We start from the raw sequence: 57,671 nt of genomic DNA on the forward strand, positions 1-57,671 counted from the left end.
CGGAGCGGCTCGACCGAGACGCCCTCCGCGCGCAACCGCAGCCGCGCCAGCGGGGTGCGGATATCATGCCCCACCGCCGCCAGCGCCTGGGTCCGATCGGCGATCAGTTGCTGGATGCGCGCCTGCATTCGGTTGAACGCGGTGATGACGCGGCGCACCTCGCCCGGCCCCTCCTCGACCAAGGGCCGCGGCTCGGCGGTGCCGAAGCGGTCCGCCGCATCCGCCAATTGCCGCATCGGGCGCAGCGTCCGCCCGATCAGCGCACCGCCCAGCACCATCACGCCGCCCGCGATGGCGAAGGCGATCAGGATGCGACTATACGATTCGTCCAGGCTGTCGATCGGCTCAACCGTGCGGAAGTGCAGCCAGCTCCCATCGGGCAGCGCACTCGCCCCCGCGACATAGGCATCCTCACCGATCGTATCGAGGTGGAGCCGCAAATCGCCTGAGCGCAGCACCGGTTCCCAGCTGAGCACGCGCGCGCGCATCTGGGTAAGCGCGGGGTCGGTCGGCGCGGGCGCGGTGGCGCTCCATGCCATCGTGTAATGCGGGGTCGACAGGCGCCGCGCCATCGCCGGGCGCTCGGCCACTGGCGTATCCATCGTCAGCCGCCGCGCGATCACCAGATGTTCGGCCAGCCGCCGCCCGACATCGTCGCGCACCGAAAACTGGCTGGCGCGCTCGTACAGCACGGCATTCATGGTAAATTCGACGAGCATCGCGAGCAGCAGGATCGCCACGACCCGCCCGATCAGCCCGAGCGAGGGATGCACGAAACGCCTCAAGAACGCTCGACCGTGGTGTTGAACATATAGCCGACCCCGCGCACCGTCACGATCGGCGGCGCGCTGCCCTCGGTCGTCAGCTTGCGGCGCAAGCGGCTGACCAGCACGTCGACGCTGCGATCGGTGCTGTCCCCCATACGCGTGCGCGACAGTTCGATCAGCCGTTCGCGCGCGATCACGCGGCCGGCATGGTCGAGCAGGCTGACCAGCAGATCGAACTCCGCCCCGGTCAGATCGACCACCGCGCCGCTCGGTGCCTGCAATTCGCGCCGCGGCAAGCTGACCGTCCAGCCGTCGAAGCGGCGCACGCCTTCCTCGCGATCCTGCGTGTCGCGCGGGGCCTCGGTCCGGCGCAGCACGGCGCGGATGCGCGCGGTCAGTTCGCGCGTGCCGAACGGCTTGGCAAGATAATCGTCCGCCCCCAGCTCCAGTCCGACGACACGATCGGTTTCGCTCGCGCGGGCACTGATAAAGATGATCGGCACATTGCTCTTCTGCCGCAAGCGCCGGCACAGCTCGATACCGTCAGTGCCCGGCAACATGATGTCGAGCAGCACCAGGTCGACCGGCCCGGCGTCCATCGCCAGCCACATTTCGGGCGCGGAGGCGGCGGGGCGGACGGTATAGCCATGCTCCTGCAACGCCCGCGTGGTCAGCGTGCGTAGCGCGGGGTCGTCCTCGACCAGGACGATAGTGGGGGCAGTCGTCATCGGCGTGGGGTCAGGCAAGGTTTCATGTGTCCGTTTCGGTAGGGACGCGCTTCAGCAGCGTCAACGCACACAGCGGTCCGAGCGATCCTACCCCGATCCCCAGCAACATTTCGTCACACAACAGCCAAGACCCGGCACGATTGCGATCGCACCCACGACATGCCGCCCCCCGGTCGTGCCGGGGAGCGGCCGTCATCTTCACGCCGTGGCGTGGACCTTGGCGACGCTCGGCACCAGCGCGAGACCGATCGGACCTTCCCCGGCATACATCATCGTGCCGTTCAGGTTCGCACCGTCGCCCTTGGCGCTGATCGCGACGACGCCCTGCTTGCCGCGGCAGCCGAGCACCCATTCACCACCCGGATGCCAGGGTGCGTCGTTGCCGCCCCATTGGTTCACCACGCTGTAGGTGTTGGCCATCGTGCGCGTGCCGCGGAAGCCGATCGGACCTTCGCCCTTATAGGTCATCGTACCCGTCAGCGTCTTGCCATTGTCGTGGCTCGACACTTCGAGGCCAACCACTGGCTGGTCCGGCCGGCACCCGATCACCCACTGGCCGCCCTGATGCCACGGAGCCCCGCTGCCGCCCCATTGATTGGTGGCGTTGAAGGCGAGACCGGGAGATTTGGTGCCCTTGACGCCGATCGGGCCTTCACCCGCATAGGTCATCGTGCCCGTCACCGTCTGACCGTCCTTGGACGTCAGGTCGAACGCCACCGCATTCTGGCCATCGCGCGCGCCGAGCAGGAACAGGCCCGCATCGTGCCACGGGGCGTCGTTGCCACCCCATTGGTTTTCGGCCTGGTAGCAATTTTCGGTCACGCGCGTTGCGCGCAGGCCGATCGGCCCCTCACCCTGATACGTCATCGTACCGGTGAAGCTCAGTCCGCCATCGCCGGATTGAATATGGAGTGCGGTGGGCAATTGGTCTGCGCGGTTTCCGATGTTGAGCACCCCACCGTCGTGCCACGGTGCGGACGAACCGCCCCACTGATTTTGGATATTGTAGACGGTCATAGTCGACATCCTTTCCTAGGGTTACGGATTAAAACCGATTTTTATCGTTCTTTTAAAAAGGTCACGCGTTAACGCCACGGGCTATGCGATAGCCGTGGGATATCAAATATACTCTATTTGAAGCGGACTGGCCTGCCGATATCACGAGTCGATCAAGCACGTATTAATTACAGCATATTCGTATTTCGCTCAAGTATATTGTCCGATCTATAGGCGATCTTATTGACGACCTATTGCGTCAGAGCGATGCGACGACGCCGGGCCGCGACCAGTCTCGCCGCCGCTGATTGTCCAGTAAATGGTCGGCCCCGCATCCGCGCCGACACCCCCGACTGCGCGATCCTCTCGGGGTACGCTCCTTCTACACATTGGCGTCACGAACCAAGGATCGGGAAAGTGGACCACGCCACACCCTCGCAAACGGCCACGGCCGTCACGCAATCTGGTGTGTTGGTCATATGGCACACTTCTCGCATGGACTCCGAAGCGGGCGGCGGCAAATCCATGCCCCGGTCGCTTGGAGATCCGCCATGAGCCTGACCGCCCACCTGATCGCACTCGCCGCCGTCGCCGCGTCACCGCACTCTGCGCCACGCCGAAGCACCATCACCGAAACCTACCGGGTAACCTATAAAGCGGACCGAGATGTCTATTGCATTCGCTTCTTCGCCGACGCGTCGCCCGCCGATCCGCGCCCGGGCACGCCGCCCGACCCGTGCCGCACCCGCGCCAACTGGGCGAAGGACGGCGTTCACATCACGGATACGCAACGCACCGCCGCGCCCCTTTGAGACTGGGCCGGAACGACGGTGCGGCTGGTTCGCCTCGCAAGATCAAACCGCCGCACCGCCCCCAACCTTTGCGTGTCTCGCCAGCCGCAGCGCCGCCAGCGCACCGAAGCACGCCAGTTGCGCCGCCAGCACCGCCAGCGCACCCGACACTTCGCCAAGCGTCGCACCCATCTGGTTGAGCGGCACAAACAGATGGGTCGCGGGCGTCACCGGGATCGTCCACGCCAGCGCCTGCACCCATAAAGGCATCGCCACCAGCGGCCAGGCGAAGCCCGACAGGAACACAAACGGGATCGAGGTCGGGATCAGCAACTTCAGCGCATCGTCGCCGTTGCGCACCAGGCTGCCGACCAGCATCCCGAGCGCCGCCACCGTGGCCGCAAACAGCGGCACCACCAACACCAGCGCCGGGATATTCCCGCCATGGGGGATATCCTGCAGCCAGAATACCAGCCCGAAATACAGCCCGCCCGCCAGCGTCCCGATGGTGGCGCAGCCCGCCCACACCCCGGCAAAAGCGCGCGCGCCCGGCACCCAAAGCCCCTTGCGCCGCCGCTCGGCAATCAGCCGCGCCACCGCGAACAGCAGCGTCTGTTCGAGGATGACATTGGCGACCGCTGGAAAGACATAGTCGCGATAGCCTTCGGTGGTGTTGAACAACGGCCGGGTGACGACCGACACGTTCGACAAGGCCTGGATTTGCGGCACCCCGGCAAGGCGCTGCTGCACGGTCGCGGTGATCGCACCGGCGATACTCTTGCCCACCGCCTCGGCGCGCAGCAAATACGCGCCGTTCAGCCACAAGGCGATGCCGGTGCCGGGCCGCGCCTGCATTAGCCCGCTCGCCAGCCCGCGCGGCAGCAGCAACACGCCCTCCACCTTACGCGCCCGCACCAGCGCCGTGGCGGTCGCCATGTCGGGCGCTTCCTCGGCAATCGTTACCTCGGGCGCGGCGTCGAGCTGACGCACGATCGCGCGCGACAGCGCGCTATGATCGGCATCGACCACCACGATCGGCAACCGCTCGACCACCTGATGGGCATAAGGCGCAGGATAGTAAAAGGCGTAGAACAGCACCGAGATCACGGCGACCGCGACCAGATCGCGCGTGCGCAGGATCTCCAGCAGTGCGCCTTCGAAAGCCTGGCGAAAGCTCATGCCGCGCGCCGCATTTGCCGGCGGATCACCAGCAGCGCCGCGCCGCCCGCGACCAGCGGCACCAGCGCCAGCACCGCCGCCTGCCGACCCCAGGTCGCGAGGCTAACCCCGATCGTCTGATCCATCTCCAGCGCCACATAGTGCGTCAGCGGCAGCACGCTGCTCCACACCCGCGCGAACAGAATACCGCCGTTGAGCGGCAACGACGCGCCCGAATAGGCCAGCGCCGATCCAGCATAGATCACACTCGCCGACAGGCTCGTCGCGACTTCGCCCGTCAGCGCGATCAATAGCGCCGACATCGCGGCGGTGGCGGTGAACAGCAGCACTCCGCCAACCGCCACCAAGACGATCTCGCCGCCGAAGCGATACCCCTGCCCCAGCGTCAGCCACAACAGCCACAGGCACAGCCACAGCGTGCCGATCACGACATGCGGCAGGAAACGCCCGACCAGCGCCGCCGCAGGACTGCCGACCCGCCGCGCCCACACGGCCAGCGATCCGTCCTCCAATTCCCGCCCCAGCGATGCCGCCGTCGTCACCGCGATCAGCAGATGCAGCAGCGCCGGGCCGATCAGCAGCCCGAGATACCATTCCAGGCTCGCGCCGGGATTGCCGAGCACGGTCACCTCAACCCCCGGCGGCGGCGCGTGGAGCAAGGCGGCCCCACTCAAACCGGACTGCGCAAGCGCATGACGCGCCAGTTCGGTGGTGACCGCCAATTGCAACCGCGTGGAGGCGAGCGCGCCGGTCGACAGAAACGCCGTCTGGTAGAAGATCTCGACCGAGCGCGGCGCGGCGCGGGCGCGGCCATCACCCAGCCCGGCGGGCAGCACCACCACCGCCACCGCCTGTTCGCGCCGCACCGCCGCGAACGCCTCGGCCAGATCGCTGCCGACACCGGCCACACGCACCGTATCCGACGCCGCGATCGCGCGGATCACCGCGCGCGACACGGCGCTGTGGTCCTGGTCGACGATGCGCACGCCCAGCCCCTGCGGCACGCCCGCAAACAGCATCCCGCCCATGACGAGCAGGAACAGCAACGGCAGCAGCGTTAGCAGCGCCAGATCGAAGCGATCGCGCGCCAAATGCGCCAGCTCGGCCCCGAGCGCGCGGCGCAGCCCGCTCATCGCGGCCAGTCGAACAGCACGCTCATCCCCGGCCGCAGCCCCGGCACGCGCTCGGCCGGGCGCAGCTTCACCGAAAAGGAGCGCACGTCATAGCCGCTCGACTGGCGCGTCGCGCGGATCGTGGCGAATTCGGCCTCGGGCGCGATATAGGCGACGCGGAAACGTACATCGCGGTTGAGCGCGGGGACATGCCCCGTCAGCACCCGCCCCACGGCCAGCCCACCATATTGGCTCTCGCGCACCGTAATCGCGACCCAGGGATGGTCGATATCGGTGACCTGATAGGCGGGCAGGATCGGGCTGACGATCTCGCCCGGTTGCAACAGCTTGCGCGCCACTTCGCCCCCGATCGGCGATACCAGCTTCGTCTCCGCCACCAGCGTCTGCGCGGTCGAAAGGCCCGCCTCGGCGATGCGCACTTGCGCGGCGGCGGCTTGCTTGTCCTCGCTGCGCGTGCCCGCCAGCGCCTTCTCATATTGCAGCCGCGCCGCCTCGGCCGAGCGCATGCTGCTGTCGCGCGCGGCATGCGCCTCGTCACGGCGCTGCGCGGCGATCACGCCCTCGGCATAGAGCGTATCGGCGCGCTTGCTGGAAGTGGCGGCAAGGTTCGCGGCAGCCTGAGCCGATTGCCAGATCGCGCGCAGCGACCCGACATCCTCGCTCCTTGCGCCCGCTTGCGCCACCGCTTGCAACGCCCGCGCCGTATCGAGCGCGCCTTGCGCCTGGCGTTCGGCATTGCCGAGTTCGGGGCTCGACAGCGTCGCCAGCACTTGCCCCGCCGCAACGCGCGCGCCCTCGTCGACCAACAGCCGGTCGACCCGCGCCAGCGTCTTGGTCGCGACATTCACGCTGTCCGCCTCGACCATGCCCTGAATCTGTTCCGGTGCCGGGCGGCTGGCAAGGAACAGCCCGACCGCGACGATCACCGCGACCAGCGCCAGCCCGACATAGAGCAGGATGCGCGCGCGGCGGCTTGGGGCGGGGGTTTCGGATGCGGTATCGGTCATTGCCCGGCTCCATAGACAAGGCGCTGGTCGGCGCGCGCGAGATAGCCGCTAAATTCATCCAGCCGCCCGGACGATGCCAGCAGCCCGGCCAGCGCCAGATCATATTCATACGCCACCGAAATGCGCTGCGCCTCGGCCGCATCCAGCGCCGCCTGCGCCGCGATCACCGGCGTCGCCGTCCCCTCGCCCTCGCGAAACGCGACCGTCTGCACCCGCAGATTCTCGCGCGCGGCGGTGATGCTGCTGTCGAGCAGCACGAACGACCGCCGCGCCGCCTCGACCAGATTGTAGGCGCGCATCGTCGCGCCGGTGGCAGTCTTGCGCGCTTCAGCCGCAGTGTCGGCGGCGGCGGCGGCGGTGGCGCGCGCGGCGTCCTCGCTATGCTTGCGCCCGATATTGGAGAGGATCGTATAGCGCACGCCAACCCCGACCGTCCAATCGGGTTCGATCGGCAAGGCGTTGGATTGGTTGAAATTATATTCGCCAAAGGCATAAGCCTGCGGCAACCGCTGCGAGCGCGCCAGCGCGACCCCCGCATCGGCGACTTGCCGCCCGCCATCGGCGGTGCGCGCCTCCGGCACATTGCCTTCATTGCCCAGGAACGCCTGTGCCGGCGCAAGCGGACGCGTCTGCACAAACAGCGCCGTGGTCGGCGCGACGCCCGTCTCCAGATCGAGCAGCCGCGCCAGATCGTCGCGCGCGCTGGCATAGGACAAATCGGCACGCTGATAGACGCGCTCGGCGGTGTCGCGCGCCACCTCCACTTCCAGCGTGCGCGCATGCGGGATCACCCCCGCCGCCTCCAGCTTGCGCGAATCCGACAAAACCGCGTCCAACGCATCGCGGCTGCGCCGCGCGGACTCGAGCAAGCCCGCTGCTGCCTGTTGTCCGAAATAGGCGCGGATCAGGTCGATCCGCGCGAGGTTGAGCGCCTGCGCGCGCCGCCCCTCCGCCATCGCCACCCCGCCTTGCGCCGCGCGCTGGATCGCCGGGATCGCGCCGCCGGTATAGAGCGGCAACGCCCCCTGCACCGTCGGGCGCAGCACATCGTCGCGGAAGCGATAGCTGAGCTGGTCGGGGATCGCGTTGAACAGCCCCGGCAGCGCCTGCGACAGCCGCCCGCTAATGTCGGCGGCGATCTGCTGGTAAGCGGGCGGCACGCTCGCGGGCAGCGCCGCCAGGAACGTCTGCGTGTTGCCCAGCGTCGTCGCCTTGGGGCCGCTCACATCGACCGACAGGCTCTTTTGATATTCGAGATATTGCACCGATGCGGTGACGATCGGCCGGTGCAGCGTGCGCACCGCATCCGCCGCCGCGCGCGCCGCCTCGACACCGTGATCGGCGGCGCTGATGGTGTGCGAGCTGCGATCATAGCGCGCCTGCGCCGCATCGAAGCTGAGCGCGGTCTGCGCGGAAGCACCCGACGCGCTCGCCGACACCAGCGCGATCGCGATCGGCCAGTGCCCGCTTCCTACCATGCGCCATTCCCCCGAAATCGTTGGCCGAGGGTTGCGCATACCAACGCGCCAAAAGCTACGCCATGCCTAAACGCCCGCCGCCGCCGTCAGCGCCTTGCCTCGCCCGAGCGCCTCGCCCGTCGCGCGCGGATCGCCGCGAGCAGCGCGCGGTGGCGGCTCCGCTCCACCCGCACCGCAGCGGCGACGCGCTTGCCCTGCACGATCAGCACCAGGCCGATCAGCGCCACACCAAAGGCGGGTAAGGCGAGCAGGCTGCCGCCGTCCATGCGGTCGGCCAGCCCGATCGCAGCGGCAAAGGCAAAGGCGACCGCGCCGACCCCGCGCCACGCCAGATCCCGCTGCCTCATGCCGCCACCGCCGGTTCGGCGATCAGCGTGCGCCCGGCACATTCGACCGCACGCACGGCATCGCAGCTGCACCCCGCCGCACCGTGCCACAGCACGATGTCGGCGGGGAAATCGGCCTCGTCGCCCAGCGCGCTCGCCAGATCGCGCGTCTCGAAGGTCAAGCCGATCGCCGGATCGCGCACCCCGCTCGCCGCCACGCGGGCGCGCTCGACCAGCGCCTCGGCGTCATCGATGCCCAGCACCTCGATCGCCGTGAAGCCCAGCATCCGCGCATGCCGCGCCGCGCACAGCAGCAGCGTACCCGTGCCGCAATCGGTATCGATGATGCGCACGCTGCAGCGTTTGGTCGCCCGCAAGGCTGACAAGGCCGCAGCAACCGCGGGCCAGCGCGCATCGCGGCAGCGCAAGCGGGGGGCTGCGGCCGCGCGACGCGGCTGCGTCCGCAAACGCCGCCGGGGACCGCCAATGCTATGTTCGGGAAGGTGGGTCATGATGGCAGCGGAATGCGCCCCCATGCCGTAAAAAGTCCCCGGCGATCGCACCCCATTTCCGTGAAGAATCCATAAAGCGCAGCGATCGAAAGCCCCCGCTCCGCCCGCGATTGACAATGCTGCAGTGCGGGAGCAATCGCCCGACGTCGGCCGAATCGCCGACACTCAGGATCAAACAAGCAAATGCCAAGCGACAGTAGTCGACAATATGCGCCGTCGGGGGCGCCCGGCCGAGCCTGATCCGATCAGTCTCGCCCCGGGTGGCCGTCGACGGCCGCCCGTGTGAGGTGAGACAATGCGTGAGATGCCCCAGATTGCCCGGGGTGTGCGGCCCTTTTCGCGCTTCTGGCGCGTCACGACGCCAAGCTGGGCCGACGCCATCGCTTTCCTGCTGCTTGCCGGTCTCGGCGTGCTCATCGTGCGCGGGGCGGAGGGCGTCGCGCAGCCGCTGTCGCAGCTCCGGCTCGACCCGGTCGCGCTCGATCCGTGGAACCTGCCCGCTTATGCTCTCCGCACCACGCTGCGCATGTTTGCAGCGCTTGCGGCATCGCTCGTCTTCACCTTCGTCGTCGCCACCCTCGCCGCCAAGAGCAAGCGCGCCGAGATGGTCATCGTGCCTGCGCTCGACATCCTGCAATCGGTGCCGATCCTCGGCTTCCTGACCTTCACCGTCACCTTCTTCATGGGCCTCTTCCCCGGCCAGCAATTGGGCGTCGAACTGGCGGCAATCTTCGCCATCTTCACCAGCCAGGCGTGGAACATGGCGTTCAGCTTCTACCAGTCGCTGCGCTCGGTGCCGAGCGACCTGGAGGAAGTCTCGCGCGGTTTCGCGCTGTCGCCGTGGCGGCGCTTCATCCGCCTCGAACTGCCCTTCGCCACGCCGTCCTTGGTGTGGAACGCGATGATGTCGATGTCGGGCGGCTGGTTCTTCGTCGTCGCGTCCGAGGCGATCAGCGTCGGCAATACCCGGATCATGCTGCCCGGCATCGGATCGTGGCTGGCGCTCGCAATCGACCGGCAGGATTTCCGCGCGGTTGGCTGGGCGGTCGCGGCGATGGCGGTGGTGATCCTGCTCTACGATCAGCTCGTCTTCCGCCCCGTCGTCGCCTGGGCCGATCGCTTCCGCTTCGAACAGACCGCCTCGCAGGACGGCCCGCAAAGCTGGGCCTATGATCTGTTCCGCCGCACCAAGCTGCTGCCCGTGCTGTTCGCCCCCTTCACCGCGCTCGGTCGCTTGCTGATGGCGATCGACCGCCGCCCGGCCCGCGCCGAACGCTCGCACCGCCGCGAAGCGCGCAGCCCGCTCGGCCAGATCCTGTGGCTCGCTTTGGTCGCCGCCGCTTTGCTCGCCGCCGCCTGGCTGGTGATCGGCTATGTCGCCGGTCACCTCGCCTGGCACGATGCGTTCACCGCCTTCGGCCTCGGCCTCATCACCATGGCGCGCGTGCTGGTGCTGATCGCTTTGGCCAGCCTGGTGTGGGTGCCGATCGGCGTGTGGATCGGCCTGCGTCCGCGCTGGGCCGAGCGGCTGCAGCCGGTCGCGCAGTTCCTCGCCGCCTTCCCCGCCAACGTGCTGTTCCCCTTCGCCGTCATCGCGATCGTCCACTGGCACCTCAACATCGACATCTGGCTGTCGCCGCTGATGGTGCTGGGCACGCAGTGGTACATCTTGTTCAACGTCATCGCCGGCGCCAGCGCCATCCCCAACGACCTGCGCGAGGCGGCAGGCATGTTCCGCGTGCGCAGCTGGCAATGGTGGCGCACGCTCGCCATCCCCGGCATTTTCCCTTATTATGTCACCGGCGCGCTCACCGCATCGGGCGGATCGTGGAATGCCAGCATTGTCGCCGAGGCGGTGTCCTGGGGCAGCGAGCGGCTCGAGGCGCATGGCCTCGGCACCTATATCGCCAAGGCCACCACCGCCGGGGATTTCCCGCGCGTGACGCTCGGCATCGCGGTGATGTCGATCTTCGTGATCGGCTTCAACCGCTTCCTGTGGCGCCCGCTTTATGCCTATGCCGACCGCCGCCTGCGCCTCGCCTGACCTTCGACCTTCAAGAGACTGGACCCGGACCATGGCCACCCTCGCCCGCACCGCCACCGCAAACACGCTGCTGAAAGTCGAACACCTCACTCACCGCTACGGCAAGGCCGGCAGCGGCGGGCTGCTCGTGCTCGACGATGTCGACCTGACGCTGCGCGAAAATGAAGTGGTCGGGCTGCTCGGCCGCTCCGGCTCGGGCAAATCGACGCTGCTGCGCTCGATCGCGGGGCTGATCGAACCCGACGAAGGTGCGATCGATTTCGTGCCCGACGAGAACGGCGCCGCCCCCAGCGTCAGCATGGTGTTCCAGACCTTCGCGCTCTTCCCCTGGCTGACCGTCCTCCAGAACGTCGAGCTCGGCCTGGAGGCACAGCGCGTCCCCGCCGAGGAACGCCGCACCCGCGCGCTCGCCGCGATCGATTTGATCGGGCTCGACGGTTTCGAAAACGCCTATCCCAAGGAACTGTCGGGCGGCATGCGCCAGCGCGTCGGCCTGGCCCGCGCGATCGTCGTCAACCCGTCGCTGCTGCTGATGGACGAGCCCTTCTCCGCGCTCGACGTGCTCACCGCCGAGACGCTGCGTACCGATCTGCTCGATCTGTGGGCGGAAGGACGCATGCCGATCAAGTCGATCCTGATCGTCACGCACAATATCGAGGAAGCCGTGCTGATGTGCGACCGCATCCTCGTCTTCTCGTCCAACCCCGGCCGCGTCGCCGCCGAGATCAAGGTCGATCTGCCGCAACCGCGCGACCGGCTCGACCCGCCGTTCCGCGCGCTGGTCGATGACATTTATGCCCGCATGACCGCGCGCGCCGCGCCCGAACCGGCGCGCGACGGCGTGTTCCCCGGCACCGGCATCCAGATGGTGCTGCCGCGCGTCTCGACCAACTCGCTTGCCGGTCTGATCGAGGAAGTCGATGCCAGCCCGTTCAACGGCCGCGCGGCGATGGCCGACCTTGCCGACCAACTCCAGCTCGAAATCGACGATCTGTTCCCGATGGCGGAAACGCTGCAATTGCTGCGCTTCGCCGAATTGCAGGGTGCCAACATCCAGCTCACCCCCTCGGCGCGCCGCTATGCCGAGGCCGATGTCGACACGCGCAAGGCGCTGTTCGCACAAGCCCTGCTCGCGCACGTCCCGCTCGCGCAGCACATCAAGCGCATCCTCGACGAACGCGCCGGCCACGCCGCCCCGGCGCGCCGCTTCCGCGACGAACTCGAAGACCATATGTCGCCCGATTATGCCGAGGAAACGCTGCGCACGGTCACCCTGTGGGGCCGCTATGCCGAAGTCTTCGCCTATGACGAGGATGACGACCGCTTCTCGCTGGATGACGCGGTGTAAATAACGGCGTGCGCAATCAAGAATGCGGACAGTCGCCGGTTCGGTCGTGACGTGCCGCGCGACGTGCGATACGGAATGCCCATGCAGGTGAAGCACTCGGCCAATCAGGATGGCATCGGCGTGGACACGATCGTCGATGCCGCGCTCGACATCATCGTTCGCCAGGGCCTGTCCGAGCTGACGCTGCGCCCGCTTGCCGTGAAGATCGGCATGAGCGTCTCGGTCATTTCGGCGCGCATGGGCAGCAAGGAGCAATTGATCGACCGCGTAATCGAAGAAGCGGCCGCGCGCGATGGCCGTTTCTTCGCGCATTGGCTGGATCTTGCGGCCGCCGTGCCGACGGGCCCGCGCGGGCGTGCCACGCTTACCGACATCGCGTTTCGCGACTGGCTCGACACCGGTCGCAGCCAGGCATTGCTGCTGATCGAACTGGTGCATGACCGTGCCCTGCAGGCGACGGCGTCGCCATTGCTCGACGCATGGCTGGACCGTGCCGGGGCGTTCTGGTCGACGCTGGTGTTCGGATCACCGGGGCTGGCGGATCTGGCGCTGGGCTATATTCTCGACGAAGCCGGTTTCGCGCTCGGCGCAGGCGCAAACCCGGCATACACCTTGCTGCGGCTCCATTGCTTGCACCGCTTTGCCGACGGACTGTTTCCCCGACCGGTCGATGACGATGCGGCCGACGCGATCCCTCGACTGATCGCCGCGCTCGAATCGCGCGATCAGCCGACCACCGATCTCGACGACCCGAAGCGCCGCCGCATTGCCGACAGCGCCGCGCAGGTGATCGTCTCGCAGGGCATCGACATGGTCACGCACCGTTCGGTCGCGCTGGCGGCGGGCGTTCCCGCCTCGACCGTGGTCTATCATTTCGGCGCGCGCGGCGCGCTGGTGGTGGCTGGGCTGAACGCGGTCATCCAACGCTTCCACCTCTATCGAGACCGCGCACGCGCTGCGAATGTCGCGCCCAATGACGACAGCAGCGCGCGCGACCTGATCAAGGCGACATCGATGATCGCATTGGCCAGCGTGCGCGAGCCGAGCCTGGTCCCGCACGCACTCGATATGCGGCGGCGGCGCGGGGAGAATATCCGCGCGGTCGATCTGGAATCGCTGGGGATTGTCGATTCCCCGGGCTTTGATCGCGCGACCGGGCAAGTCATCTCGATCGCCCTGTTCGGGATGCAAATGATTGCGATGGCGCGCAAGCTGCCCGAGCGGGATTATTATCTCCGCGCTTTCGCGGCGCTGTCGGCATGGCGCACCACCCCAGCGGACTGATCGCCCGACCGTCATCGAAACGGCACATCCCCGCGCTACCGCGGCACTGTGGATGTTCAGCGTGCATGACCGAAGCGTACCCGCGCGCGCGCAATTGTTGGCGCTGTCGCTGCCGACCTTCGTGTTTGCGGGATATGACCTCACCCGCCACAGTTTCCTCGCCCCGTATTTGTCGTGTGAGCTTGGGCTGACCATCGGCGTGGTGGGGTGGCTGGTCACCCTTGCCAACTTCGCCTCGATCCCGGCAGAGGTGATGATGGGGGTGTTGTGCGATCGTGGATCGGCGCGAATCGGGCATCGCGCGCCGTGGATGCTGGGCGGCACCGTAGTGATCGTGCTCGCTGCAACGATGCTGCTGCAGGCAACGCGGTCGACCGGGGTGGGCACCATCGCTTTGGCGCTGACCGGGCTGGTGATGGGCTGGGCGGTCTGCAACGTCACCCATGGGGCCTGGGCGTTGGAGGTCTCCGCCAATGCGATCGGACGTGCCCGCGTCTTTGGGCTGCGGACGCTGTTCGGCATTGCCGGGGGCATCGGCTTTTCCCTGATCGGCGTCGCCCAGACCGGGCTGTTGCGGTCGCCGGTTATCGCGATGCTGCTGGTGATCATCGTCGCGACGCCAATAACCCACGGGTTTCTGATCGCGCTGGTCCCTGATCGCCAAGCCAGGGCGCGCGCGTGGCGATGGCGCACGGTGCTCGATCCGTTGCGCATTCCCTATGCCAGCCCGCAAAATCGGCGGCTTGCGGCGCTGTTCGCGCTCAACGGCGCACATACCGCGATCACCAGCACGGGGTATCTGTATATCACCGGGTCCGGCCTTGGCCTGCGCGCTTGGGGGCCGACCGGGGTTCTGGTGCAGGCGCTATGCGCGGCGCTTGGCATTGTCGTCGCGATCCGCCTGAGGCGGCATCTGTCTGCGCCTGTCCTGTTGCGCATTACCTTATGGGCCAATCTGCTGATGGCCGCCGCACTGATCGCCTTGCCGCCGCATCAGCCGGTGCCATTGATGCTGTGGAGCGTCCTGTTCGGGCTTTTCTCAGCGGTCGATTTCATGGCGCTGCGCGTCCTCCTCGGCGGTCGGCTGGACGCTGATGGCGGCCCGGATGCAGGCGAGGCACGGGCTGCCGCTTATTATGCGGGCTTCCATCTTCCCTTCAATCTTTGCGGCGCGCTTGCCACGGGTGTGCTGTTCCTAGGGTATAAGCTGCTGGGTTTCGATCCAAATACCGCGCGCGGCACTGCACAGGCGTTTGCGCCGGTTATCCTGTGCCCGGCTTTGGCCGAAATCGGCCTGATGGCCGTATCGCTTGGAATTCTGGCGAGATTTGTCGGATCGGTGCCCGTGTGGGGGCAGCATCGCCGTCGGCATTGATCTCAGCATTAACTGAACAAGTGTAATTTTCTTGTCATTGACCCTCGCTAATGGACCGCCATGCCCGCAGCCGAATCGGCGCGCACATTTGGGGGAATACACTATGCATACGCTCTCACTTTCCAGACTCTTGGCCAGCGCCGCGATCATCCTGTGCGCCGGGACCGTTACTGAACAAGCGTTCGCGCAAGACGCGACGACGGGCACCGGTACCAGCGCGAGCCAAGGTACGCGCACGGCACCGGCCGACGGGCTGGAAGACATCGTCGTCACCGCGCAGCGCCGCCGCGAAAAGGCGCAGGACGTGCCGATCGCGATCACTTCGGTCAGCGGTGCCGCGTTCGAAAAGACCGGCTATATCTCGCTGACCGACCTGCAATATGTCGTGCCGGGCGTGCAATATGACCCGACCCAGGGTGCCGCCTTCCAGATCCGCGGTGTCGGCAGCACGTCGTTCGACTTTTCCAATTCCAAGTCGGTCAACGTCGTCGTCGATGACGTCGTCATGGACGCGCAGCGCGACAACGGCTTGACCGGCCTGACCGACGTGGCGCGTGTCGACGTGCTGATGGGCCCGCAAGGCACGCTGTTCGGCAAAAACTCGACTTCGGGCGTGATCGCAATCACCACCAACCGCCCCGAATTCGGCAAGCTCAGCGGCAATTTCTACGGCAGCTATGGCGAACGCAACGACCGCATCGTCAACGGCACCGTCAACGTTCCGCTCGGCGACGATGCCGCGCTGCGCGTGTCGGCGTTCGAACAGGGGCAGGACGGCAAGGGCCGCTATGTCGTGCTCAACCGTAACCTTGGCCGGGTCGATGAATATGGCGTGCGCGCGAAGCTGCGCTACCAGCCGCTGGAGCAGCTCGAATTCGTCCTGGCCGGCGAATATACCCGGCATTACGATACGTCGGTGCGCATCCCGGTGGGCGGCCCGGCCGGATCGGTCTATGCGCCGTCGGCCGCAATCACTGCGCAAATGATCGCGCTCGGCGTCACGCCCGGGCCGCAAAACGCCAGCAATGCCGACAGCTATCTCGGATCGATCGCCACGACCAACAAGGGCGGCTCGCTCCACGTCACCTATCAGATCGGGCGGAACACGCTGACCTCGATCACCGCCTATCGCGAAACGGCCTATGGCAACGACACCCCGGCGGACCTGCTGCCGAACACGATCTCGTCCTACATTCCGTTCAACATCGGCCGGCTGACGACCAACAAGTTCAGCCAGGAAGTGCATTTCGCCTCGCCGACCGGGCAGTTTTTCGAATATCTGATCGGCGGCTTCTACAACAAGCTCAATGCGCGGCAGACGCAGGTGCAATGGGGCACGCTGGGCGCGCCGCTGATCTCGGCTGCCGGCGTTCCCGCGCCGACGCTGTATGCGCTGACCGGTGCCAATGATCCGATCACCGGCAAGCTGCTCGGCAATACCGTGCTGTTCAACGCCCGCAACGAGACGGCGGCGGTGTTCGGCCAGACCAAATTCACCTTCACCCCGCAACTGAGCCTTACGCTGGGCGGGCGCTACAATTATGATTGGAACGGGCAGACGCTCGGCTACATCAACATCGATCCGATGACGATCGCGGGCTATACGCCAAACTTCATCGCGACCAGCAACGCGCCGACCGCCGACTTCCGCACGGGCTCCAAAAAGGGTGGGCGCTTTACCTACCGGATCGCGCCGCAATTCACGATCAGCCCCGACGTGATGGTCTATGCGTCCTATTCGACCGGCTACAAGCCCGGCGGCGTCGCCTTTGTCGGCAACAAATATGATCCGTACAATCCGGAATCGGTGAAAAGCTGGGAAGTCGGCGTGAAGTCCGAATTTCTCAACCGCCGCGTTCGCCTGAACTTCGATCTCTATTCGTCGAAATACACCAATTTCCAGGCGACGATCCTCACCCCGGTCAGCACCGGCGTCGGCGGCTTCATCCTCGCCTCGGCGATCGGCAACGCGCCGGGCCTGCGCTCGCGCGGGTTCGAAGCGTCGCTGGCGGTGAAGCCGACGCGCGACTTCTCGATCGGCGGCGCGGTGACCTTCACCGACGCCAAGTTCACCGATTATGTCGCCAGCCCGACCGCCAATTACACCGGCACGCGGCTGACCAACGCGCCGCGCTGGTCCGCCACGATCAACGCCGATTACGGCACCGAGGTCAGTGCGGACCTGAAGGTGAAGGCGCATGTCGATTACGCCTATCGCAGCGATTCGCAGACGGTGACAGGCGCACAGCTTGGGGACTTGCTGGCCCCGGCGGTGAGCAATGCCGATGGCACCAAGACGCCCAATTCCAGCTATGCCTTCGTGCCGGCTTATGGCCTGGTCAACACCCGCTTCAGCTTGGCCAAGGTGAACGACACGGTCGAGGTCGGCGTCTATGCGCGCAACCTGTTCAACACCTATTTCTCCACCGGGTGGCAGATCTACGGCGCGCTCGGCCTGCTGCATTACACGTCGCCTAACGCCTATCGCACCGTTGGCGGCTACGCGAAGTTCAAATTTTGATCCTGCCGGGGCCGATGCGCAACCGCGCGTCGGCCCTGCCCCTCTTCCGCTATAGAAAGATATTGGCATGAAGAAGATCGCTCTCGGTCTCGGCCTTGCCGCGACCTGCGCCGTAACCGCGCTCGCCACCGTCGGTGCCAAGGACCGCCCCGCCGAACTGCGGCTGAACCAGATCCAGGTGCTGGGCACGCACAACAGCTATTCGCAGGGTGTCGACAAGCATTTGCTGGCGATGGCCGATGCGGCGATCGGGCCGCAACTCGCCATCTTCACCAGCCGCATGACCGGTGAGATGAAACGCTCGTGGGAGGAATATCATCCCAATCCCGGCAGCCTGAGCGACGGGCTGACCTATCGCTTCCCCTCGCTGACCGCGCAGCTCGACGCCGGGGTGCGCAGCCTTGAGCTCGACATCAACCACGATCCCGAAGGCGGGCGCTACGCCCATCCGGCGGGCTATGCCGCGCTGAAGGCGAAGGGCATTGCCGATAGCGAGATCGAGCCGCGCGATGCGACCGACATGGACAAGCCCGGCCTCAAGGTCTTCCACATCGCCGATTTCGACGTGCGGTCGAGCTGCAATCTGTTCCGCACCTGCCTGACCCAGCTCCGCCGCTGGTCCGACGCGCACCCGAACCATGCACCGATCTTCATCCTGGTCGAGGCCAAGAGCGACGCCCTCCCGATCTTCCCGGGATCGACCGCCCCGCTGAAATTCGACCGCGCGGCGTTCGACGAAATGGACCGCACAATCTTCGACGTGATCGGACGCGACCATATGGTCACCCCCGACCAGGTGCGCGGTACCTATCCGACGCTCGAAGCGGGTGTGCTGGCGCAGCATTGGCCAACGCTCAGCCAATCGCGCGGTAAGTTCGTGTTCCTGCTGCTGACCGCGCTCGATCCAGCGGCGCTGGCCGCCTATCATGAAGGGCACCCCAATCTGGAGGGGCGCGCGGCCTTCCTGCGCGCGACGCCGGGGCAAAGCTATGCCGCGTTCCTGCTGATGGACAATGCCACGCTGCGCGCTAAGGAAATCCCCGAGCGCGTCGCGCAAGGCTATCTGGTGCGTGCACGCGCCGACATCGAAACCTATGAGGCCAAGGTCAACGATCTGTCACGCGCCAATCAGGCGTTCCGCAGCGGCGCACAGGTCGTCTCGACCGATTTCTACAAGCCCGGCAATGGCTATGGCACCAATTATGTCGTTCGTTTGCCCGGCGGTGGCGAAGCGCGCTGTAATCCGGTGAATGCCCCGAAGGATTGCGCGCTCAACCGCTGAGCCGCAAAATGTGACGGCGCGCGCTTGCGTCATCGGCCAGCTTTGGTATAGGCCGACCGATGACGCTCCTGCTCGCTCAGCAAAACGATTTGACCACGCTCGACTCCGCCGCGCGGCTACGCCGCCTGCAACCGCGCACCGGGCTGGATTTTTCGTCCAACGATTATCTCGGCCTCGCCCGCGCGCAGCGCTTACGCAACGCGGTGGCGGCGGCGCTGGCGCGCGGGGTTTCGATCGGGTCGGGCGGGTCGCGGCTGCTGCGCGGCAACGATCCCGAGCATGAAGCGCTCGAAGCCGAGGCCGCGGCCTTTTTCGGCAGTGAAGCGGCGCTGTTCTTCTCCAGCGGCTATGCCGCCAATGCCGCCTTGCTGTCCACGCTGCCGCAGCGCGGCGACCTGATCGTCCATGATGCGCTGATCCATGCCAGCGCGCATGAAGGCATGCGCCTCGCCCGCGCCGAAAGCGTCGCCACGCCGCATAATGACGCGGGCGCGGTCGATCAGGCGATTGCCGAGTGGCGGCGGCGCGGCGGCACGGGTCGGGCGTGGATCGCGGTCGAAAGCCTCTACAGCATGGATGGCGACCGCGCCCCGCTCGCAGATCTGGCGGCGGTGGCGGCGCGGCACGCGGCGATGCTGCTGATCGACGAGGCGCATGCGACCGGCGTGTTCGGGCCGGGCGGGCGCGGCCTCGCCGCCGATCTGGAGGGTGCCGAAAACGTCATCACCTTGCGCACTTGCGGCAAGGCCTTGGGCTGCGAAGGCGCCTTGCTGTGCGGCCCGCGCACGATGCGCGATTTTCTGGTCAATCGCGGGCGCGCCTTCATCTTCTCGACCGCGCCCTCCCCGCTGATGGCAAGCGCGGTGCGCGAGAGCCTGCGCATCCTCGCCGACGAGCCCGATCGCCGCGAGCGGCTGAGCGCGCTCACCGCCTTTGCCGAGCGCACGCTCGCGCCCTGTGGCGTCACCCCGACCGGATCGCAGATCCTGCCGCTCATCATCGGCGCGGACGCCCCCACCATGCGGCTGGCGGCGGCGCTGCAGGCCGCCGGTTTCGATATTCGCGGCATCCGCCCGCCCACGGTGCCGCCCGGCACCGCGCGGCTGCGCGTGTCGCTCACCCTCAACGTCAGCGAAGCGGAGATTGCCGCGCTGGCGGAGACGCTGTCGGAGTTGCGCGCACGTGAACCCTGAAACCCTCGTCATCACCGGCACCGACACCGATGTCGGCAAGACCGTGTTCGCCGCCGCGCTGGCCGGTGCGCTCAACGCCCACTATTGGAAGCCGGTCCAGGCCGGGCTCGACCCCAGCGCCGACCGCGACAGCGTCGCCACGCTTTCCGGCGTGCCCGCGTCGCACATCCTGCCCGAGGCCTATCGCCTCGCCACCCCCTGCTCGCCGCACCGCGCGGCCGAGATTGACGGCGTGACGATCGACCCGCTGCGGCTGACCCCGCCCGAGGTCAACGGCCCGCTGGTAGTAGAGGGGGCCGGCGGCGTGATGGTGCCGGTAACGCGCGATCTGGTCTTTGCCGATCTGTTCGCGCGCTGGGGCTGTCCGGCGGTGCTGGTCGCGCGCACCGCGCTCGGCACGATCAACCACAGCCTGTTGTCGATCGAGGCGCTGCGCCAGCGCGGCGTGCCCATCCTCGGCGTCGCCTTTGTCGGCGACGAGAATGCCGATAGCGAAGCGACCATCGTGCAACTGGGCGGGGTGAAGCGGCTCGGGCGCTTGCCCCGGCTCGATCCGCTCAACGCGGAGACGCTGGCAGCGGCCTTTGCCGCGCATTTCAACGTGGCCGATTTCCAATGAGCAATTCCCCGATCTGGCACCCCTTCACCCAGCACGGCCTTGGCGAACCGATCCCGCTCGTCACCCACGGCGAAGGTGCGGCGCTGTTCACCCGGGACGGCCGCCGCATCATCGATGGCATTTCCTCCTGGTGGGTGACGACGCACGGCCATTGCCACCCGCGCATCATGGCCGCGATTGCCGAGCAAGCGGGCAAGCTCGACCAGATCATCTTTGCCGGCTGGACCCACGAACCCGCCGAAGCGCTCGCGCGCGGCTTGCTGGAGATCATGCCGCCCGCGCTCACCCGCATCTTCTTCTCGGATTCGGGTTCGACCAGCGTCGAGGTCGCGCTGAAGATGGCGCTCGGCTTCTGGGCCAATCGCGGCGAGCCCCGCCACCGCATCCTGGTGATGGAGCATAGCTATCATGGCGACACGATCGGCGCGATGTCGGTCGGCGCGCGCGGCGTGTTCAACGCGCCCTATACGCCCTTGCTGTTCGACGTCGGCACCATCCCCTACCCCGCTGCGGGCCGCGAGCAGGCCACGCTCGATGCGCTGGAGGCCGCCTGCCGCTCCGCCCCCGCCGCGTTCATCGTCGAGCCCTTGGTGCTGGGCGCGGGCGGGATGCTGTTCTACCCCGCCTGGGTGCTGGCCGAGATGCGCGCGATCTGCACGCGCCACGGCGTTTTGTTCATCGCCGATGAAGTGATGACCGGCTGGGGCCGCACCGGCACGCTGCTGGCGTGCGAGCAAGCGGGTGTCGTCCCCGACATCCTCTGCCTGTCCAAGGGCCTGACCGGCGGCGCGGTGCCGCTGGCGGTGACGATGGCGAGCGAGGGCGTCTACGAAGCGCATCTCTCGCAGGATCGCGCGCGCATGTTCTTCCACTCGTCCAGCTACACCGCCAACCCGATTGCCTGCGCCGCCGCCAACGCCAACCTCGCCATCTGGCGCGAGGAACCCGTGCGCGACCGCATCGCCGCGCTCGCCGTGCGGCAACGCCAGCGGCTTGACGCCCTCGCCACACACCCCGGCTTTGCCAACCCGCGTGCGCTCGGCACGATCGCGGCGGTGGATATCGAAGATCGTGAGGATGCAGGCTATCTCTCGCACCGCGCCCCCGCCCTGCTTGCGCATTTTCGCGAGCGCGACCTGTTGCTGCGCCCACTCGGCAATACGGTCTATGTGATGCCGCCTTATTGCATCGAAGACGCCGATCTCGACCGGATATATGCGGGGATAGCGGACGCGGCGAAAGCGACGGCTCACCCCAGATAGGCCCTCGATCCGTTAGGGCAGGAAGCGTCAAATGACGTTGGGAATCGCCAATATGCGCGCGGACATCGCGCGCATCAGGCGCAGACCGTTTCTGTCAGGAGCCCGCGCGATGAACGCCGCAAACCCGCAAAGCCCGATGCCGCCGCTGCTGGCCGACGCCGTTGCGGCAACCGCAGCCGCGAGCTGATCCATCCCGCCGGTCCGCGCCTTGATGCTGGGCATGCCAAAGCCGATCTTCTAATCTCGACCGGTGATCCACCTGCCGGATCAAGCAAATCGGATGAAACGCCATGACCGTTCGCTTTTTGAAGTCTGCCGCAGTGATCGCCAGCCTGGCCGTCGCACCGGTCGCTTACGCCCAGAGCGCAGCCCCCACGGCGGCCTCCACTCCGGCCGATTTCTACAAAATGAAGCTCGGCCATTTCACCATTGTCGCGCTGTCCGACGGCACGATCGCCCTGCCCACCGATCAATTGCTGGTCGAGCGGACGCCGGGCGAAGTGAAGACGATCCTGGCGGCCGCCAACGCGCCCACCCTCCAGACGACCTCGGTCAACGCCTATCTGATCGACACGGGGTCGCGCCGTATTCTCGTCGATAGCGGCAGCGGCAGCTATTTCGGCCCTACGCTGGGGCGCGCGATCACCGCGCTGAAGGCGGCCGGCTACAAGCCCGAGGATATTGACGAAGTGCTGATCACGCACTTGCATCCCGACCATGTCGGCGGCCTCGCGGTCGGCGGCGCGCGCGTCTTCCCCAATGCGACGATCCGCATGGCGCAATCGGAATACGACTTCTGGCTCGACAAGGGTAACCTGACCAAGGTCGACGGTTCGGTCCAATCGTCCTTCGACGCGGCAGCCGCTTCGCTCGCGCCCTATAGCGCAGCAGGCCGCGTCAAGCCGTTCCGGGCGGGCGAGACGATCGATACCGGTGTGACGGCGGTGTCGCTGCCCGGGCACACGGCGGGACACACCGGTTACCGCGTCGAGAGCGACGGCAAGACGCTGCTCATCTGGGGCGACGTGATGCACGTGGCGGTAGTGCAGTTGAAGGACCCTGCGGTGACCATCAAGTTCGACCTGTCGCAGGCCGACGCCTCCCGCTCGCGCGCCACGATCATGGCCGACGCAGCGAAGCGCCACTATCTGATCGCGGCGGCACACCTGCAATTCCCTGGCATCGGGACGCTCAGCAAGTCGGCGCAGGACTGGCAATGGACGCCCGTTCCGGCCACGCCCCCCGCCAGCGCGCAATAGTCGGAACGCCGCGGCACCGGCCGATCGCATTTTCCCGGCGCAGCATGGTGGCAACCTCCGGAGAGCCACCATCTCGCCCCACCAACGGAGACTATCATGGCCTATGTAACCAGCGCAGACGGCACCCAGATCTATTATAAGGACTGGGGCCCCAAGGATGCCCAGCCGATCGTTTTCCACCACGGCTGGCCGCTGTCGTCGGACGATTGGGACGCGCAAATGCTGTTCTTCCTGGCCAATGGCTACCGGGTGGTCGCGCATGACCGTCGCGGGCATGGCCGATCCGAGCAGTCGGTCGGTGGTCATGACATGGACCATTATGCCGCCGACGCCTCCGCCGTCGTCGAGCATCTCGATCTGAAAAATGCGGTGCATATCGGCCATTCGACCGGCGGCGGCGAAGTCGCGCGCTATGTCGCGAAGTTCGGCCAGCCGCAGGGCCGCGTCGCCAAGGCCGTGCTGGTCAGCGCAGTCCCTCCGCTGATGCTGAAGACCGACGCCAATCCCGGCGGCACGCCGATCGAGGTGTTCGACAGCTTCCGCAGCGCGCTTGCCGCCAATCGCGCAGCCTTCTTCCACGATGTCGCGGCGGGGCCATTTTACGGCTTCAATCGCGATCACGAAACGACGATCCAGGCCGTGATCGACAATTGGTGGCGGCAGGGCATGATGGGCAGCGCGCAAGCCCATTATGAAGGCATCAAGGCCTTTTCCGAAACCGACCAGACCGAAGACCTGAAGGCGATCACCGTCCCCACGCTGGTGCTGCAGGGCGATGACGATCAGGTCGTGCCCTATACCGATGCCGCGCTGCTGCAGGTGAAGCTGCTGCAAAACGGCACGCTGAAGATCTATGAGGGCTATCCGCATGGGATGCTGACCACCCATGCCGATGTCATCAACCCCGATCTGCTCGCCTTCGTGCGCGCCTGAGCTCCTGGGTTGATCACACGGGTGGACGATCGACGACCAGCGATCGACGATCGTCCACCCGCGCTCCGGCCGCGCTATTGCGGGAGCGTAACGGATCGGGCATCGCGACGGCCGTGACAGACACCGTGACCCGAACAGCATCCCCTTGCCCATGAGCGGCCGCGTCCGCGTCCTGTTGCTCGCGGCGCTCATGGCGTTGGTGCTACCATGGTTCCCGCCGGTCGCCGCGCAGGGGCCAAGTCGAGCGCCCGAACAATTCCATCACAGCAGCTGGACAATCGAGGATGGCGCACCGCCCGATATCTGGGCGATCGCACAGACGGCGGACGGTTTCCTGTGGCTAGGCACCGGCGGCGGCCTCTATCGATTCGACGGGATCCGCTTCGAGGAAATCCGTCCGCGCGTCGGCAAGCTGCCCAGCCGCAACATCACCGCCTTGCTGGCTACTCCAGACGGCGACCTGTGGCTTGGTTTCTACAATGGCCAAATCGCTCGTCTACGGGACGGAACGCTAACCCGCTTCGGTGCGGCCAATGACTCGGTCGACCGTTTGATACGCGGTCCCGATGGGACGATTTGGGCGGCCTTCTGGCGCGGCCCCCGGCACCTTGCGCGCTTCGACGGTGCGCGGTGGCACTGGATTCCCGCCGACCGCCGGATTGTCCCCGGCAAGCTTGGCAGCGTGGTCGCGGCGCAAGACGGCACGATCTGGGCGACCACCGACCGACAAATCCTGCGTCTCCAACCCGGTGAGCGTGCCCTTACCCCCGTAGCATGGGCCCGACCGGGCGACAGTCTGGTCGGAACGCACAATGGCGGTGTCGCCCTCGCCCGGGCTGGCGTGTCGCGCCTTGGCAAGCCATTCGATCGAGAGCCGCTGCCCGGGCTGGAACCGCTCTCGCTGCCGCAAGGCACGCCCGGCATCAAACGCGCCCTGATCGATCACCAAGGCGCGATCTGGTGGACGGGCGGGAATGGCGGTGTCAGCCGCCTGCTGCCCCCTGCCGTCGGCACATCCGCCCGCGTCGAACATTGGGAAGATCGGCAGGGCCTGAGCGCCAATGCCGCGGTCCCGCTGTTTGAGGATCGCGAGGGCGCGATCTGGGTCGGCACCAATCTCGGACTGGACCGCTTTCGGCGCGCGCGCGTGGTGCGAGCCGATGCCTTTGGCCCCTCCCCTTACAAAGCCTATCTGCAGACCGCGCTGGCCGATGGGACGATCTATGTCGTCACCCGCACGCAAACGCTGTCGCGCGCCGCAAGCGATGGCTCGCTCCATCCCGTGTTGCACCTGGCCTTCGGCCCGGCAATGATCGCTGCCGATGGCAATCGGCTGATCGTCGAACAACGCGGCAGGCTTTTCGGCTTGCAACGCAATCGATTGGTCACGCTGGGTTTGCCTGCGCTCCCCGGCAAGGTGTTGACGTGGTCGCGTGACGGCCACGGGACCCCGACGATCGCCGTGCGCGGGCAAGGCGTGCTGCAACCCTACCGGGGTGGATGGCGGATGCTCCCCATCACAGGTGTTCCGACGGTCGACCGCAGGCTCGAAATCCCGTTCATCGGACCGGTCGGCCGTTGGTTCTACGCCGATGACCGCCTGATCGGGTGCGTAGGCGCGGTGTGCAAACCGATTGCAGCAGACGTCAATATCGGCAGGGTCAACATCGTCGTGCCAAGCGATACGGGCCAGGGGCCGGTGCTCGTCGGGGGCGACAGCGGCCTCGCCATCGGGAGTGGCGACCGGTTTCGCAGTTTGACATCGGATCGCTTTCCCGTGCTCGTCGGCATCACCGGCATAGCGCGCGGCGCGCGGGATATCGTGTGGATCAGCGGGCTGCGCGGCGTTCTGCAAACGACGCAAGCGGCGCTCACCAGCGCGCTGTCCAACGGACGTCCATTGGCCTACCGCCTGTTTACAATGGCGGACGGCGTACCGGGGGCCGCGCAGCAGGATGCAAGCTACTCGACCGCAATTCGCAGCGGAGATGGACGGATCTGGCTTGCTGCCAGCCACGGCATTGCCTGGATCGACCCCGGTCGCCTGGAACCCAATGCTGCCCCCCCGCCAGTGCTGATCCGCTCGGTCACTGCCGATGGCAAGGAGGTTGCGCCCGCGGCACAGATTGCGATCCCAGCCGGCACGCGGCGCGTGCAAATCGATTATGCCGCGCTCAGCCTGCTCGATCCGGATCGCGTGCAATTTCGCTACCGCTTGACGGGCGTCGATGAGGATTGGGTCGATCCCGGCTCGCGGCGCCAGGCAACGTACACCAATGTCGCGCCGGGGCATTGGACCTTTCAAGTGATCGCCGCCAATGCCGACGGAGTCTGGAACCAGCGCGGAGCCTCGATCGAGCTGACGGTAGCGCCCACCTTTTACCAGACGTGGCTCTTCCGACTGGCGGTAGCAGCCACCGCGTTGCTGCTGCTTGCCGCGCTGTACCGCATCCGCAAACGGGCGATCGAGGATCGCACGCGCAGACTGATCGCGGCGCAGGTCACCGAGCGCGAACGGATCGCGCGCGAGTTGCACGACACGCTGCTGCAAGGCATGCAAGCGATGATGCTGCGGTTCCAGGCCGTCGGCAACATAATGGCACCGGGTAGTCGCGCGCACCGCATGCTTGAGTCGGCCCTGGAACGGGGCGACGACGTCTTGCTGGAAGGGCGCGATCGCGTGCTCAACTTACGGACGGAGAGCAGCGCTACGCTGCAGGCGGCGCTGCACGCAATGGCCTGTCAGATCGGCGATGGTCTTTCGATCGAAATTATCGAGCATGGCCTGCCCCGCAAACTCTGCGACCCGATCATCGATGAGCTGGCGGCGATCGCGCGCGAAGCCCTCACCAACACGCTGTGGCATTCGCAAGCAACCCAGGCGATCGTTTCGCTCGACTTCGCGCGGTGGGTATTGCGCCTGTCCATTCGCGACAATGGCTGTGGCTTTAGCGACAGGATCCTCGCCCAGGGCGCGAAACCGGGCCATTTCGGCCTGCCTGGCATGCGCGAGCGCGCCGACAAGCTGGCCGCCGTGCTGACCCTGTCCAATCTCGAAAGTGGCGGGGCCGAGGTGGTCGTCACCGTTCCGGGGCGGATCGCTTATGCCCGGCCCCGCTCGGTCATCCAAAGGGCGACCAATGCGGTGGTTGCCTGGATCCTGCGCCTGCGCGGGTCCTTCCGCCGGGAACGCCATTCGTAAAGCATCGCTGCCGGGCGCCATCACGCCATCGCACGGAAGAAACAGACTATTTCCTTGACCTTCGCCGCACGGCACTACGCACGATAACGCCAAAACACCGCATTTTTGTACAAGCTATTCGGCTGTTGCGCACCCATTCTCCGCCGCACCGGGCCTTGTTCGCTTACCGGTAGCCCCACCTCCAGAACCTTTCCCGATCGCGTGAGTTTCCTATATGGACGACCCGACATCCTCGAACGACGCGATGCCGATCGGCGAATGGGCGGGGGTTGGCATTGCCGTCGCGCCGACCGATGCCGTCACCGCCGCAGTCGATTTGGCCGCAGCTGGGGTGTTCACGCACGAGTTGTCGCCAGATGGCGCGGTCGGCGGCCTGCGCCACCTCGACAAGGCTGTCGGCGGTGCGGTGATGCGGTTGCGCGGCGATGGCGTGTTCAGCGCCGCCCCTGGCGAGATCCTGGCGCTTTCGACGCCGCGCTTGCCCGTAGCCGCCTCCACCATTCTGCTTGTCGGCATGGGCGATCCCGAATCATGGTCGCCCGCCGTTCTGGAAACGGCGATGAGCGCAGCGACGAGTGAAGCGCTGCGACGGGGTGCCGTATCCGCATCGTTTGCACCGAGCTTGCTCGATAGCGGTATTGCGGTCGTCGACTCCGCCGGAGTGGCGATGGCGATGCTCAGAGGCCTGCTGGCCGCGCTGAACGCCTATCCGGTCCGTTTCGATCTCAAGCTGTGGATCTTCTGCACCGGGGCCGCGCACCTGACCGCCACCCATGCTGCATTCGTGCGCGCTTATGCCGACCTTGCCCGGGCCTGATGCCGCTTCGGCAAGCCCCTTGAACAACGGGACAAGAGCGCCGATCATGCGCTCGCCTCCTCACCCCGGAACCGTTTGTCTGCCGCTCTCCTCGCCGATCCGTATTCTCGTCGTCGACGACCACCCGTTCCTGCGCGAAGGCGTGCGTGCGGTCGTCGAGACGCAAGCCGACATGCGGGTGGTGGGCGAGGCCGATAGCGGTGCCGACGCGGTTGTTCGATATCGCGAATTGCTGCCGGACATCGTCTTGATGGACTTGCAACTACCGGGTCTGAGCGGCGACCAGGCGATCGCCGCGATCCGGGAACGCTCTCCCAAGGCGCGCATCATCGTACTGACCACCTATTCCGGCGACGCCCATGCGCTGCGCGCCCTGCGCGCCGGGGCGGCGGGGTATCTGCTGAAGAACAGCTTGCGCAAGGAATTGCTGCAGGCAATTCGGTCGGTTCATGCCGGCGGCAAGCATCTCGACGCCGATGTCGCCACCGACATCGCGCTCCATCTGGTCGCGGACGCCCCCAGCGAACGCGAAATCAGCGTTCTTTCGCTTGCCGCCCAGGGCAATTCCAACAAGCAGATCGCGGCCAAACTCGGCGTATCCGAAGACACCATCAAAGCGCATATGAAGGCGATCTTCGCGAAACTGGGCGCATCTGATCGCACCCACGCCGTAACGATCGCCGCCAAACGTGGCCTGATCGACCTGTAGCGCAAGCGTAACCCGGCCCCACCCGAAAGGGGGGCATTCTGGCTACTCCTTAGGGATTATCACTCTCGCGCCAGCGGCTTACGCTGCCCCCATGCTGCTTAGCGACCCTCGAAGCCATGAGCCTTCCGGTGCTTGCACAGGCGGACTTTGGTCTTCCAACCCCGCCGAACTGATCGATTACGCGCGCCGTACCATCGAACATGATCCGCACGCAGCGCGGCGCTATCTGGATCGACTGGCGCTGGTGCTTGGCAACGGCGAACCGCGGCCGATCGAGGATCTTCTCGTCCCCGCGCTTCCCGTCGAAGCCAATGCCAGCTCCATCACGCGGGGCGGTCTCGCGCCCTGGCAGTTGCAGCGCGTAAGCGACTATGTCGAGGAGCGCCTTGGCGATACCATCGTGCTGGACGGCTTGGCTGCGGTCGTGCGCCTCAGCACCGGCCACTTTTGCCGCGCCTTCAAGGTCACCGTGGGCGAGACCCCACACGCCTTCCTGATACGCCGCCGCATTCGGCGCGCCCAAACGCTCATGCTCACTACCAAGGAATCCTTGAGTCACATCGCCTGCACCTGCGGGCTCACCGACCAGGCGCATCTTACCCGCCTGTTCCGGCGCATGGTCGGCGACACGCCGCTTTCGTGGCGGCGCACCTGGGCCCACATGTTCGAACGGGGTGAGCTCAACGCCGCTGCTGCCTGATTCAGGATAAGGCCTAAAAGCCGCCACAGCCCCGTCGCGAGACCGGCTCCGCGCGCAAGGATTTTAAAAGCAGATGGTTCCCGGGCCTTTACCCGCCCGCGCCCCGTCAGATGTGACGAAATCCCGATCTTTGAAGTTTATCTTTACAGTTTAACTTCAGATATCTACGGGCACCGATATGTCAGCACCGATACCCGATTCCGACATCGCCCAGGCAACGCAACTGGCGCACGATATTCGCGGGTTGATGGGAAAGCTCAAACGTCGGCTGCGCGAACAATCGAATGTCGGCGACCTGACCCCATCGCAAACCGCCGTGCTGCTTCGTATCGAGAAGGATGGGCCCGCCACGACATCGCACCTTGCACGAGCGGAAGGGATGCGACCGCAGTCAATGGGGGCGGTCATTGCCGCGCTGGAAGAGGCTGGTCTGGTACAAGGCGCGCAGGACCCACGCGATGGACGGCAAACGCTGCTGTCGCTGACCGACGCCTGTCGGCAATGGGTCGCTGCGGGTCGCGCGGCACGGCAGGACTGGTTGTTCCACACCATCGAGGCGCGGCTTTCCCCGCAAGAACAGGGCCAACTGGCGGCAGCCATCGCCCTGCTCCAGCGCCTCGTCGATGACTGAACAGGCATTCGCAAAGGGATACCCATGGCACTGACCACGCTCGACCCGAAGACTGCTTTGATCGTCGTCGATTTGCAGAAGGGCATCGTCACCTACCCTGTCGTCCATTCGATCGAGCAGGTCATCGACCGCAGCCGTGCGTTGATCGAGGCATTCCGCGCGCGCGGATTGCCGGTGGTGCTGGTCAACGTCACCGGCGGGGCACCGGGACGAACCGAGCGGCCGCAGCGCGACATGAGCGCATTGCCGGCCGATTTCGCCGACCTTGTCCCCGAACTCGGTCTCCAGCCGAGCGATATCCTCGTCACCAAACAGAGCTGGGGTGCCTTCGCCGGTACCGATCTGGACCAGCGACTGAAGGCGCTGGGCGTTACACAGGTCGTCATCTGCGGCATTGCCACCGCCACCGGCGTCGAGGCCACGGCGCGCCAAGCGTATGAGAACGGCTTTAACGTCACGCTCGCCATCGACGCGATGAGCGACACCCGCCCCGAGGCCCACGATTACAGCATCCGCAATGTGTTTCCCCGGTTGGGCGAGACGGGGTGCACCGATGACATCCTCTCTCACCTGGAAAGGTGCTCCTGATGACATGGCTTCACCTCCTGTCCTACTTCTTCGGCGGTGCCTTTCTGGCGAACGCGGTCCCGCATTGGGTGAGCGGCGTCACCGGGCGGCCGTTCCAGAGCCCGTTCGCCACGCCGCGAGGCGAAGGGCTGTCCTCCTCTACTGTGAATTTGCTGTGGGGCTTTGCCAATCTGGTCCTGTCCTATCTGCTGGTATGCCGGGTCGGCACCTTCGACCTGCGTGACACACTCCAGGTGACCGCCTTTGGCCTCGGAATGCTGGCGCTCGGCTTGTTCTGCGCGTGGCACTTCGGCCGCTTCCACGGAGGCAACGCGCCGGAGCAGCCATGAGCGCGCCCGGAACCCAGGTCTTCCGATCGCTCGGCACCTTCAACTACCGCGTCTGGATCACCGGGTCTTTCGTTTCCAATGTCGGCACGTGGGTGCAACGCACTGCACAGGACTGGCTGGTGCTGACCATCCTCACGCATCACAGCGCCGCCGCAGTCGGCATCGTGATGGCGCTCCAGTTCGCGCCGCAGTTCCTTTTGCTCCCCTGGACCGGCTCGGCTGCCGATCACCTCGACCAGCGCACGTTGCTGCTCGTCACACAGGCAACGATGGGCAGTCTGGCCCTGGCGCTCGGCATACTCACCGTCAGCGGTGCCGTCCAACTGTGGCACGTCTATGTGTTTGCCTTCGCGTTCGGCTGCGCGGCCGCGTTCGACGCACCGGTGCGACAGGTTTTCGTCGCGCAACTGGTGGGGGATACGCATCTCGCCAACGCGGTTGCGCTGAACTCGACCGCGTTCAACGCCGCCCGCATGATCGGTCCGGCGATATCGGGCATCGTCATCGCAGCCGTCGGAACCGGTTGGGCCTTCCTGTTAAACGGCGCGTCTTTCGTCGCGGTGCTGATCTCGCTCGCTGGCCTGCGCACGGCCGAGCTGCATGTGCGACCTCGGGCAACACGAGTAAGCGGAAGCTTTGTCCAGGGCCTTCGCTATGTCCAGGCGCGCCGCGATCTCAGGGCGATGCTGTTGATGCTGCTGCTGATCGGGACGTTCGGCCTGAACTTTCCCATCTTCATCTCCACCATGGCCGTCGGCGTGTTCCACGCCGATGCGCGCGCCTACGGCCTGTTGTCCTCGATCATGGCGATCGGGACCGTTGCAGGCGCATTGCTCAGTGCCGGGCGGCAGCGTCCGGGCTTCACCGCGCTGCTGGCGGGCGCAGCCGTCTTCGCGGTGGGATGCGCCCTGGCCGCGATCGCGCCGACCTATTGGCTCTTTGCCGCTGCTTTGGCGGCGACGGGTGCCGCCGCCCTGACCTTCACCAACACCAGCAACAGCCTGATGCAATTGTCGACCGAGCCAACCATGCGGGGGCGCGTCATGGCGCTGCGGGTTGGTGTCGCCTTGGGTGGAACGCCGATCGGTGCGCCGATCGTGGGATGGGTCGCGGACCATCTCGGCCCGCGCTGGGCACTGGGCGTCGGCGCGGCCTCCGGCCTTGCCGCCGTGATCGTTGCAATGCTGTTTCTGGCGAACGGCCGAACCCCAGCGGGGCGATCTCCACCGTCGCTTCCGGAAGGATCGTCGGAAGCATCAGCCGCATAATGCTGAACGGCACGGCCGCCTTTGGCGCGCTTGTCCAGCGCGCAAGCAACCGGTCACCCCCGATGCTGCCGCCGGGCTCCGCGCGTCATTCCCACTCGATTATCAACTGAAAGATTAAACATCTGAATTCATTGCACAAAATATTTTCTCGATTTCCGTATACCGTCATATAAACCGTCAAAAGTACCGGCCTTTGAAATCACTGGCTTTTTCCGGCAGATCGCGGAAATTGTGGTTCCGCCATCTATCGGCAGGCGCGACGGCGACATGACTCCGAAAGTCACCTCGGCCCGCACCGCCGCCTCTACGCCAGACTACGCCGGCCACGATTCAGCCTCCGCGGAATTATACCGTCACGGGCTCGGTCCGCCATCCCCCTTTTAATGGGATGGCCATCGCGCGAGGGCTGGCAAAATTGTAATCTTCGTGCTACATATTCTAGCAATCTGTAGTGCGAAGGTTTCAAATGCCTACACCACATAATCCTCCCGCCGCTGTGCGGCGCGCCCTGCGCAAGCTCGGTGCGGACATCCACGATGCACGTCGGCGTCGGCGGCTGCCGATGGCTGTCGTCGCGGAACGCGCCTTCACGTCCCGCTCGACCCTGCAAAAGGTCGAGGCTGGGGACACCAATGTCAGCATCGGCATTTATGCGGGCGTCCTTCAGGCGCTCGGCCTGCTCGACGGTCTGGGCCAGATCGCCGACATCGGCAACGACCCGGTTGGACAAGCGCTTGCCAGCGCGGAACTACCCAAGCACGTCCACCTCAAGCGAACACTCGGATCATCTAGCGATGGCTGATTTCGAGGTACATATCGACCTGGACGGCCGCACGCGCCCTATCGGCCTGGCGAGGAGCAATCGCGTCCGAGGCACGGAGACTATCCTTTTCGAATATGATGCCGCCTGGCTCGTTGATCCCGACCGGTTCTCGCTCGAGCCTGCCCTTGCCCTGACCCGTGGTGCCTTCGCCCCTCCTGCCGGACTGGTGACTTTCGGCTCCATCGGAGACTCCGCGCCCGACACATGGGGCCGCCGCCTGATGCAGCGGGCCGAGCGCCGTCTTGCCGAACGCGAAAGCCGCGCCGTGCGCACCCTCGCGGAAAGCGATTACCTGCTCGGCGTCGCCGACGAGACCCGCCTAGGCGCACTCCGATTCCGCTGGGCAGGCGAAGAGACGTTTCAGGCGCCGATCCGCGCCGGTGTCCCCGCCCTGATCGAACTCGGGCGACTGCTCCAGATCACCGAGCGGATCCTCCGGGACGAGGAAACGGACGAGGACCTTCAACTCATCTTCGCCCCCGGCTCTTCCCTCGGCGGCGCGCGGCCGAAAGCGTCGGTCATCGACCAGCACGGGCACCTCTCCATCGCCAAATTCCCGAAGGAGACCGACGATTACAGCATGGAGACGTGGGAGGAGATTGCGCTGCGGCTGGCTGACCAGGCCGGCATCACCACCCCTCACCATGAGCTGATTGAGGTCGCCGGCAAGGCGGTGATGCTGTCGCGGCGCTTCGATCGCGCCGGCCCGATCCGCACTCCTTTCCTATCTGCAATGGCGATGATGGGCGCCAAGGACGGTGAGCGCGGCAGCTACCCGGAGATCGTCGATGCTCTTACGCAACATGGTGCGCAGGGGAAGACCGACGCTCATGCCCTCTATCGGCGCGTCGTCTTCAACGTGCTGATTTCCAATGTCGACGATCATCTGCGTAACCATGGTTTCCTTTGGCTCGGCAAGACAGGATGGTCTCTTTCTCCGGCCTATGACCTCAATCCTGTGCCCACCGACCTCAAGGCGCGTGTGCTGACGACGAACATCGACCTCGACGAAGGCACCTGCTCGCTTGACCTGCTTGAGGCGGCTTCGGAGTTCTTCGGCCTCACACTGCTGCAGGCCCGAGCAATCATCAAAGAGGTCGCGACCGTGACCGCGACGTGGCGTGAAACCGCCAAGACGGCCGGCGCCCGCTCTGCAGAGATTACCCGGATGGCCAGCGCCTTTGAGCACGATGATCTCAAGCGGGCGCTGGCGCTATGACCCGAACCTTCATCTACAGCTTCGCACCTCCATCACTTGACCCGTCCCCCGGCGCGACCATCGCGCTGGACGTCTCTGAGATCGAGGACGCCGGCATTCGCGAAGTGCTTCAGACGCCGGGCGCAGCCTATGGCGCGTGGTCGATCTTGGATGCGCTGCTGGCACCGACCGGCGCGGGCACGTCCTTCATTTTCAGACAACCGCTTGGCCAGGCGCGCGAAGTGAAGGTCGCGTTGTCAGGCCTGTTCGGACGGTTCGTTGCCCGCGCTTATCTCGAGCGATATTTCGATCTCTCCATCTTCGTCCATCTCGGCAACCACATGATTGATCTCGACCGTCGCAAGCAGGTCAGGATCAAGCGCCTCGCCCGAGGCGACCTCCCCGACTGGATCGCATGCAAATCCGATCTGACCTCACTCACGATCGCGGAGGCCAAGGGCTGTCACGACCCGGGCGGACCGGCGAAAGCACTCGCGCGCGCCTGGACGCAAGCCGGGCGCATCGACGTGACGGTCAAAGGCCGAAAGGTCACCGTAAAGCGGATCGCGGTCGCCAGCCGGTGGGGCTTGGCGAATTCCAATCCCGCTGACGCCCACCTGTCGGTTCGCGATCCCATCGACAAGGGCGATCCCATCGATCCGCAAGACAAGGACGCCCCCTTCATCGGCCTGCTTCGTCTGCATGTCGCCAGTATGATCGAACCTCTCGGGCATACAGAACTCGCCCAGGCGCTGCGCGCTCTGACACGCCAAACCTTTCCGCGACCACTCCGGGATGCCGCCGCGCGCGCGCGCGGCGCACTCGACAGTGCGCCGATAGGACAAGTGGAAAAGACCCACGATATCGGCGGCCTGGTGGGCGGGATCGTCACGCGGGCCGGCCCGATTACCGACGCGGTCGCTAGTACCGTCGATCAGGAGGCCTTGGCCCGGCTCAACCTTCGTCCGGTTTTCGTCGGAGTAGACCGGGATCTGATCCGTGCGGCAATCGATGGCGAAGCGGAGACCATTCGCGGTCGTTTGGCCGAAAAGGTGAGCCCCGATGAGTTCGCGCGACCGGATCGCGCTGGCGGCTGGATCATCCCGCTCGGCACGGAACGACGCATAGTTGGAGGGGCCTGATGAGACACGGCCAATTGGAAATATCAAAAAGAGTTGGCCAATCAAAGTAGGGCCAAATGGGGGGAGTCCAGGACGATGAATGAAGAGAGTAATGACCTCTCGAATGAGGCCGAGGCGCTTGCCGATATCCTCGCATGGTCAGCCGACCTGCCCGGCTGGCAGCGTGACGCCTTGCGCCTGCTCTGCGGCCAGACGAAGCTTGAGCCCGCTGACATCACCGCCCTCGTTGCCGTCTGCAAGAGTGACAGCCCTGCTGTTCCGCTGGACACCAGCCACATTCGCGATCCCGCGGCGAGCCACGCCGTCGTCAGCCTGGGCGCCTTGCATGGCCTGGTGAACGTCAACGCCCTCGCGCCGGGCGAGCGGCTGTCCTTCGGCAAGACCGGCCTCACCGTGATCTATGGAGACAACGGCGCCGGCAAATCGGGATACGCCCGCGTCCTCAAGCAGCTCTGCCGCGCACGCTCTCCGAAGGGCGACGCCATTCTGCCGAATATCTATGCCGGCTCTCGTGGCGTACCGACCGCCAGCATCGATTTCTTCATCGGTGGGCAGAAGCGAAGCGCGACGTGGAACCAAGGCGGCTCAGCCGATCCGATGCTGTCAGCCGTCAGCGTCTTCGACTCGCGAACGGCCAACGTCCATGTCGAAAACACCAACGATCTCGCCTATACGCCGCTTCCTTTGCGCATTCTCGCCGGCCTCGCGCAGGCGTGCCAGGATGTGAAGGCCAAACTGTCGGCCGAGATAAAGACGCTGGAACAGCAGACGCCAGTTGTCTTATCAAAACCTGAGTGCAAGCCGGACACGGCGGTGGGCAAGGTAATCGCTAGCTTGTCCGGCAAGACCAAGCCCGACACCATCGAGAAACTCGCCGGTCTCACCGCGCAGGAAGAGGCGCGGCTCCAGACCCTCATTACCGATCTCTCCGGTGATCCCGCCCGGACCGTCCGTCAGCTTCAGACTCAGGAAACCCGCATTACGGCGGTGATAGACCAGATCGAGCGATTGATTGCCGGCGCTAGCGACGGGAACCGGACCACCCTGCGCGAAGCCCACTTCCGTCTCACCACGGCGCGCGACGCGGCTGCGGCCGCCTCTGCAAGTCTCTTTGCCGAAGAACCGCTGCCGGACATCGGCTCGGATATCTGGAAGGCTTTGTGGGAAGCGGCCCGCGCCTATTCGCGCGAAGCCGCCTATCCCGGACAGCCATTCCCAGTAACGGCCTCTGACGCCCATTGCGTACTGTGCCAGCAGCCGCTGGGCGAAGAAGCCTCAAGGAGGCTCACCAGCTTCGAAGCATTCGTCCAGGACGAGAGCAAGCGTCGCGAAGAGGATGCCGCTGACGCCTATGACGAACTGATCGAGCAGCTATCGTCTCAGGTCTTCCTGACGAAGAATATCCCGGTGTTCGTCGCCCTGATCCGCGACGATATCGGCGAGGCCGAGCTGGCGAAGGCCCTTCGCCGGCAGATCGTTCAGTTGTGCTGGCGCCTGCGGGCGGTGCTGCGAACCCATGCCCGTGAGGTCCTGCCGACGTTGCCACCGGAGGCCGTCGCCTCGCTGGACGAGTTGCGCGGCCTACTGGGCGGGATCGCCACCCGGATCGAGGGCCTGCAATCGGAGGCAAACTCCCCGCAACGCGCCGCCCTCGTCGCCGAACGCGACGGCTTGGCCGACCGCAAATGGCTCGGCGGCGTGAAGGCCGACTTGCTTGCCCAGATAGAGCGCGCGAAAGCCGTCGAGGCGCTTGAAAAGGCCAGCAAGGACACTGCCACGAACAAGATCACGACGCAGAGCGCGCGGATCGCCCAAGCCCTCGTTACCAACCGCTTGCGCGGTCGCTTCGCAATCGAGGTCAACAAGCTCGGCGTTGCAGGCCTCGCGATCGAGCTTCAGCAAGCGAAGACCACGGCCGGCGTCCCCTTCTTTCAGGTGCGCCTGATCAACAAGCCGGCCGAACCCGTCGGCAAGGTTCTAAGCGAAGGCGAACATCGCTGCGTCGCGCTCGCCGCATTCCTCGCCGAGCTGTCGACGATCGACGCGCAGTCGGCGATCGTCTTCGACGACCCGGTGTCCTCGCTCGACCACCTGCATCGCGATCGGGTTGCCGCGCGTCTGGCCGAAGCCGGCGAGAGCCGCCAGGTCATCGTGTTCACCCATGACATGGCCTTCCTGCTGCTACTCGACGAAGCCTGCCGGGCGACCAAGGACCGGGCGGCAACGCCCGTGTCGTATCGGCTGATTAGCCGCGGCACTGAACATGCCGGCTTCTGCCATCAAGATCCGCCCGCTAACGTCATGCCCCTCGACAAGGTGATCGACGGCATGAAAGCCCACCTGGCAAATGTGAAGATCCATCACGAACGCGGCGATCAGGCGAAATGGCAGTGGGAGGTAACATCCTTCCAAGACCAGCTTCGCACCACCTGGGAGCGCGCGGTGGAAGAAGTGGTAGGGCCGGTGATCCGTCGACTGTCCCGCAAGGTCGATACGACCGGTCTGATCAAGCTCACCATCCTCACTGACGTGGACTGCACGGTAATGCGCGAAGCTTTCGGCCGCTGTTCGGCGCTGCTTCACAGCCAACCTGGGGAGATTAATCCCCGCTTGCCCGCACCGTCAGTGATCGAGATCGAGATCGACGCGCTGGCCATGTGGATTTCCGATATTCGAACCAGGCAGGAGAAGGCGGCATGACGGCTCACCACCACCACCCCGCTCGTCCTCGGTTAACGGATCCTCCAGGTACGCGCCGGCCGGCATCGGGCTTGGCTGACTGGCAAAACCCCCATTATAGCCTCTTTCAAGGGGCCATGACTCAGGCGCGGGGATTGCTCGAAACACAAGAACATAATAGGAACATTTTGGCGAATAGCCAGCGAAAATCCATGATACCCAAGGTGACGAATTGATGCGCGATTTTCAGGGCGATGAACTGAGTAACGAGCTTGCAAAGCTTGATAGAGACGACCTTGAGCGGATGGTCAGGGGCCTGCTGACCAACGGGGTTGCCCTCAGCTTTTATGGCAAGCGAACTGCCCTCGAGATCTATCGCCGCGTCCGTCCCCGCGTGACGAGGCGGGAGCCGAAACTTCACGTCGGAAGCCCAGCAGACCAAGCCTGCAACCTGCTTATCGAAGGTGAAAACCTTCAGGCGATGGTTACGCTATACAAATACCGCGGTGAAGTTGACCTGATACTCACTGACCCACCGTACAACACGGGACAATCATTCAGGTATAATGATAAGTGGGATAACGATCCCAACGACCCTGATCTTGGCACCATCGTAGCCAAAGAGGACGGTTCACGTCACACCAAGTGGATCAAAACCATCATGCCTCGCCTTCAGATGATGAAGGCGATGCTAAAGCCTTCGGGCGTGGTCGCTATTTGTATCGACGACAACGAACTATTCCACCTTGGCATGATGATGGACGAGGTCTTTGGAGAAGAGAACCGCATCGCGATTATCAATTGGCAGAAGACCACACCGAAGAATGCTCGTCATGTTTCGACCGCCACGGACTACGTCTTGGTGTACGCGAAGGACAAGTCTCTGAGTTCGACCAAACTCCTTGCTCGATCTGAGAAAGCCGATTCTAGATTCGGCAACAGAGATGGAGATGAGACTGGGGACTGGAAACAGGGGGACGTGACTGGCAAGCGTAGCCCTACCTCGCACAAATCGAGCACCTATGCCATCCAGTCCCCATTTACTGGTGAGCTACATTGGCCACTTGAAACGCGACACTGGGCATTCGAGAAGGCGACAATTCGAAAGTGGCTTTCCGAGTGGGGCTCTCAGTACGAGGAGCGAGAGTTAGGAGACGGCAAGCCGAAAGCGCTCGTTATCAAGGGTGCGCCGACGCGGTCGTCCTCGTCGTTCGATCCGGCCCATCCGAAACTGGTCGAAGCACGAGGGAAAGCACTGGCGAGGCTCGAAGCCGGGAACTGGCCAAAATTGTATTTTGGTGTGAAGGGCGACGCGCAGCCGATGCTGAAAGTGCACGCCGCTCACGTGAAGATGGGCTCCGTACCTACGACATTCTGGGTTGATGAGGCCGATCCAGACCGGCTCACCTCGATCGGCGCAGTATCCTGGGCAGCAACGGAATCGGGCCGTAATCGCGAAGGCATCGAAGAGCTGGATGCCATCGTCGGCAAGGGCCACGGTTTCGAGACCGTGAAGCCCATGTCCCTGTTCAAAAAGATCATCATGCTTTGGTGCCCGCCGGGCGGCTTGGTCATGGACCCGTATGCCGGTTCGGGGACGACGGGCCACTCGGTTCTCGCACTCAATCAGGAGGCGGACAGTGATCGTCGCTTCATTCTGATTGAACAGGGAGCACCGGAGAACGGAGACAAATATGCTCGGACGCTGACTTGGAAACGCTTGCATAATGCAGCAACCGGCGAGCGCCCCGATGGGAGCACCGCCGAGCCCCTTGGTGGGGGCTTCGAGTATCGCCTCCTGACCAAAACCATTGATGCTAAAACCGTGTTGTCGATGCAGCGCGACGAATTGATCGACATCGTCCTTACGTCGCATTGGGAGACTCAGCGGAGAAGCGCGCCGAATTTGAGCGTATTCGACGACGCTGACTATCAGTATTTAATCGGTACAGACGATGCGGGCGAAGGTTACTTCCTGATCTGGGACAATGGGGGGCCTGTCGGCTCTCTTGATCTTGAAACCTATAGGACAGTCGCCAACGAAGCCAAGCGCGCGGGGATCAAGACTCCGTATCATGTGTACGCACGCTACGAGACTTATCAGTCTCCCAATGTCAGGTTCTGGAAAATTCCTGACCGAATTCTTGCGCATCTTGGCCTCAATGAAAACGATGAATTCAATAATCCGGAGGAGGTAGCTTAATGGACCTCTTCAAGTTCCAAGAGCAGGCTGCTTCGCAGATTGCTTCACGGTTTACCGACTACGCATCCAATCCGCTGATGGTAGATCGCTTGACCACGGTGCCATTCCTACAGACGCTCGCGTCGATAACGGGAAGTGGTAAGACGCTAGTCTTGGCAGATACGATCTCGCAGATACGTGACCGGCTGCCGGTACAGCCCATCGTGCTGTGGGTCTCGAAAGGGAAAATCGTCGTTGCGCAGACCTATGCCAACTTGTCGTCCGGCAGATACGCCGACAACATTGCTGGCTTCGTGGTTAAGCCCCTCCTCCAAGTGGCGCCCTCGGACATCGAAGACACATCGAAAGGGCTATTGCTCGTTGCAACGGTCGGTAAGTTCGCGGTGGAGGACGAGTCCGGTGGGGATCGCAAGGTATTTGAGGCTCAACTTGATCTCGCTAGTGAATCGCTCTGGGATTTGCTGACAAATCGCCGATCGGTCGGCGGATCGCGGCGCCCTCTTATAATTATCTATGATGAAGGTCACAACCTGTCGGATCTTCAGACGAGGAGGCTCCTCGAGCTCTCGCCCGACGGGTTAATCGCCGCCAGCGCGACTATGTCGCTGCCCGCCCGACTGGAAAATACGATCGCACGTCTTCGCACCGATAGAGGCTGGCGCGATGAGCATTTCACGACGCCGGTGGCGAGTAAGGATGTTGTCGCGTCCGGGCTTGTGAAGGAGCGTATAGCGATTGGCGGCTACGTGACGCCAATGGAAACCGCCGTCGATGCCATGCTGGCTGACATGGCCGACGCTCGCGAGGCCGCAGCAACTCTGCCGGTCCCATTTCGACCAAAGGCTATCTATGTATGCAGCACCAACGCCGTGGACGGGGTTCCGATCGCCGAGGACATGAAGCGGCCGTTTGATGAGCGGCAAGCACGCCCTGTCCTGATCTGGCGGCACCTGGTTGAAACCGCGGGCATCGATCCCGAGAAGATCGTAATCTATAGCCAGCTTAAATTTCCCAAAGATGCTCCCCCTCCGAAATCAATGCGCGTGCTTTCTGGAGGTGACCGCGATTACACCGATTTCATCAATGGCGACTTCGAGCATATCATCTTCAACTTAGGCCTACAGGAAGGATGGGACGATCCCACCTGTGGATTTGCATATATCGATAAGGAGATGGCATCGTCTCGCCAGATCACGCAGGTCGTCGGGCGCGTACTGCGTCAACCTGGAGCAGAGCACTACAGCGACCCCGCTCTCAACACAGCCCATTTTTATATCAGGACGGACGAGCGGGGCGTTTTCGACGAGATTCTTGAGGACATTCGCAAGCAACTCGTCTCGGAGCATCCTGCTGTCGCACTTCTGATCAAGAAAGAAGGCAGTAGCCGCGTTCTCGAGAAGGTCAATCCGGAGCCCCCCCGTACCGTCCCAACAATCGGCATCCATTCCGTCAAAGCGAAGCGGCCGATCGCTGACATCGTCGGGAAGATGATGGATTTTTCCTCCGGAGGAGCAAACACCATCGGCCAAGGAAGCCGAATGCTTGTCCTCCAAGAGATAGGAATTGGATCTGAAGCGACTTATGAGTGGGCAGAGGTTGAGCACAGCAACCGCGTTACTGCCAGGTCTGTCTTTAGACGCGAACTGCAGCGCCTATATTCCGGGGCTCTCCGTCGAGCAGGCGGACCAGTTAATTTAGTTGATATCGAGCTACCCAAGTTTGATGCCCTCATCGAGCTGACCAGTCCGGCAGCCGATCACGTCAGATCAATCGCGCGATCGGTCGTCGAAGCCTACATCGATCACTCGAAGATTTTCCAGAACGACTTTGATGCGCCTTATTCGGTGGGGCCAGTCGCGGTCGATCCGTCCGATGCCGTCGAGTTCACCAAAGCGCTTCACCGAACTTACTCCGGTCTGAACCCATTGGAACTGCGCTTTGCGCGAGCCCTAGACCGAACGCAGCGTGTCTGGGCCAGAAACCCTCGCAACAGTGGGTTTTATATCCCACTGCTCGATATGTCATCGTCCTCGACCTACTGGCCTGACTTTCTCGTTTGGATCGATAAAGCAGTCGTCGCGATTGATACCAAAGGAGACCATCTCCTGACAGAGGCGAGTGTCGGCAAGCTTTTCGATATCGACACCCTCGGGGAACCAGCAAAAGTGGTTCTTCGCCTTATTTCAGAAGGGGAATCTGAGGCGTTGCCTTCGGGCCAGATCAATAAGGTTGGCAAATTGGGTTTCACGGTGTGGAGCTGGAAGAACGGGCGCCTCCTTGGAATTCATGCCCCTGACGAAAAGGCCGCTGTGAAGCTGGCCCTTGATGTCACCTAGTCCAAAATTGTTCTCAGAACCTTGCGGAAGTGGCCTTCCCTCGATGTCAACTTACTTCCGAAGCTGTGTTGGCTCACAGGACGTATGGCGAAAATAGTGTAAGTGCGGCAGTGTCAGCACGGAGGCGAGCCGATCACAGCAACGAATCGTGCGCCGCATTCCTAGGGAGTGCGACGCAATGCTGTTGACCGACAATGAAACCAAGGTCGATCTGCTCAATAACGAAGCGATCGCCAAGACCATTATCGCCTTGCTCCGCGAGCGACCGGAACATCCAGTCACGATCGGCGTGCACGGCGACTGGGGCGCTGGGAAATCCAGCATTCTCGAGATGATCGAACACGCCCTGGATTCCGATAAGGATGTCCTGTGCCTCAAATTCAATGGTTGGCGCTTCCAAGGTTTCGAGGACGCCAAGATTGCCCTCATCGAGGGTATCGTCACGGGGCTGATCGAGAAACGGCCGCTCCTTGCCAAGTCCGGTGAGGCGGTCAAGGACATCTTCAGGCGTATCGACTGGTTGAAGGTCGCGCGTCATGGCGGCGGGCTCGCTTTTACAGCGCTCACCGGCATGCCGACCGCCGACCAAGTGGGAGCCGTCGTCGGAACCCTGAAGGGCATCTTCGCCGACCCCGCCAAACTGGCCACACAGGATAATTTCGATAAGGCCGTGGAGGGCGTCCAAGGCCTCCTTAAGCCGGCGGAATCCAAGAACGTTCCCGAGGAGATCGAAGCGTTCAGGAAGGCCTTCACCGAACTTCTCAAGCAGGCCGGAATCGACCAGCTCATCGTCCTGATCGACGACCTCGACCGCTGTCTCCCCGACACCGCGATCGAGACCCTCGAGGCGATCCGCCTGTTCGTCTTCACCGAACGGACCGCCTTCATCGTGGCCGCGGACGAGGCCATGATCGAATACTCCGTTCGCAAACACTTTCCGGAACTGCCCGACACCACGGGCCCGAGGGACTATGCCCGGAACTATCTGGAGAAGCTGATCCAGGTCCCGTTCCGAATTCCTGCCCTTGGCGACACGGAAACGCGCATCTACGTTACGCTCCTGCTGATCGGCTCCGAACTTGGAGAAGACGATGAAGCATATGGGGCCTTGATCGCCGCAGCGCGCGAACTGCTGAAGCGGCCTTGGACGAACGCCGGTCTCGACGCCCAAACTGTGAAGACGGCGCTTGGTGATAAAGCTCCCAAGGTGCAGAGCGCACTTACTTTGAGTGATCAGATCGGGCCCATCCTCGCGAGCGGAACGCAGGGCAACCCGCGTCAGATCAAGCGCTTCCTCAATACGCTCCTCCTACGACACCAGACCGCGACGGCCCGTGGCTTCGGCGATGAGGTGAAGCTGCCGATCCTCGCGAAGCTGATGCTGGCCGAACGTTTCCTGTCCCGCACGTTCGATCAGGTCGCCAGCGCGGCCGCGCGCGACCCGGACGGTCGGTGCGCCGACCTCGTGGGGTTGGAGAACGACCAGCCCGAGAACAAGGCCGCGGCGAAACCCAAACGCGCCGGAGGCAAAGCCGATACGGACGGTGCCGACAGCAAGCTGGCCATCGTGCCGCCATCGACAGATACCGCGATGCTCGCCGAATGGAAGGGATCTGAGGCGATCCGCTCCTGGGCCCGCATCCCTCCTCCCTTGGCGGCCATCGACCTCCGTCCCTACCTGTTCGTCACCAAGGACCGGAAGGACTATTTCGGCCCAGCCTCAGTGCTCGGTCGTCTCGCAGCGGTCGTCGAGAAGCTCCTCGGGTCGAAACTATCGGTGCAAGCCTACGAGGGTGAACTGAAGCAGCTGGTGCCGGCCGAAGCCGCTCAGGTCTTCGAGGAGCTGAGAGGTCGCATCATGGGCGGCGACGCCTTCGACACCGCGCCCCCGGGCGTTGACGGTATCGGCGTCCTCGTCCGCGCCCACCCGACGTTGCAGGCGAACTTGCTCGACTTGCTGGAGGCTCTCCCCGCGGATCGATGCGGCTCTTGGCCGGCCCAAGGATGGACCGGGGTCATCAAGGAGGCGGACGCCATCACGCGTTTCGACAAACTTCTGACGAGCTGGTCATCGTCCAAATCCGCCATGCTCAAAGCGACCGCCTCAGGCGCGCTGCGGACACGCAAGGGCCCACGCTGATGGGAACGTCCAGCGCTTACGGCGGCGCGGGCGGGGGCACACCCCTCGTTCCGAGCTGGCTTGACGGCGTCGCCGCCTCGGCCGGCGGCGACGCGCCCACTGTGGCGCCAGGCGCCGACGGGTCGACGGCAACGCCGCCGACGGTGCCGGCCGCGCCGCCGCCGCGCACAGTAAACCCTATGCCGGGCGCGTCCGACCGGTTCACTGCGCCCAGGAGCAATTTTTCGCGCTTCGCCAGCTCCGGCGGCAGCGATCGGCGAAGCCTCGGCCGAGCCGTCTCCGGCTACGTCTCGAAGTCCGCGGGCGGCTCCGCGCGCGCGGCTCAACGGATGGGCTCGTCACGGGGCGCGGGGGCCGGCCTTGTCCGTTTCCTCAATGACGCGAGCGCCAACGGTGTTCGCGAGGCCCTTCGGACACTCAACCTGGAAGGCCTCGCGGGTCGCCCGATCGAGGAGGTATTCGCCGGCCTCGCCGACTATATCTGCCCGGAAGGCGGGACCATCGACGAAGGCATCGCCCGCGACGCCTTCATCGAGACGATCGCCGATCTCGCCGCTGCGGGCATCACCGATGTCGATGGACTGACCCCCGCTCAGATCCAGACCGTGTTCGAGCTCTACGCGACGCACGCCATAGAAGCCCGCATCTGCAACGACATAGGCACGAAGGCGGTGACCTTGCCCGCCGACCCGCGGGCCGCCGAACGAGTGGAAGCACAGTTGCGCGAATTCATCCAGCGCGGGGTCAGCGACGCCGTCAATGCCGCAGGCGTCAATATCCAATCGCTGACGCCAGACGCCGTCACCGGTTTCGTCAATGACGTCTACCAATCCGCCTTCGAGATTTTGCAGACGATGGGCGACGGGGAGGCTGCCGCGTGAGACGCCATCTGATCATAGGCCGCTTCGGCGAAGAGGACCGTACGCGCATCCCCAAAGCGCGCGATGAGGTCATGTCACCTTTGCAGCTCCTCGCCGGCAAGCGGCTCGACCATGGTATCGGCCGCGCATTGAGCGACCTGAAGGCATTGTCCCTTTCGCCCAGCGAACTGGGCGTCGATCTGCTCGTCGTGGCGGCTCATGTCCACGCCGCCGATACGAGGATCGCGCGCGCGACCGAGGCACAAGACGCATGGACACGCGAAATCCGGCTCGTGGTCCCGGTGAGCGACCCCAATCTTTGGACGGGCGCCGCGCCGATCCTCGTGCGAGCCCTCAACTTCCTAACAGGCGACCGTTGGCAGGTGGGGTTCCGCAAGCGACCCAGGCCTTATCTTTCGCTCGCTCCGTCACTTCCGCCGTCACTCCTCCCGCCCCCCTTCGACGGGATCAGCTTGTTTTCAGGTGGGCTCGACAGCCTCATCGGCGCCATCGACACCCTGGAGGCCGGTGGGACGCCGCTGCTGGTCAGCCACGCCGGTGAGGGTCTCGTCAGTGCGTCGCAGGAACGCTGTTTCGCCGGCTTGAAATCGACCTACAAGGCTTCGGCCTTCAACCGTCTGCGCGTGTGGATGAGCTTTGAGGGCGGATTGATTCAGGATGTCGGGTCCGAGGACACCACGCGGGGTCGCTCCTTCTTGTTCTTCTCGCTCGGCGCCGCGGCCGGGACCGCGCTCGGCGGTCCTTTCACACTGAAGGTTCCCGAGAACGGCTTGATCGCGCTGAACGTTCCGCTCGATCGGCTCCGCCTGGGCGCGCTGAGCACCCGCACCACGCATCCGTTCTATATCGCGCGTTGGAACGAGTTTCTCGCTGCGCTGGGCATCCCGGGCGAGGTCGACAATCCCTACTGGGACGAGACCAAGGGCGATATGGTGGCGAACTGTGCAAATCCGGCGCTCCTGAACTCCCTCGCGGCGTCATCACTGTCCTGCTCCTCGCCGGCGTCTGCGCGATGGGCGAAGAAGCCGCAGGGCCACTGCGGCTATTGCCTGCCCTGCCTGATCCGACGTGCCTCGCTGCGCGGACAGGATTCGACGGCTTACGGCTTGTCCGACCTCACCGCCGCGGCGCTCGACACCAAGCGCGCAGAAGGGCAGCAGGTCCGCTCCTTCCAGCTCGCGATCGCGCGCCTGGCGGCACGCCCCGATCTCGCGAGGATCCTGATCCACAAGCCTGGGCCACTCTACGACAAGCCCGAAAGGAACGACGCACTCGCCGACGTCTACCGGCGAGGTCTCGATGAAGTCGGCCGTTTATTGGCTGGCGTGCGCACCGCGCCCAGCTAGGAGGGGCCATGACCGCCTCGCTCGTCGATTTCCATTGTCATCTCGATCTCTATCCGGACCATGTCGAGGCGGTGCGGCGTGCCGAGGAAGCGGGCGTATTCACCCTTACCGTGACAACGACGCCACTCGCCTGGGCCCGAAACCATGAACTGGCGGCCCCGACCCGGCATGTCCGCGCGGCGCTCGGTCTTCACCCTCAATTGGTCGGCGAGCGGGAGCATGAACTGGCGCTCTGGAAGGAACTCCTCCCCCGGACCCGCTACGTAGGTGAGGTCGGGCTCGACGCCGGCCCACGATTCTATAAGTCCTTCGACCGACAGAAGAGCGTGTTCGGCGAGATCCTGCGCACTTGTGCGGCGGCGCGGGGTAAAATCCTGACGGTCCATAGCGTTCGCGCCACCAAGATCGTCCTAGATATGGTCGAGCAACATCTCCCACGAGATCGCGGCCGTGTCGTGTTGCATTGGTTCACCGGCACCCCGGCCGAGGTCAAACGCGCGACACAGTTGGGGTGCTACTTCTCCGTCAACTCCGACATGCTGGCCAATCCCAAACGGGATGCCACAAACCGAGCAATACCCATCGACCGATTGCTCACCGAGACCGATGGGCCGTTCACCCGCGTCGAAGGTAGGCCGACCCGACCGGAGGATGTTCGGTCGGCAGTTCTCAGTCTGGCGCGAACGCGCAGCACGACGGCGGACCAAATGGCCCTAACTGTCCTTCGCAACCTGAAGTCGCTTCTGGGAGAAGGCATCTAGAGGGGCTCGTTCCATCGGCTCGCACTAACAACCATGCTCAGAAATATGGGGTTCCAGCGTGAGCCGGGCGCCCTCCGATTCAACCCGCGCCTCATCGACAATCCGTTGCAGACGGTCGTATTCCTCCTTTGGAGACGTCGCCATCTTGTTTTGGAGAACCGTCACGGCGCGCGAAAACCGCGCGGTTTTCTCCTCCTAGTCACCAACCAGCCGCGCCTTTTCTTCGCAGTCCATCGTTTGCTCTTCGCGCTCAACGCCGACCTCAGATGCCAGGCTCCGGCGTTCCATTTCGCGCTCGCGCCGCCACTTCGCTTTTGATGCGATTGAGCAGAAGCGAGTGATCGTAGGGCTTCGACAACAGCGGGCCGTCCTCGCAGAGGTCCTGTGCCTTGGCGGCCGCTTTCTGGACGGTGCCGGCGAGAATGATCTTTGCCTCGATACCGTTCGACCGCATCCAATTCGCAAGACCGAAGCCATCGATCTTGCCGGGGCTGCTCACGTCGGCCAACACGATGCCGATGGCAGCGTTGACCGTCGTCAGCACCTCAACCGCTTCATCGGTATTCAGGGCTTCGACCACCTTATAGCCGCAGTCACGCAAATATTCAGCGAGCGGCTTCCGCACGAGCACGTCGCTCTCCACCAACAGAATATGGGGATTAGTCATACCGCTTCACTGTTCGACGTGGAACCGTCCCCCGCGCCGCCCAGAATGGCACGGATCTTCTGAGCGACCTCGCCGAGTACATAGGGCTTCGTCATCAGCGGCGTTCCGTCGGTCTCGCCCGGCAGCAGATGCCCAGACGTCAGGATTACCGGGATATGCGGGTAGAGAAGCCGCACCCGCTGGGAAAGGCCTATGCCATCCAGCGACCCTGGCATGCGCACATCCGAGAAGACCACTCCTACGTCCTTATGTGACCGCAGGCATTCCAAAGCTTCGTCGGCTGTACCAGCCTCGATGACATGGAAGCCACAGTCTCTCAGGTAGTCGCATATGACATACCTTACCAAGATCTCGTCTTCAACGACGAGTATCGACGTGCGTTCTTCTTCCGAGTCGGATGCAGGCAGGATCATCTCACCCCCTTTCCGACACAATGCCCAAGCTGATCCCAGGTTCCTGGAGCGGCACGAGCCGGGCGCCGTAGCGCGCCTCGGCGCACAAAAAGGACGGACTGGCCGACGGAGCGCGTGACCGGTAGGAGTGATCGGGGTGGGGCAGGCAAATGCAGGAAACTCTCGTGCGACACCTCCGCAGCATGGGCGAAAATTTCTGCGCATCGGCAGAACGATTCGACGGGACTGACGGGGGCCGCACCGACGAGCATGTGTTCCAAAATCTCCATTGGGGATTGGAACTGCTGCTGAAGGCCTACCTTCACCATCGCGGGTGGTCGGATGCGCGCTGCATCGCAGATGTCCGACACGATCCCGGCAAGGCGCTCGCCGCGTGCGAGCGGGAGGGGCTCGAGGGTATCGACCCCGAGATTCGCGCCTTCCTGCAAGCCCTCAGCCCTTTTTCGCGTGTCCATCGTGTGGCCGAGTTCGTGGAGGCGGGCGCCGCCGGCTGGACTGCGGCGGACGCGATCACGGTGAGCACCCGCCTTCGAAAAGCACTCGACAGCGGCTTTTGGGTGCAGGGCGGCGAGGGATGAAGCATTTCCCCGGGCCAGCCCGTGCTCTCACCGAACCCCATGTGCGGGCGGCACCCGGAGGCAGTGCTGAAACTCCGCGTCGGAGCGAGGCACGGCGACGCGCCCTGCAAGACACGACTTTGGCGCTGCCCAACCCTACTTTGGTTCACTGGACACAAGGGTGCCGAGTCAGGAGAGAGATTTGTCTGATGAGAGCGAAGGTATACTAACAAGCATCAAACGCTGGGCGCGACGGATCAAGCGGGACGTCGAGGCGCTCTGGATTGCGGCGCGTGACCCTCGCGTGCCTTGGTATGCCAAGGCGGTCTGCGCCGCGATCGCAGCGTATGCGCTTTCACCCATCGACCTGATCCCCGACTTCATCCCCGTGCTCGGTTATCTGGACGAGATGGTCCTGTTGCCGCTGGCGATCCTCCTTGCTGTGCGCCTGGTCCCACCTCAACTCATGGCCGAGTTTCGCGCGGAGGCCGACTCGCGAGCGGACCGTCCTGTCAGCCGGGTGGCAGCCGCGTCCATCGTCATCCTCTGGATCGCGGCCGCGATCCTGCTGCTCTGGCTGTTTTGGCCGAGGCCTATGACGGGCTAGAGCGCCGCGTATTCCGCGCATCCTGCCCCGCAAGGCGCCCATAAGAGGAAGAGGGCAGCGGCTATCGCCGTGACGGGTTGAGGGTCGAGAGAGAGGCTCCCGGCCGGCTCGTCATGGAGATGAGTCATGACCGAAGTTGAAGTCCTGGATACCCGCCCCGATGCGCGCGGCGGCTACAAGGTCGATGTCAGTCGAGGTGAGCGAATCGGCCGCGTGTCGTCCGAGTGGTTCAACCGACCGGCCGACGAACGCTACCTATCACTGTCAGAGCTGATGGCGTCGGTAAAGGGTCGGGCTGAGCGCAGCCGCACCCGCACCGTCGAGAGCGCGGCCGTTCGCGTCGAAGCCAGCCGCGACAATTCAGAGCGGCTCGACCTGGTGCTGCCCGGCTCCGGGGGCCTGGTCGCACCCACGCACTGGAGCTTCGGCCAACTCGCCGCGCTGGTCGGCGCGCCGGCCGCCTATCTGCGCCAACTTCCGGCGCCGGTGGCGGGCATCAACCTGCAGTACGGCCTCACCTCGCACCGCGCCGAGCAGGTCAAGACCCTCGAGACGGATGACGGGCGCGTCGAACTGTGCGCCGTTACCGGTCCAGACTATGGCCGCATCTATGATCACGAGTTGGTCGCCGCGGTGCAGCGGATCGCGGGCAACGGCACCGGCGACACCCGCTGGAAGGTGCCAGGCGTGCTCGATTGGTCGACCGGCTTCTACAATCCGCGAGTGGACATCACCCAGGACACGACGACGCTCTACGCCAGCGACCGAGACGTGTTCCTCTTCCTAGTCGACGACCTCAACCCGATCGAAGCGGGGCGCCTGCCCGATGGCTCGCCCGACCTCTACTTCCGGGGCTTCTACTGCTGGAACTCGGAGGTCGGCGCGAAGACGCTCGGGATGGCCAGCTTCTATCTCCGCGCCGTTTGCCAGAACCGCAATCTCTGGGGCGTCGAAGACTTCGAGGAGATCACGATCCGGCACTCCAAATATGCCGCTTCCCGTTTCGCTCACGAGGCGGCGCCGGCGCTGACGCGCTTCGCGAACTCTTCACCGGCGCCTTTCATCAATGGCATCAAGGCCGCCCGGGCGCAGATCGTCGCCCGCACGGACGAGGACCGGACCGACTTCCTGCGCAAGCGTGGATTCGGTAAGGCCGAAACCGCCAAGATCATCGAGGCGGTGCTCGTCGAGGAGGGCCGCGCGCCGACCAGCGTCTTCGACTTCGTCCAGGGCATCACCGCTGTCGCCCGCGACAAGCCGCACCAGGACGCGCGGCTGGATCTCGAAGCCCGGGCAAAGAAGCTCCTCGACCGCGCGGCCTGACTCCTGCCGAGCCGTGGAATCGGCTTTGCCGGTTCGCGGCTCTCCGGCTCTGCGCTTTTCCTGATCTACGTTTCTGCGGCGTCGCTCTCTTCAGAGGAAGAGGGCGGCGCTGCGCTTCGTGACGGGTAGGAGGCCGAGAGAGAGGCTCCCGGCCGCCCGTCGTGGAGTGAAGACCATGGCCCAAGCGGCATCGAAGAAGATTACCCTGTCGTCCTCGCGCGACATCCCCCTCAACAAGCTCGTGCTCTCCCAGTCGAACGTCCGGCGCGTCAAGGCCGGCGTCTCGATCGAGGAGCTCGCCGAGGACATCGCCCGGCGCGGCCTGCTGCAGGGCCTGTCGGTTCGCGCCATCGTCGGCGAGGACGGGACCGAGACTGGCATCTACGAGATTCCGGCCGGCGGTCGGCGGTTCCGGGCGCTGGAGCTTTTGGTCAAGCAGAAGCGCCTTGCCAAGACTGCCCCCGTGCCCTGCGTCGTGCGCGACGACGGCATCGCCGAGGAAGACAGCCTCGCCGAGAACGTCCAGCGCGCGCCGCTCCACCCACTCGACCAGTTCCGGGCCTTCCAGGCGTTGCGCGAAAAGGGCCAGTCCGAGGAGGATATCGCGGCGGCGTTCTTCGTGCCGGTCGCGGTCGTCAAGCAGCGGTTGAAGCTCGCCTCGGTGTCGCCGCGCCTGCTCGACGTCTATGCCGAGGACGGCTTGACGCTGGACCAGCTGATGGCCTTCACCGTCTCGGGCGATCATGAGCGCCAGGAGCAGGTGTTCGAACGACTGACGCAAGGCTACGACAAGCAGCCCTACGTGATCCGGCGCATGCTGACCGAGCACGCCGTCCGCGCCTCCGACAAGCGGGCGCAGTTCGTCGGGATCGACGCCTATGTCGAGGCCGGCGGCACGATCCTGCGCGACCTGTTCCAGGCCGACGATGGCGGCTGGCTGCAGGATGTCAGCCTGCTCGAAATGATGGTGACGGAGAAGCTCCGGGAAGCTGCGGCCGAGGTACAGGCCGAGGGCTGGAAGTGGACCGAGGTCGCGACTTCGTTCCCCTACGGCCATGTGTTTGGCCTTCGTCAGCTGCGCGGCGAGGAGGTCCCCCTTACCGAGCAGGAGGAAGCCGCGCGTGCCGCGCTCCAGGCCGAGCTCGATGGACTGGAGGCCGAATACGCCGAGGCGGACGAGCTGCCCGAAGAGGTGGACGCACGCCTGGGCGAGATCGAGACCGCGCTGGAGGCCCTCGATCAGCGGCCGGTACGGTTCGACGTCGACGAGATCGGGCGCGCCGGCGCCTTCGTGAGCATCGACGCCGGCGGCAGTGTGCGGATCGAGCGCGGGTTCGTCCGGTCGGAGGACGAGCTGCCGATCGAGCCGGAGGAGGACAGCGCCACCGGCGAACTGACCGGCGATGGCGAGGAGACGCGGACCGTCGCGGCTCAGGTCGACGACGATGGCACGACCGTTCAGGTCGGACACGTCGAGGAGCCGGAGGAGGATGAGGGCCTGAAGCCCATTCCCGACCGGCTGATGGCGGAACTCACGGCGCATCGCACGATCGCGCTGCGCCATGCGCTCGGCGAGAACCCGGACGTGGCGTTCCTGGCGGCGCTGCACGCGCTCTGCATCCGCGTGTTCTACCGCTACGCGCTCGACACCTGCCTGGAGCTCGACCTGAAGAGCGCCGGCTTCGCCGCTCAGGCGCCGGGGCTCGCCGATACGCCGTCGGCCCGCGCGCTCGATGTGCGGCATCAGGCCTGGGCCAACACCCTTCCCAAGGAGCCGGAAGAGCTCTGGGACGCGCTCGACGGCTTCGATGCGGACAGCCGGCAGGCGCTGTTCGCGCACTGCGTCGCGCTGTCGGTCAACGCCGTGATCGAGCCCTACAATCGCCGGCCGCGGGCGATCCTCCATGCCGACCGACTCGCCCAGGCGGTCGATCTCGACATGGCAGGCGCCGGCTGGACCCCGACCGTTGACGGGTTCCTCGGCCGGGTCACTAAGGCGCGCATCCTCGCCGCCGTGCGCGAGGCGAAGGGCGACCGGGCCGGTGACCGCATCGAGCACATGAAGAAGGGCGACATGGCGGAGACTGCCGCGCAGATCCTCGCTGGCTCGGGCTGGCTGCCGGAGCCGCTGCGCACGCCTGGGCGGGCGATCGTCACCGCCGCTGCGGAGACGACCGCCGATGGGGGGATCGCGGCGCCGGCCCCGGTCGAGCCCGCCGACACCGAGGTCGTCGAAGAGACGGCGGAGGACGGCGGCGAAACGGCTATGGGCGAGTTCGAGCCCGTCGACGATGATGAAGAAGCCGAGGCCAACGTCCCCCACGCCGTCGCGGCCGAATAACGTCCGTCAACAAACCCGTCTCCACCTCAGGCCCGCCGGCGATGGCGGGCCTTCTTTTTCTGGGGTCGCTCATGCCGAACACCGCATCAGACCTCGCGCAACGTCTCGGCCGTCAGGCCGAAGCGGTCTGCCGCCATTACCTTTCCGCCGGACGCCGCGAGGGCCGCTACTGGCTGGTCGGCGACGCGCGCAACGCGACCGGCCGGTCGATGTTCGTCCGGCTGCAGGGCTCCGAATCCGGCAAGGGCGCTGCCGGCAAATGGACCGATGCCGCGACGGGCGAACATGGCGACCTACTCGATGTGATCCGCGAAAGCTGCGGCCTCCACGGTTTCAAGGACGTCGCCGACGAGGCGCGCCGCTTCCTCAGCCTGCCGCATCCCGAGCCGACGCCCTGTAAGCGTTCGTCCCACCAGGCCGCCGCTCCGACAGGGTCGCCGGAGGCGGCACGGCGTCTAATCGCCATGTCGCAGCCGATTACGGGCACTATCGCTGAAACGTATCTGCGCAAACGCGGCATTACGGCTTTGCACGCAAGCGGGTCGCTGCGCTTCCACCCTCGCTGCTACTATCGCCCCGACCAGCATTCTCCGACCCAGACGTGGCCGGCAATGATCGCGGTCGTCACCGACCTCAACGGCAGGATCACCGGGGCGCACCGCACCTATCTTGCGCCCCCTGGCATGGATTCTACGACAGACGGCAAGGCGCCGATCGAAACACCAAGGCGGGCGATGGGCGAGCTTCTCGGACATGCCGTGCGCTTCGGTGTGGCGCACGAGGTGATGGCGGCCGGCGAAGGCATTGAGACCATGCTGTCGCTACGCCAAGCGCTGCCTGCAATGCCGGCGGCCGCGGCGCTCTCCGCTGCGCACCTCGCTGCCATCCTCTTCCCCGACACACTGCGCCGGCTCTACATCGCGCGCGACGACGATCCGGCAGGCGACCGGGCGATGGCGACCTTGATCGACCGAGCGGACGCGGCCGGCATCGAGGCGATCGTGCTGTCGCCAAGCCTAGAGGACTTCAACGAGGATCTGCGCATCCTGGGTCAGAATCGCCTTCGGGCCGCTTTGCGGGCGCAGATCGCGCCGCACGACGTCGCGCGTTTCATGGAGCTGGCGGCATAGGCCGAGAATGGATGTGGCAGGCAATCCGGTCTCCGCCTCGCTCAGATGCTTTCCCGTGTCGGGGAGGACCGCGCCCCGGCCTTCGAGAGGGCGATCGGCCGGCAACCGGGCCGGACCGGCAATGTCTGCAGCCGACTATTTTCCGGCGCGGCCCCGTGGGCCGCTTTCCATCGCGAAACAAAATAGCCGGCCTCCGCCATCCTCCGCTGACGCTTCGGCCCTGCGCTTCGCTGCGGGTGCAGGTCCGGTCCGCTCGCCAGCTTTCGTCGCCATGAAGGCCGCGAGGGTCGCGGTCACGACCGACGGAGCATCCCATGAGCGAGCATCACGACCACGAACCGGACCACGCCGCATCTCCCACCGACCATGTCCTCAGCGAACTTCAGCTCTATGGCTACCGTCCCTTCGCGGACGACCCCGACCCGAGGGAGCTGCCCGATGGCAAACATGTGGCAGGCGCCATCGCGGACATCTTCGACGCCCTGATCTCGACGCTCGGAGACACCCGCCTCGAGCCGGACCTCGACGACCTCCTCTGGTCGACGGTCAACCTCTTCCACCGCGCCACCGAGCGGATCGAGCGCGAACTGGACGACAACGAGCAGGCGCAGCGCCGCTCGCAGCGCGAGCAGGACGGCAGCGAGGTCAAGTCGGTCGAGTTGGAACGCCTCACTGCCGAAGGGCAGACGCTGATCGAGCGGCGCGACGCCTTCGAACTGATGCGCGACCAGGCCGCCGAGCAGTTCGAGCGCCAAACCCGCTCATCGTGGAGACCCCGCAGCGGATCGATGGTCAACCACCGCCACCTGACCTCGGCGATGATCGACAGCCGTGATTTCCTCGCGGCGAAGAAGCGGGCCGAGACGCAGGTCATGCTCCCGGCTGGCCCGAAAATCGCCTTCACCGGCGGGCTGGACTTCAACGACCACCGTCTGATCTGGGCCAAGCTCGATCAGGTCCACGCCAAGTATCCTGACATGGTGTTGCTCCACGGCGGTTCGCCGAAGGGCGCCGAACGCATCGCATCCCGTTGGGCGGACCATCGCAAGGTGCCGCAGGTGGCGTTCAAGCCCGACTGGACCAGGCACGCCAAGGCCGCGCCCTTCAAGCGCAACGATCAGATGCTGGACGTGCTGCCGATCGGGGTCCTGCATTTCCCCGGCACCGGCATTCAGGACAACCTCGCCGACAAAGCCAAAAAGCTCGGCATCCCGGTTTGGCACTTTGGAGCCGGGGCGAGTTAGCCCCGGACTTCCGCAACACCAACTATTTTGTTAGGATTTGCCAATGTCCGACGATCCTATCATGACAGAAATCCAAGCAGCCATCACGACCTTACAAAGTGGTGCACGAGCCGAAGCGCGCCAAGCATTCGTGGATATCTGGGTTAAAATTGAGCTCGATCCAAGACCCCTCCATGAGTGCACACTGGCGCACTTCATGGCCGATGCGCAGGACGACCTGCAGGATGAGCTGGCATGGGACCAGCGAGCGCTAGCTGCAGCGCTGCGCTGCACCGACGCCGAAGCTAAAGGGCATCACGACAGCCTATCTATTGCGGCTTTCATGCCGTCGTTACATCTCAACCTCGGCGACGACTATTTGCGCCTAGGAGACAGAGCGGGTTGCCAGCGCCATCTCGCGGCTGGAATGGCCGCCACCGCAGATCTGCCCGACACGCCGTATGCGAGCATGATTCGCGGCGGCTTGGATCGTCTGGCTGAGCGTCTCAATTCGGTGCCGTAGGACCGTTCCGTTTCAGGCCGCGCACTGTTGCATTCCCCTGCGGGCTCACGACAAGGGCGAAGTCCGGCCCGTATCCAGAACAACCATCGAACCACCCATCGCCGGCCACCATCTCCCGCTTTGCTGCGCTGATCCTTGGTCCGACCGATCGCTTGACGCCATCAACCGATAATATTTGGAACAGCCCGCGTCTCAGCATTCGACTCATCCACGGGAACGGTGCGATCAGGCATATCTAAAGATTAGCACCGTCCACGTCTTGAATTGCCAGGCCATCGAGATCGATCGACGGCACGCACCGTAGGTTAATGAACGCTATATCAGCACCATCTGGACCCTTGCCATAACCAAACGCCTCACAACCGCATGTCGAACAGAACCGGTGAGCAATGGCATGTTTATTGAAGAAATAATCTGTAAGCACCTCTTCTCCCTGAAGGATCATTAGACTGCCTGACGGCACAAAGGATAGCAAAAACCCCTTCCTTCGACAGTGCGAACAGTTACACCTGACCGCATTCACTGGAGGGTCTTCGTTGACTCGGAATGCTACTTTCCCACAGTGACAGCTGCCTTCGTAAGCCATGCAGCGCCTCCTTACAGCTTGCTACGACAAAGCCAGGTAGCAACACGAACGCCCCCTTGGGTGCCTGCCGCGACAACCCGGTCGGGGAGCCATGTAATGGCCACTCGTCAAACGAGCTAGCACCTAAGCCATTGGTCGCAAGACTCCGATTTGTCCCTGTTGTGCATGTGATTGGAAGCAAAGGGGCCTGCGAGCTGCGTCCAACCTACCTTCTTGGCTCATAGCGCAGAGCCACGGCGCCGGAGCTCAGCTCAATCCGGTCGACGAGTTTCAAGTCGATGACCTTTGAGAGGCCGGCGAACAAGCTGGGGCCACGCCCCACAATAATGGGCTGGACCACGAACTCATACTCGTCGATCAGATCCATCTCCGCCAACGCCATTGGGAGCCTGACGCCACCGGTGAACAGCGCCTTCCCGGGTTCTTGTTTAAGCGCCTGGACGGCCTCGGCCAAATCGCCACGGACCAGCTCCGCGTTCCAATCGACCTCGCCGAGCGTGCTGGAAACGAC

At 64.7% G+C, this 57,671-nt stretch carries 51 protein-coding genes (2 of these 51 cut by a window edge); 37 read left to right on the plus strand and 14 right to left on the minus strand.

Annotation, left to right across the window (positions count from 1 at the left end; translation table 11 throughout):
- From ACP7BY_RS01885 to ACP7BY_RS01895, 3 genes are all read right to left on the minus strand, one after another.
- A protein-coding gene (locus ACP7BY_RS01885) for an ATP-binding protein (protein ID WP_033966547.1) crosses the window boundary here: on the minus strand, positions 1 to 785 show its 5' portion. Its footprint begins 520 nt before the window's first position; the window shows 785 of its 1,305 coding nt (coding positions 1–785); it begins with the start codon at positions 783 to 785; its stop codon lies beyond the left edge, outside the window.
- Positions 782 to 1,495: a response regulator gene (locus ACP7BY_RS01890; RefSeq protein ID WP_033966545.1), complete on the minus strand. Its 714-nt coding sequence runs from the start codon at positions 1,493 to 1,495 to the stop codon at positions 782 to 784. The genes ACP7BY_RS01885 and ACP7BY_RS01890 overlap by 4 nt, the downstream gene beginning before the upstream one ends.
- A gap of 198 nt (positions 1,496 to 1,693) precedes the next feature.
- Positions 1,694 to 2,512 (minus strand): lectin OAA family protein, encoded by an 819-nt coding sequence (locus ACP7BY_RS01895; RefSeq protein ID WP_137902926.1) that lies wholly within the window; start codon positions 2,510 to 2,512, stop codon positions 1,694 to 1,696.
- Positions 2,513 to 3,042: 530 nt separating this feature from the next.
- Between ACP7BY_RS01895 and ACP7BY_RS01900 the strand changes: the two genes are divergently transcribed.
- Complete coding sequence (locus tag ACP7BY_RS01900) at positions 3,043 to 3,303, plus strand: hypothetical protein (protein ID WP_052192490.1); 261 nt, start codon at positions 3,043 to 3,045, stop codon at positions 3,301 to 3,303.
- A gap of 42 nt (positions 3,304 to 3,345) precedes the next feature.
- Here ACP7BY_RS01900 and ACP7BY_RS01905 read toward each other — a convergent pair whose 3' ends face one another.
- The 6 genes from ACP7BY_RS01905 to ACP7BY_RS01930 all read right to left on the minus strand — a co-directional run bounded on the left by ACP7BY_RS01905 (position 3,346) and on the right by ACP7BY_RS01930 (position 8,917).
- Entirely contained in the window at positions 3,346 to 4,461 is a 1,116-nt protein-coding gene (locus ACP7BY_RS01905) for an ABC transporter permease (RefSeq protein WP_126848700.1), read from the minus strand.
- Positions 4,458 to 5,594, minus strand: a complete 1,137-nt coding sequence (locus ACP7BY_RS01910) for an ABC transporter permease (RefSeq protein WP_137902925.1) — start codon at positions 5,592 to 5,594, stop codon at positions 4,458 to 4,460. Before ACP7BY_RS01910 ends, ACP7BY_RS01905 begins: the two co-directional genes overlap by 4 nt.
- Positions 5,591 to 6,601 (minus strand): HlyD family secretion protein, encoded by a 1,011-nt coding sequence (locus tag ACP7BY_RS01915; protein ID WP_052192489.1) that lies wholly within the window; start codon positions 6,599 to 6,601, stop codon positions 5,591 to 5,593. Before ACP7BY_RS01915 ends, ACP7BY_RS01910 begins: the two co-directional genes overlap by 4 nt.
- Complete coding sequence (locus tag ACP7BY_RS01920; RefSeq protein WP_033966543.1) at positions 6,598 to 8,079, minus strand: TolC family protein; 1,482 nt, start codon at positions 8,077 to 8,079, stop codon at positions 6,598 to 6,600. Before ACP7BY_RS01920 ends, ACP7BY_RS01915 begins: the two co-directional genes overlap by 4 nt.
- 86 nt (positions 8,080 to 8,165) lie before the next feature.
- Positions 8,166 to 8,426, minus strand: a complete 261-nt coding sequence (locus ACP7BY_RS01925) for a hypothetical protein (RefSeq protein WP_137902924.1) — start codon at positions 8,424 to 8,426, stop codon at positions 8,166 to 8,168.
- Complete coding sequence (locus ACP7BY_RS01930) at positions 8,423 to 8,917, minus strand: SAM-dependent methyltransferase (RefSeq protein WP_137902923.1); 495 nt, start codon at positions 8,915 to 8,917, stop codon at positions 8,423 to 8,425. Before ACP7BY_RS01930 ends, ACP7BY_RS01925 begins: the two co-directional genes overlap by 4 nt.
- 304 nt (positions 8,918 to 9,221) lie before the next feature.
- Here ACP7BY_RS01930 and ACP7BY_RS01935 point away from each other — a divergent pair, with 304 nt between their 5' ends.
- The 9 genes from ACP7BY_RS01935 to ACP7BY_RS01975 all read left to right on the plus strand — a co-directional run bounded on the left by ACP7BY_RS01935 (position 9,222) and on the right by ACP7BY_RS01975 (position 21,845).
- Entirely contained in the window at positions 9,222 to 10,961 is a 1,740-nt protein-coding gene (locus ACP7BY_RS01935) for an ABC transporter permease (protein WP_033966752.1), read from the plus strand.
- A 31-nt stretch (positions 10,962 to 10,992) separates the two neighbouring features.
- On the plus strand, positions 10,993 to 12,309 hold the full coding sequence (locus ACP7BY_RS01940) for an AAA-associated domain-containing protein (RefSeq protein ID WP_137902922.1): 1,317 nt from the start codon (positions 10,993 to 10,995) through the stop codon (positions 12,307 to 12,309).
- 81 nt (positions 12,310 to 12,390) lie between these two features.
- Positions 12,391 to 13,593 (plus strand): TetR family transcriptional regulator, encoded by a 1,203-nt coding sequence (locus ACP7BY_RS01945; protein WP_171010547.1) that lies wholly within the window; start codon positions 12,391 to 12,393, stop codon positions 13,591 to 13,593.
- Positions 13,594 to 13,654: 61 nt separating this feature from the next.
- Positions 13,655 to 14,968 carry an MFS transporter gene (locus ACP7BY_RS01950; RefSeq protein WP_171010546.1) on the plus strand — a complete coding sequence of 438 codons (1,314 nt, stop codon included), beginning with the start codon at positions 13,655 to 13,657 and terminating at the stop codon, positions 14,966 to 14,968.
- Between the two features lie 103 nt (positions 14,969 to 15,071).
- A complete protein-coding gene (locus ACP7BY_RS01955; RefSeq protein ID WP_137902921.1) occupies positions 15,072 to 17,489 on the plus strand; it encodes a TonB-dependent receptor in 2,418 nt (805 codons plus the stop codon).
- A 67-nt stretch (positions 17,490 to 17,556) separates the two neighbouring features.
- Complete coding sequence (locus tag ACP7BY_RS01960; RefSeq protein ID WP_033966756.1) at positions 17,557 to 18,771, plus strand: Ca2+-dependent phosphoinositide-specific phospholipase C; 1,215 nt, start codon at positions 17,557 to 17,559, stop codon at positions 18,769 to 18,771.
- A gap of 59 nt (positions 18,772 to 18,830) precedes the next feature.
- On the plus strand, positions 18,831 to 19,964 hold the full coding sequence (locus ACP7BY_RS01965; RefSeq protein WP_137902920.1) for an 8-amino-7-oxononanoate synthase: 1,134 nt from the start codon (positions 18,831 to 18,833) through the stop codon (positions 19,962 to 19,964).
- Positions 19,954 to 20,583, plus strand: a complete 630-nt coding sequence (gene bioD / locus ACP7BY_RS01970) for a dethiobiotin synthase (protein WP_033964645.1) — start codon at positions 19,954 to 19,956, stop codon at positions 20,581 to 20,583. Before ACP7BY_RS01965 ends, bioD begins: the two co-directional genes overlap by 11 nt.
- Complete coding sequence (locus ACP7BY_RS01975) at positions 20,580 to 21,845, plus strand: adenosylmethionine--8-amino-7-oxononanoate transaminase (protein ID WP_137902919.1); 1,266 nt, start codon at positions 20,580 to 20,582, stop codon at positions 21,843 to 21,845. Before bioD ends, ACP7BY_RS01975 begins: the two co-directional genes overlap by 4 nt.
- A gap of 27 nt (positions 21,846 to 21,872) precedes the next feature.
- On the opposite strand, the gene ACP7BY_RS01980 is transcribed toward ACP7BY_RS01975, so the two are convergent.
- Positions 21,873 to 22,067, minus strand: coding sequence for a hypothetical protein (locus ACP7BY_RS01980; RefSeq protein WP_033964650.1), 195 nt, complete (start codon positions 22,065 to 22,067; stop codon positions 21,873 to 21,875).
- Between the two features lie 68 nt (positions 22,068 to 22,135).
- On the opposite strand from ACP7BY_RS01980, the gene ACP7BY_RS01985 reads away from it, so the two are divergent.
- From ACP7BY_RS01985 to qatD, 20 genes are all read left to right on the plus strand, one after another.
- Positions 22,136 to 23,104 carry an MBL fold metallo-hydrolase gene (locus ACP7BY_RS01985; protein ID WP_137902918.1) on the plus strand — a complete coding sequence of 323 codons (969 nt, stop codon included), beginning with the start codon at positions 22,136 to 22,138 and terminating at the stop codon, positions 23,102 to 23,104.
- A 96-nt stretch (positions 23,105 to 23,200) separates the two neighbouring features.
- On the plus strand, positions 23,201 to 24,037 hold the full coding sequence (locus ACP7BY_RS01990) for an alpha/beta fold hydrolase (RefSeq protein ID WP_033964651.1): 837 nt from the start codon (positions 23,201 to 23,203) through the stop codon (positions 24,035 to 24,037).
- A 151-nt stretch (positions 24,038 to 24,188) separates the two neighbouring features.
- Complete coding sequence (locus tag ACP7BY_RS01995; RefSeq protein ID WP_137902917.1) at positions 24,189 to 27,239, plus strand: sensor histidine kinase; 3,051 nt, start codon at positions 24,189 to 24,191, stop codon at positions 27,237 to 27,239.
- 214 nt (positions 27,240 to 27,453) lie between these two features.
- On the plus strand, positions 27,454 to 28,056 hold the full coding sequence (locus tag ACP7BY_RS02000) for a M17 family peptidase N-terminal domain-containing protein (protein WP_052192307.1): 603 nt from the start codon (positions 27,454 to 27,456) through the stop codon (positions 28,054 to 28,056).
- 46 nt (positions 28,057 to 28,102) lie between these two features.
- Positions 28,103 to 28,765 (plus strand): response regulator transcription factor, encoded by a 663-nt coding sequence (locus tag ACP7BY_RS02005; RefSeq protein WP_171010545.1) that lies wholly within the window; start codon positions 28,103 to 28,105, stop codon positions 28,763 to 28,765.
- Positions 28,766 to 28,856: 91 nt separating this feature from the next.
- Complete coding sequence (locus ACP7BY_RS02010) at positions 28,857 to 29,465, plus strand: helix-turn-helix domain-containing protein (protein WP_033964653.1); 609 nt, start codon at positions 28,857 to 28,859, stop codon at positions 29,463 to 29,465.
- Positions 29,466 to 29,643: 178 nt separating this feature from the next.
- A complete protein-coding gene (locus ACP7BY_RS02015; protein WP_033964654.1) occupies positions 29,644 to 30,096 on the plus strand; it encodes a MarR family winged helix-turn-helix transcriptional regulator in 453 nt (150 codons plus the stop codon).
- Between the two features lie 24 nt (positions 30,097 to 30,120).
- Positions 30,121 to 30,684, plus strand: a complete 564-nt coding sequence (locus tag ACP7BY_RS02020) for an isochorismatase family protein (protein WP_033964655.1) — start codon at positions 30,121 to 30,123, stop codon at positions 30,682 to 30,684.
- Complete coding sequence (locus tag ACP7BY_RS02025) at positions 30,684 to 31,013, plus strand: hypothetical protein (RefSeq protein ID WP_033964664.1); 330 nt, start codon at positions 30,684 to 30,686, stop codon at positions 31,011 to 31,013. Before ACP7BY_RS02020 ends, ACP7BY_RS02025 begins: the two co-directional genes overlap by 1 nt.
- Positions 31,010 to 32,281 (plus strand): MFS transporter, encoded by a 1,272-nt coding sequence (locus ACP7BY_RS02030; protein ID WP_137902916.1) that lies wholly within the window; start codon positions 31,010 to 31,012, stop codon positions 32,279 to 32,281. Before ACP7BY_RS02025 ends, ACP7BY_RS02030 begins: the two co-directional genes overlap by 4 nt.
- A gap of 466 nt (positions 32,282 to 32,747) precedes the next feature.
- Entirely contained in the window at positions 32,748 to 33,083 is a 336-nt protein-coding gene (locus ACP7BY_RS02035; protein WP_033964656.1) for a helix-turn-helix domain-containing protein, read from the plus strand.
- Complete coding sequence (locus ACP7BY_RS02040) at positions 33,076 to 34,323, plus strand: type II toxin-antitoxin system HipA family toxin (RefSeq protein ID WP_033964657.1); 1,248 nt, start codon at positions 33,076 to 33,078, stop codon at positions 34,321 to 34,323. Before ACP7BY_RS02035 ends, ACP7BY_RS02040 begins: the two co-directional genes overlap by 8 nt.
- A complete protein-coding gene (locus tag ACP7BY_RS02045) occupies positions 34,320 to 35,444 on the plus strand; it encodes a hypothetical protein (protein ID WP_033964658.1) in 1,125 nt (374 codons plus the stop codon). The genes ACP7BY_RS02040 and ACP7BY_RS02045 overlap by 4 nt, the downstream gene beginning before the upstream one ends.
- 75 nt (positions 35,445 to 35,519) lie before the next feature.
- The gene (locus ACP7BY_RS02050; protein WP_137902915.1) at positions 35,520 to 38,144 is read left to right on the plus strand and encodes an AAA family ATPase; all 2,625 of its coding nucleotides are present in this window, start codon (positions 35,520 to 35,522) and stop codon (positions 38,142 to 38,144) included.
- Positions 38,145 to 38,358: 214 nt separating this feature from the next.
- Positions 38,359 to 40,326 carry a site-specific DNA-methyltransferase gene (locus ACP7BY_RS02055; protein ID WP_033964659.1) on the plus strand — a complete coding sequence of 656 codons (1,968 nt, stop codon included), beginning with the start codon at positions 38,359 to 38,361 and terminating at the stop codon, positions 40,324 to 40,326.
- Positions 40,326 to 42,662, plus strand: coding sequence for a DEAD/DEAH box helicase (locus ACP7BY_RS02060; RefSeq protein ID WP_137902914.1), 2,337 nt, complete (start codon positions 40,326 to 40,328; stop codon positions 42,660 to 42,662). The genes ACP7BY_RS02055 and ACP7BY_RS02060 overlap by 1 nt, the downstream gene beginning before the upstream one ends.
- 178 nt (positions 42,663 to 42,840) lie before the next feature.
- Positions 42,841 to 44,802: a Qat anti-phage system ATPase QatA gene (gene qatA, locus ACP7BY_RS02065; RefSeq protein WP_033964660.1), complete on the plus strand. Its 1,962-nt coding sequence runs from the start codon at positions 42,841 to 42,843 to the stop codon at positions 44,800 to 44,802.
- Positions 44,802 to 45,683, plus strand: coding sequence for a Qat anti-phage system associated protein QatB (gene qatB / locus ACP7BY_RS02070; RefSeq protein ID WP_137902913.1), 882 nt, complete (start codon positions 44,802 to 44,804; stop codon positions 45,681 to 45,683). Before qatA ends, qatB begins: the two co-directional genes overlap by 1 nt.
- Positions 45,680 to 47,029, plus strand: coding sequence for a Qat anti-phage system QueC-like protein QatC (gene qatC, locus ACP7BY_RS02075; protein WP_137902912.1), 1,350 nt, complete (start codon positions 45,680 to 45,682; stop codon positions 47,027 to 47,029). Before qatB ends, qatC begins: the two co-directional genes overlap by 4 nt.
- An 8-nt stretch (positions 47,030 to 47,037) precedes the next feature.
- Positions 47,038 to 47,790: a Qat anti-phage system TatD family nuclease QatD gene (gene qatD / locus ACP7BY_RS02080; protein WP_033965352.1), complete on the plus strand. Its 753-nt coding sequence runs from the start codon at positions 47,038 to 47,040 to the stop codon at positions 47,788 to 47,790.
- A 262-nt stretch (positions 47,791 to 48,052) separates the two neighbouring features.
- On the opposite strand, the gene ACP7BY_RS02085 is transcribed toward qatD, so the two are convergent.
- Positions 48,053 to 48,457: a response regulator gene (locus tag ACP7BY_RS02085; protein WP_033965353.1), complete on the minus strand. Its 405-nt coding sequence runs from the start codon at positions 48,455 to 48,457 to the stop codon at positions 48,053 to 48,055.
- The gene (locus ACP7BY_RS02090) at positions 48,454 to 48,870 is read right to left on the minus strand and encodes a response regulator (protein ID WP_052192370.1); all 417 of its coding nucleotides are present in this window, start codon (positions 48,868 to 48,870) and stop codon (positions 48,454 to 48,456) included. Before ACP7BY_RS02090 ends, ACP7BY_RS02085 begins: the two co-directional genes overlap by 4 nt.
- A gap of 149 nt (positions 48,871 to 49,019) precedes the next feature.
- Here ACP7BY_RS02090 and ACP7BY_RS02095 point away from each other — a divergent pair, with 149 nt between their 5' ends.
- From ACP7BY_RS02095 to ACP7BY_RS02125, 7 genes are all read left to right on the plus strand, one after another.
- Positions 49,020 to 49,448, plus strand: a complete 429-nt coding sequence (locus ACP7BY_RS02095; RefSeq protein ID WP_033965355.1) for a hypothetical protein — start codon at positions 49,020 to 49,022, stop codon at positions 49,446 to 49,448.
- 181 nt (positions 49,449 to 49,629) lie between these two features.
- Positions 49,630 to 50,034, plus strand: coding sequence for a YkvA family protein (locus ACP7BY_RS02100; protein ID WP_249340865.1), 405 nt, complete (start codon positions 49,630 to 49,632; stop codon positions 50,032 to 50,034).
- A gap of 126 nt (positions 50,035 to 50,160) precedes the next feature.
- A complete protein-coding gene (locus tag ACP7BY_RS02105) occupies positions 50,161 to 51,357 on the plus strand; it encodes a DUF932 domain-containing protein (protein ID WP_137902911.1) in 1,197 nt (398 codons plus the stop codon).
- Positions 51,358 to 51,532: 175 nt separating this feature from the next.
- A complete protein-coding gene (locus tag ACP7BY_RS02110) occupies positions 51,533 to 53,698 on the plus strand; it encodes a ParB/RepB/Spo0J family partition protein (protein WP_033965398.1) in 2,166 nt (721 codons plus the stop codon).
- Positions 53,699 to 53,769: 71 nt separating this feature from the next.
- Positions 53,770 to 54,828 (plus strand): DUF7146 domain-containing protein, encoded by a 1,059-nt coding sequence (locus ACP7BY_RS02115; RefSeq protein ID WP_033965358.1) that lies wholly within the window; start codon positions 53,770 to 53,772, stop codon positions 54,826 to 54,828.
- A 314-nt stretch (positions 54,829 to 55,142) separates the two neighbouring features.
- On the plus strand, positions 55,143 to 56,072 hold the full coding sequence (locus tag ACP7BY_RS02120) for a DUF2493 domain-containing protein (protein WP_137902910.1): 930 nt from the start codon (positions 55,143 to 55,145) through the stop codon (positions 56,070 to 56,072).
- A gap of 43 nt (positions 56,073 to 56,115) precedes the next feature.
- Positions 56,116 to 56,574, plus strand: a complete 459-nt coding sequence (locus tag ACP7BY_RS02125; RefSeq protein WP_033965359.1) for a hypothetical protein — start codon at positions 56,116 to 56,118, stop codon at positions 56,572 to 56,574.
- 235 nt (positions 56,575 to 56,809) lie between these two features.
- On the opposite strand, the gene ACP7BY_RS02130 is transcribed toward ACP7BY_RS02125, so the two are convergent.
- Positions 56,810 to 57,160 (minus strand): GFA family protein, encoded by a 351-nt coding sequence (locus ACP7BY_RS02130; protein ID WP_081988738.1) that lies wholly within the window; start codon positions 57,158 to 57,160, stop codon positions 56,810 to 56,812.
- Between the two features lie 205 nt (positions 57,161 to 57,365).
- On the minus strand, positions 57,366 to 57,671 hold the 3' portion of the coding sequence (locus ACP7BY_RS02135; protein ID WP_033965361.1) for a dihydrofolate reductase family protein. It continues 267 nt past the right edge of the window; the window shows 306 of its 573 coding nt (coding positions 268–573); its start codon lies beyond the right edge, outside the window; it ends in the stop codon at positions 57,366 to 57,368.

The sequence above is a fragment of the Sphingomonas sp. PSPC2-2 genome (assembly GCF_049897725.1).
Classification (GTDB): Bacteria; Pseudomonadota; Alphaproteobacteria; order Sphingomonadales; family Sphingomonadaceae; genus Sphingomonas.

Bases quoted from the DNA above. Each gene is read 5' to 3' on its own strand.
- ACP7BY_RS01930 (WP_137902923.1), bottom strand. From the start codon at position 8,917: ATGACCCACCTTCCCGAACATAGCATTGGCGGTCCCCGGCGGCGTTTG.
- ACP7BY_RS01975 (WP_137902919.1), top strand. From the start codon at position 20,580: ATGAGCAATTCCCCGATCTGGCACCCCTTCACCCAGCACGGCCTTGGC.
- ACP7BY_RS01955 (WP_137902921.1), top strand. From the start codon at position 15,072: ATGCATACGCTCTCACTTTCCAGACTCTTGGCCAGCGCCGCGATCATC.
- ACP7BY_RS01965 (WP_137902920.1), top strand. From the start codon at position 18,831: ATGACGCTCCTGCTCGCTCAGCAAAACGATTTGACCACGCTCGACTCC.
- ACP7BY_RS01900 (WP_052192490.1), top strand. From the start codon at position 3,043: ATGAGCCTGACCGCCCACCTGATCGCACTCGCCGCCGTCGCCGCGTCA.
- ACP7BY_RS01990 (WP_033964651.1), top strand. From the start codon at position 23,201: ATGGCCTATGTAACCAGCGCAGACGGCACCCAGATCTATTATAAGGAC.
- ACP7BY_RS02000 (WP_052192307.1), top strand. From the start codon at position 27,454: ATGGACGACCCGACATCCTCGAACGACGCGATGCCGATCGGCGAATGG.
- ACP7BY_RS02105 (WP_137902911.1), top strand. From the start codon at position 50,161: ATGACCGAAGTTGAAGTCCTGGATACCCGCCCCGATGCGCGCGGCGGC.
- ACP7BY_RS01980 (WP_033964650.1), bottom strand. From the start codon at position 22,067: ATGCCCAGCATCAAGGCGCGGACCGGCGGGATGGATCAGCTCGCGGCT.
- ACP7BY_RS02125 (WP_033965359.1), top strand. From the start codon at position 56,116: ATGTCCGACGATCCTATCATGACAGAAATCCAAGCAGCCATCACGACC.
- ACP7BY_RS02110 (WP_033965398.1), top strand. From the start codon at position 51,533: ATGGCCCAAGCGGCATCGAAGAAGATTACCCTGTCGTCCTCGCGCGAC.
- ACP7BY_RS01920 (WP_033966543.1), bottom strand. From the start codon at position 8,079: ATGGTAGGAAGCGGGCACTGGCCGATCGCGATCGCGCTGGTGTCGGCG.
- ACP7BY_RS01945 (WP_171010547.1), top strand. From the start codon at position 12,391: ATGCAGGTGAAGCACTCGGCCAATCAGGATGGCATCGGCGTGGACACG.
- qatD (WP_033965352.1), top strand. From the start codon at position 47,038: ATGACCGCCTCGCTCGTCGATTTCCATTGTCATCTCGATCTCTATCCG.
- ACP7BY_RS01960 (WP_033966756.1), top strand. From the start codon at position 17,557: ATGAAGAAGATCGCTCTCGGTCTCGGCCTTGCCGCGACCTGCGCCGTA.
- ACP7BY_RS02025 (WP_033964664.1), top strand. From the start codon at position 30,684: ATGACATGGCTTCACCTCCTGTCCTACTTCTTCGGCGGTGCCTTTCTG.
- ACP7BY_RS02120 (WP_137902910.1), top strand. From the start codon at position 55,143: ATGAGCGAGCATCACGACCACGAACCGGACCACGCCGCATCTCCCACC.
- ACP7BY_RS02090 (WP_052192370.1), bottom strand. From the start codon at position 48,870: ATGATCCTGCCTGCATCCGACTCGGAAGAAGAACGCACGTCGATACTC.
- ACP7BY_RS02035 (WP_033964656.1), top strand. From the start codon at position 32,748: ATGCCTACACCACATAATCCTCCCGCCGCTGTGCGGCGCGCCCTGCGC.
- ACP7BY_RS02010 (WP_033964653.1), top strand. From the start codon at position 28,857: ATGCTGCTTAGCGACCCTCGAAGCCATGAGCCTTCCGGTGCTTGCACA.
- qatA (WP_033964660.1), top strand. From the start codon at position 42,841: ATGCTGTTGACCGACAATGAAACCAAGGTCGATCTGCTCAATAACGAA.
- ACP7BY_RS01985 (WP_137902918.1), top strand. From the start codon at position 22,136: ATGACCGTTCGCTTTTTGAAGTCTGCCGCAGTGATCGCCAGCCTGGCC.
- ACP7BY_RS01935 (WP_033966752.1), top strand. From the start codon at position 9,222: ATGCCCCAGATTGCCCGGGGTGTGCGGCCCTTTTCGCGCTTCTGGCGC.
- ACP7BY_RS01915 (WP_052192489.1), bottom strand. From the start codon at position 6,601: ATGACCGATACCGCATCCGAAACCCCCGCCCCAAGCCGCCGCGCGCGC.
- ACP7BY_RS02020 (WP_033964655.1), top strand. From the start codon at position 30,121: ATGGCACTGACCACGCTCGACCCGAAGACTGCTTTGATCGTCGTCGAT.
- ACP7BY_RS02130 (WP_081988738.1), bottom strand. From the start codon at position 57,160: ATGGCTTACGAAGGCAGCTGTCACTGTGGGAAAGTAGCATTCCGAGTC.
- ACP7BY_RS01940 (WP_137902922.1), top strand. From the start codon at position 10,993: ATGGCCACCCTCGCCCGCACCGCCACCGCAAACACGCTGCTGAAAGTC.
- ACP7BY_RS01925 (WP_137902924.1), bottom strand. From the start codon at position 8,426: ATGAGGCAGCGGGATCTGGCGTGGCGCGGGGTCGGCGCGGTCGCCTTT.
- ACP7BY_RS02030 (WP_137902916.1), top strand. From the start codon at position 31,010: ATGAGCGCGCCCGGAACCCAGGTCTTCCGATCGCTCGGCACCTTCAAC.
- ACP7BY_RS02055 (WP_033964659.1), top strand. From the start codon at position 38,359: ATGCGCGATTTTCAGGGCGATGAACTGAGTAACGAGCTTGCAAAGCTT.
- qatB (WP_137902913.1), top strand. From the start codon at position 44,802: ATGGGAACGTCCAGCGCTTACGGCGGCGCGGGCGGGGGCACACCCCTC.
- ACP7BY_RS02050 (WP_137902915.1), top strand. From the start codon at position 35,520: ATGAATGAAGAGAGTAATGACCTCTCGAATGAGGCCGAGGCGCTTGCC.
- ACP7BY_RS02040 (WP_033964657.1), top strand. From the start codon at position 33,076: ATGGCTGATTTCGAGGTACATATCGACCTGGACGGCCGCACGCGCCCT.
- ACP7BY_RS02115 (WP_033965358.1), top strand. From the start codon at position 53,770: ATGCCGAACACCGCATCAGACCTCGCGCAACGTCTCGGCCGTCAGGCC.
- ACP7BY_RS01895 (WP_137902926.1), bottom strand. From the start codon at position 2,512: ATGACCGTCTACAATATCCAAAATCAGTGGGGCGGTTCGTCCGCACCG.
- ACP7BY_RS02015 (WP_033964654.1), top strand. From the start codon at position 29,644: ATGTCAGCACCGATACCCGATTCCGACATCGCCCAGGCAACGCAACTG.
- ACP7BY_RS01910 (WP_137902925.1), bottom strand. From the start codon at position 5,594: ATGAGCGGGCTGCGCCGCGCGCTCGGGGCCGAGCTGGCGCATTTGGCG.
- ACP7BY_RS02095 (WP_033965355.1), top strand. From the start codon at position 49,020: ATGCAGGAAACTCTCGTGCGACACCTCCGCAGCATGGGCGAAAATTTC.
- ACP7BY_RS02005 (WP_171010545.1), top strand. From the start codon at position 28,103: ATGCGCTCGCCTCCTCACCCCGGAACCGTTTGTCTGCCGCTCTCCTCG.
- ACP7BY_RS02045 (WP_033964658.1), top strand. From the start codon at position 34,320: ATGACCCGAACCTTCATCTACAGCTTCGCACCTCCATCACTTGACCCG.
- ACP7BY_RS02060 (WP_137902914.1), top strand. From the start codon at position 40,326: ATGGACCTCTTCAAGTTCCAAGAGCAGGCTGCTTCGCAGATTGCTTCA.
- ACP7BY_RS01890 (WP_033966545.1), bottom strand. From the start codon at position 1,495: ATGACGACTGCCCCCACTATCGTCCTGGTCGAGGACGACCCCGCGCTA.
- ACP7BY_RS02085 (WP_033965353.1), bottom strand. From the start codon at position 48,457: ATGACTAATCCCCATATTCTGTTGGTGGAGAGCGACGTGCTCGTGCGG.
- ACP7BY_RS01995 (WP_137902917.1), top strand. From the start codon at position 24,189: ATGAGCGGCCGCGTCCGCGTCCTGTTGCTCGCGGCGCTCATGGCGTTG.
- ACP7BY_RS01905 (WP_126848700.1), bottom strand. From the start codon at position 4,461: ATGAGCTTTCGCCAGGCTTTCGAAGGCGCACTGCTGGAGATCCTGCGC.